Source organism: Salarchaeum japonicum, assembly GCF_049705945.1.
GTDB lineage: Archaea > Halobacteriota > Halobacteria > Halobacteriales > Halobacteriaceae > Salarchaeum > Salarchaeum japonicum_A.
This window is the reverse complement of the sequence record NZ_JBNAMV010000004.1, coordinates 539,960-592,732: the sequence shown is the minus strand read 5'-3', so window position 1 is coordinate 592,732 and position 52,773 is coordinate 539,960. Positions and strand designations below refer to the sequence as shown.

Annotated in this window: 61 protein-coding genes (2 of these 61 only partly in view); 34 read left to right on the top strand and 27 right to left on the bottom strand. The window is 68.4% G+C overall.

The annotated features are described in order from the left end of the window. The 3 genes in view from ACOZ4O_RS04825 to ACOZ4O_RS04815 are tightly spaced (at most 48 nt apart) and all read left to right on the top strand, a layout consistent with a single transcriptional unit that may run on beyond the window. Positions 1 to 271 carry the 3' end of an ABC transporter ATP-binding protein gene (locus ACOZ4O_RS04825; protein ID WP_424524183.1) on the top strand. It extends 716 nt beyond the left edge of the window, so only the last 271 of its 987 coding nucleotides appear in the window; the start codon falls outside the window, past its left edge; its stop codon occupies positions 269 to 271. Further along, positions 268 to 1,059 (top strand): ABC transporter permease, encoded by a 792-nt coding sequence (locus tag ACOZ4O_RS04820; protein ID WP_424524182.1) that lies wholly within the window; start codon positions 268 to 270, stop codon positions 1,057 to 1,059. The genes ACOZ4O_RS04825 and ACOZ4O_RS04820 overlap by 4 nt, the downstream gene beginning before the upstream one ends. Positions 1,060 to 1,107: 48 nt before the next feature. After that, entirely contained in the window at positions 1,108 to 2,811 is a 1,704-nt protein-coding gene (locus tag ACOZ4O_RS04815) for an acyl-CoA mutase large subunit family protein (RefSeq protein ID WP_424524181.1), read from the top strand. Here ACOZ4O_RS04815 and ACOZ4O_RS04810 read toward each other — a convergent pair. Beyond that, on the bottom strand, positions 2,808 to 3,560 hold the full coding sequence (locus ACOZ4O_RS04810; RefSeq protein WP_424524180.1) for a GNAT family N-acetyltransferase: 753 nt from the start codon (positions 3,558 to 3,560) through the stop codon (positions 2,808 to 2,810). The genes ACOZ4O_RS04815 and ACOZ4O_RS04810 overlap by 4 nt on opposite strands. Positions 3,561 to 3,636: 76 nt before the next feature. On the opposite strand from ACOZ4O_RS04810, the gene ACOZ4O_RS04805 reads away from it, so the two are divergent. Then, a complete protein-coding gene (locus tag ACOZ4O_RS04805; RefSeq protein ID WP_424524179.1) occupies positions 3,637 to 4,302 on the top strand; it encodes a haloacid dehalogenase type II in 666 nt (221 codons plus the stop codon). Here the strand turns inward: ACOZ4O_RS04805 and ACOZ4O_RS04800 are convergent. The 6 genes from ACOZ4O_RS04800 to ACOZ4O_RS04775 all read right to left on the bottom strand — a co-directional run bounded on the left by ACOZ4O_RS04800 (position 4,299) and on the right by ACOZ4O_RS04775 (position 8,903). Continuing rightward, entirely contained in the window at positions 4,299 to 4,559 is a 261-nt protein-coding gene (locus ACOZ4O_RS04800) for a DUF7520 family protein (protein WP_424524178.1), read from the bottom strand. The genes ACOZ4O_RS04805 and ACOZ4O_RS04800 overlap by 4 nt on opposite strands. A 176-nt stretch (positions 4,560 to 4,735) precedes the next feature. Then, on the bottom strand, positions 4,736 to 6,571 hold the full coding sequence (locus tag ACOZ4O_RS04795; RefSeq protein WP_424524177.1) for a cbb3-type cytochrome c oxidase subunit I: 1,836 nt from the start codon (positions 6,569 to 6,571) through the stop codon (positions 4,736 to 4,738). Positions 6,572 to 6,627: 56 nt separating this feature from the next. Next, on the bottom strand, positions 6,628 to 6,846 hold the full coding sequence (locus tag ACOZ4O_RS04790; protein WP_424524176.1) for a DUF6684 family protein: 219 nt from the start codon (positions 6,844 to 6,846) through the stop codon (positions 6,628 to 6,630). Positions 6,847 to 6,882: 36 nt separating this feature from the next. Next, positions 6,883 to 7,239 carry a DUF7541 family protein gene (locus tag ACOZ4O_RS04785; protein WP_424524175.1) on the bottom strand — a complete coding sequence of 119 codons (357 nt, stop codon included), beginning with the start codon at positions 7,237 to 7,239 and terminating at the stop codon, positions 6,883 to 6,885. Between the two features lie 39 nt (positions 7,240 to 7,278). Beyond that, a complete protein-coding gene (locus tag ACOZ4O_RS04780) occupies positions 7,279 to 7,536 on the bottom strand; it encodes a DUF7410 domain-containing protein (protein ID WP_424524174.1) in 258 nt (85 codons plus the stop codon). Then, positions 7,533 to 8,903 carry a hypothetical protein gene (locus ACOZ4O_RS04775; RefSeq protein WP_424524173.1) on the bottom strand — a complete coding sequence of 457 codons (1,371 nt, stop codon included), beginning with the start codon at positions 8,901 to 8,903 and terminating at the stop codon, positions 7,533 to 7,535. Before ACOZ4O_RS04775 ends, ACOZ4O_RS04780 begins: the two co-directional genes overlap by 4 nt. 86 nt (positions 8,904 to 8,989) lie before the next feature. On the opposite strand from ACOZ4O_RS04775, the gene ACOZ4O_RS04770 reads away from it, so the two are divergent. Next, the gene (locus ACOZ4O_RS04770) at positions 8,990 to 9,862 is read left to right on the top strand and encodes a cytochrome c oxidase subunit 3 (protein WP_424524172.1); all 873 of its coding nucleotides are present in this window, start codon (positions 8,990 to 8,992) and stop codon (positions 9,860 to 9,862) included. 87 nt (positions 9,863 to 9,949) lie between these two features. Here ACOZ4O_RS04770 and ACOZ4O_RS04765 read toward each other — a convergent pair whose 3' ends face one another. Next, the gene (locus ACOZ4O_RS04765; RefSeq protein ID WP_424524171.1) at positions 9,950 to 10,591 is read right to left on the bottom strand and encodes an SDR family oxidoreductase; all 642 of its coding nucleotides are present in this window, start codon (positions 10,589 to 10,591) and stop codon (positions 9,950 to 9,952) included. 94 nt (positions 10,592 to 10,685) lie between these two features. Further along, positions 10,686 to 11,474: a cytochrome c oxidase subunit II gene (gene coxB, locus ACOZ4O_RS04760; protein WP_424524170.1), complete on the bottom strand. Its 789-nt coding sequence runs from the start codon at positions 11,472 to 11,474 to the stop codon at positions 10,686 to 10,688. A 98-nt stretch (positions 11,475 to 11,572) separates the two neighbouring features. Between coxB and cyoE the strand changes: the two genes are divergently transcribed. The 4 genes from cyoE to ACOZ4O_RS04740 are packed head-to-tail and all read left to right on the top strand — an operon-like array spanning position 11,573 to position 14,977. Next, a complete protein-coding gene (cyoE, locus tag ACOZ4O_RS04755; RefSeq protein ID WP_424524169.1) occupies positions 11,573 to 12,970 on the top strand; it encodes a heme o synthase in 1,398 nt (465 codons plus the stop codon). A gap of 32 nt (positions 12,971 to 13,002) precedes the next feature. Further along, positions 13,003 to 13,266, top strand: coding sequence for a hypothetical protein (locus ACOZ4O_RS04750; RefSeq protein WP_424524168.1), 264 nt, complete (start codon positions 13,003 to 13,005; stop codon positions 13,264 to 13,266). Between the two features lie 38 nt (positions 13,267 to 13,304). Continuing rightward, positions 13,305 to 14,234 (top strand): ABC transporter ATP-binding protein, encoded by a 930-nt coding sequence (locus ACOZ4O_RS04745; RefSeq protein ID WP_424524167.1) that lies wholly within the window; start codon positions 13,305 to 13,307, stop codon positions 14,232 to 14,234. Beyond that, complete coding sequence (locus ACOZ4O_RS04740) at positions 14,231 to 14,977, top strand: ABC transporter permease (protein ID WP_424524166.1); 747 nt, start codon at positions 14,231 to 14,233, stop codon at positions 14,975 to 14,977. Before ACOZ4O_RS04745 ends, ACOZ4O_RS04740 begins: the two co-directional genes overlap by 4 nt. 139 nt (positions 14,978 to 15,116) lie before the next feature. Here the strand turns inward: ACOZ4O_RS04740 and ACOZ4O_RS04735 are convergent, their stop codons facing one another. After that, a complete protein-coding gene (locus ACOZ4O_RS04735; RefSeq protein ID WP_424524165.1) occupies positions 15,117 to 15,716 on the bottom strand; it encodes a DUF420 domain-containing protein in 600 nt (199 codons plus the stop codon). A gap of 127 nt (positions 15,717 to 15,843) precedes the next feature. On the opposite strand from ACOZ4O_RS04735, the gene ACOZ4O_RS04730 reads away from it, so the two are divergent. Genes ACOZ4O_RS04730 through ACOZ4O_RS04720 form a run of 3 tightly spaced genes read left to right on the top strand, consistent with a single transcriptional unit; the run spans position 15,844 to position 18,187 of the window. Continuing rightward, a complete protein-coding gene (locus tag ACOZ4O_RS04730) occupies positions 15,844 to 16,257 on the top strand; it encodes a cobalamin B12-binding domain-containing protein (RefSeq protein WP_424524164.1) in 414 nt (137 codons plus the stop codon). Beyond that, positions 16,258 to 17,226, top strand: a complete 969-nt coding sequence (gene meaB, locus ACOZ4O_RS04725) for a methylmalonyl Co-A mutase-associated GTPase MeaB (protein ID WP_424524163.1) — start codon at positions 16,258 to 16,260, stop codon at positions 17,224 to 17,226. A 25-nt stretch (positions 17,227 to 17,251) separates the two neighbouring features. Beyond that, the gene (locus tag ACOZ4O_RS04720) at positions 17,252 to 18,187 is read left to right on the top strand and encodes an alpha/beta fold hydrolase (RefSeq protein ID WP_424524162.1); all 936 of its coding nucleotides are present in this window, start codon (positions 17,252 to 17,254) and stop codon (positions 18,185 to 18,187) included. Here ACOZ4O_RS04720 and ACOZ4O_RS04715 read toward each other — a convergent pair. The 4 genes from ACOZ4O_RS04715 to ACOZ4O_RS04700 all read right to left on the bottom strand — a co-directional run bounded on the left by ACOZ4O_RS04715 (position 18,164) and on the right by ACOZ4O_RS04700 (position 21,420). Further along, complete coding sequence (locus tag ACOZ4O_RS04715) at positions 18,164 to 18,526, bottom strand: Zn-ribbon domain-containing OB-fold protein (RefSeq protein ID WP_424524161.1); 363 nt, start codon at positions 18,524 to 18,526, stop codon at positions 18,164 to 18,166. The genes ACOZ4O_RS04720 and ACOZ4O_RS04715 overlap by 24 nt on opposite strands. Beyond that, positions 18,523 to 19,689 carry a thiolase C-terminal domain-containing protein gene (locus tag ACOZ4O_RS04710; protein WP_424524160.1) on the bottom strand — a complete coding sequence of 389 codons (1,167 nt, stop codon included), beginning with the start codon at positions 19,687 to 19,689 and terminating at the stop codon, positions 18,523 to 18,525. The genes ACOZ4O_RS04715 and ACOZ4O_RS04710 overlap by 4 nt, the downstream gene beginning before the upstream one ends. Positions 19,690 to 19,925: 236 nt before the next feature. Beyond that, positions 19,926 to 20,198: a DUF7111 family protein gene (locus ACOZ4O_RS04705; protein ID WP_424524159.1), complete on the bottom strand. Its 273-nt coding sequence runs from the start codon at positions 20,196 to 20,198 to the stop codon at positions 19,926 to 19,928. A 91-nt stretch (positions 20,199 to 20,289) separates the two neighbouring features. Continuing rightward, the gene (locus ACOZ4O_RS04700) at positions 20,290 to 21,420 is read right to left on the bottom strand and encodes an acyl-CoA dehydrogenase family protein (protein WP_424524158.1); all 1,131 of its coding nucleotides are present in this window, start codon (positions 21,418 to 21,420) and stop codon (positions 20,290 to 20,292) included. Positions 21,421 to 21,509: 89 nt separating this feature from the next. On the opposite strand from ACOZ4O_RS04700, the gene ACOZ4O_RS04695 reads away from it, so the two are divergent. Continuing rightward, the gene (locus ACOZ4O_RS04695) at positions 21,510 to 22,550 is read left to right on the top strand and encodes a phytoene/squalene synthase family protein (protein WP_424524157.1); all 1,041 of its coding nucleotides are present in this window, start codon (positions 21,510 to 21,512) and stop codon (positions 22,548 to 22,550) included. Here the strand turns inward: ACOZ4O_RS04695 and ACOZ4O_RS04690 are convergent, their stop codons facing one another. Genes ACOZ4O_RS04690 through ACOZ4O_RS04680 form a run of 3 tightly spaced genes read right to left on the bottom strand, consistent with a single transcriptional unit; the run spans position 22,551 to position 23,961 of the window. Then, positions 22,551 to 22,727 (bottom strand): hypothetical protein, encoded by a 177-nt coding sequence (locus ACOZ4O_RS04690; protein ID WP_424524156.1) that lies wholly within the window; start codon positions 22,725 to 22,727, stop codon positions 22,551 to 22,553. It lies immediately after the preceding gene. A 31-nt stretch (positions 22,728 to 22,758) separates the two neighbouring features. Continuing rightward, positions 22,759 to 23,619, bottom strand: a complete 861-nt coding sequence (locus ACOZ4O_RS04685; protein WP_424524155.1) for a 3-hydroxyacyl-CoA dehydrogenase family protein — start codon at positions 23,617 to 23,619, stop codon at positions 22,759 to 22,761. Between the two features lie 48 nt (positions 23,620 to 23,667). After that, complete coding sequence (locus ACOZ4O_RS04680; protein ID WP_424524154.1) at positions 23,668 to 23,961, bottom strand: hypothetical protein; 294 nt, start codon at positions 23,959 to 23,961, stop codon at positions 23,668 to 23,670. Between the two features lie 91 nt (positions 23,962 to 24,052). Here ACOZ4O_RS04680 and ACOZ4O_RS04675 point away from each other — a divergent pair, with 91 nt between their 5' ends. The 4 genes from ACOZ4O_RS04675 to ACOZ4O_RS04660 all read left to right on the top strand — a co-directional run bounded on the left by ACOZ4O_RS04675 (position 24,053) and on the right by ACOZ4O_RS04660 (position 28,206). Next, on the top strand, positions 24,053 to 24,841 hold the full coding sequence (locus ACOZ4O_RS04675) for a class I fructose-bisphosphate aldolase (RefSeq protein ID WP_424524153.1): 789 nt from the start codon (positions 24,053 to 24,055) through the stop codon (positions 24,839 to 24,841). Beyond that, the gene (locus tag ACOZ4O_RS04670; protein WP_424524152.1) at positions 24,841 to 25,662 is read left to right on the top strand and encodes a class 1 fructose-bisphosphatase; all 822 of its coding nucleotides are present in this window, start codon (positions 24,841 to 24,843) and stop codon (positions 25,660 to 25,662) included. The genes ACOZ4O_RS04675 and ACOZ4O_RS04670 overlap by 1 nt, the downstream gene beginning before the upstream one ends. A gap of 105 nt (positions 25,663 to 25,767) precedes the next feature. Continuing rightward, positions 25,768 to 26,460 (top strand): GAF domain-containing protein, encoded by a 693-nt coding sequence (locus tag ACOZ4O_RS04665; RefSeq protein WP_424524151.1) that lies wholly within the window; start codon positions 25,768 to 25,770, stop codon positions 26,458 to 26,460. 39 nt (positions 26,461 to 26,499) lie between these two features. Beyond that, positions 26,500 to 28,206 carry an acyl-CoA carboxylase subunit beta gene (locus ACOZ4O_RS04660; RefSeq protein ID WP_424524150.1) on the top strand — a complete coding sequence of 569 codons (1,707 nt, stop codon included), beginning with the start codon at positions 26,500 to 26,502 and terminating at the stop codon, positions 28,204 to 28,206. A 176-nt stretch (positions 28,207 to 28,382) separates the two neighbouring features. On the opposite strand, the gene ACOZ4O_RS04655 is transcribed toward ACOZ4O_RS04660, so the two are convergent. The 3 genes from ACOZ4O_RS04655 to ACOZ4O_RS04645 all read right to left on the bottom strand — a co-directional run bounded on the left by ACOZ4O_RS04655 (position 28,383) and on the right by ACOZ4O_RS04645 (position 30,065). Next, positions 28,383 to 29,102: a methyltransferase domain-containing protein gene (locus tag ACOZ4O_RS04655; protein WP_424524149.1), complete on the bottom strand. Its 720-nt coding sequence runs from the start codon at positions 29,100 to 29,102 to the stop codon at positions 28,383 to 28,385. Then, entirely contained in the window at positions 29,099 to 29,485 is a 387-nt protein-coding gene (locus ACOZ4O_RS04650; protein ID WP_424524148.1) for a nascent polypeptide-associated complex protein, read from the bottom strand. Before ACOZ4O_RS04650 ends, ACOZ4O_RS04655 begins: the two co-directional genes overlap by 4 nt. A 124-nt stretch (positions 29,486 to 29,609) precedes the next feature. Next, complete coding sequence (locus tag ACOZ4O_RS04645; RefSeq protein ID WP_424524147.1) at positions 29,610 to 30,065, bottom strand: PUA domain-containing protein; 456 nt, start codon at positions 30,063 to 30,065, stop codon at positions 29,610 to 29,612. Positions 30,066 to 30,150: 85 nt separating this feature from the next. Here ACOZ4O_RS04645 and ACOZ4O_RS04640 point away from each other — a divergent pair, with 85 nt between their 5' ends. Next, positions 30,151 to 30,333, top strand: a complete 183-nt coding sequence (locus tag ACOZ4O_RS04640) for a hypothetical protein (RefSeq protein WP_424524146.1) — start codon at positions 30,151 to 30,153, stop codon at positions 30,331 to 30,333. 28 nt (positions 30,334 to 30,361) lie between these two features. Here ACOZ4O_RS04640 and ACOZ4O_RS04635 read toward each other — a convergent pair whose 3' ends face one another. After that, positions 30,362 to 30,859 carry an NYN domain-containing protein gene (locus ACOZ4O_RS04635; RefSeq protein ID WP_424524145.1) on the bottom strand — a complete coding sequence of 166 codons (498 nt, stop codon included), beginning with the start codon at positions 30,857 to 30,859 and terminating at the stop codon, positions 30,362 to 30,364. A gap of 29 nt (positions 30,860 to 30,888) precedes the next feature. Beyond that, positions 30,889 to 31,530: a metallophosphoesterase family protein gene (locus tag ACOZ4O_RS04630; protein WP_424524144.1), complete on the bottom strand. Its 642-nt coding sequence runs from the start codon at positions 31,528 to 31,530 to the stop codon at positions 30,889 to 30,891. Between the two features lie 278 nt (positions 31,531 to 31,808). Here ACOZ4O_RS04630 and dapA point away from each other — a divergent pair, with 278 nt between their 5' ends. Genes dapA through ACOZ4O_RS04595 form a run of 7 tightly spaced genes read left to right on the top strand, consistent with a single transcriptional unit; the run spans position 31,809 to position 37,890 of the window. Continuing rightward, on the top strand, positions 31,809 to 32,684 hold the full coding sequence (dapA, locus tag ACOZ4O_RS04625) for a 4-hydroxy-tetrahydrodipicolinate synthase (RefSeq protein WP_424524143.1): 876 nt from the start codon (positions 31,809 to 31,811) through the stop codon (positions 32,682 to 32,684). Then, positions 32,681 to 33,442, top strand: coding sequence for a 4-hydroxy-tetrahydrodipicolinate reductase (gene dapB / locus ACOZ4O_RS04620; protein ID WP_424524142.1), 762 nt, complete (start codon positions 32,681 to 32,683; stop codon positions 33,440 to 33,442). Before dapA ends, dapB begins: the two co-directional genes overlap by 4 nt. Then, positions 33,439 to 34,257, top strand: coding sequence for a 2,3,4,5-tetrahydropyridine-2,6-dicarboxylate N-succinyltransferase (locus ACOZ4O_RS04615; RefSeq protein ID WP_424524141.1), 819 nt, complete (start codon positions 33,439 to 33,441; stop codon positions 34,255 to 34,257). The genes dapB and ACOZ4O_RS04615 overlap by 4 nt, the downstream gene beginning before the upstream one ends. Beyond that, the gene (lysA, locus tag ACOZ4O_RS04610; protein ID WP_424524140.1) at positions 34,254 to 35,474 is read left to right on the top strand and encodes a diaminopimelate decarboxylase; all 1,221 of its coding nucleotides are present in this window, start codon (positions 34,254 to 34,256) and stop codon (positions 35,472 to 35,474) included. The genes ACOZ4O_RS04615 and lysA overlap by 4 nt, the downstream gene beginning before the upstream one ends. After that, positions 35,471 to 36,295, top strand: a complete 825-nt coding sequence (gene dapF, locus ACOZ4O_RS04605; RefSeq protein WP_424524139.1) for a diaminopimelate epimerase — start codon at positions 35,471 to 35,473, stop codon at positions 36,293 to 36,295. Before lysA ends, dapF begins: the two co-directional genes overlap by 4 nt. After that, a complete protein-coding gene (locus tag ACOZ4O_RS04600; RefSeq protein ID WP_424524138.1) occupies positions 36,292 to 37,335 on the top strand; it encodes a M20 family metallopeptidase in 1,044 nt (347 codons plus the stop codon). The genes dapF and ACOZ4O_RS04600 overlap by 4 nt, the downstream gene beginning before the upstream one ends. A 30-nt stretch (positions 37,336 to 37,365) precedes the next feature. Beyond that, positions 37,366 to 37,890, top strand: a complete 525-nt coding sequence (locus tag ACOZ4O_RS04595; RefSeq protein WP_424524137.1) for a VIT1/CCC1 transporter family protein — start codon at positions 37,366 to 37,368, stop codon at positions 37,888 to 37,890. Here ACOZ4O_RS04595 and ACOZ4O_RS04590 read toward each other — a convergent pair. Next, positions 37,887 to 39,362, bottom strand: coding sequence for an SLC13 family permease (locus ACOZ4O_RS04590; RefSeq protein WP_424524136.1), 1,476 nt, complete (start codon positions 39,360 to 39,362; stop codon positions 37,887 to 37,889). The two genes, ACOZ4O_RS04595 and ACOZ4O_RS04590, sit on opposite strands and share 4 nt — an antisense overlap. A 99-nt stretch (positions 39,363 to 39,461) precedes the next feature. Here ACOZ4O_RS04590 and ACOZ4O_RS04585 point away from each other — a divergent pair, with 99 nt between their 5' ends. Then, entirely contained in the window at positions 39,462 to 39,881 is a 420-nt protein-coding gene (locus ACOZ4O_RS04585) for a DUF2178 domain-containing protein (RefSeq protein WP_424524135.1), read from the top strand. Further along, positions 39,878 to 40,075 (top strand): helix-turn-helix transcriptional regulator, encoded by a 198-nt coding sequence (locus ACOZ4O_RS04580; protein WP_424524134.1) that lies wholly within the window; start codon positions 39,878 to 39,880, stop codon positions 40,073 to 40,075. The genes ACOZ4O_RS04585 and ACOZ4O_RS04580 overlap by 4 nt, the downstream gene beginning before the upstream one ends. On the opposite strand, the gene ACOZ4O_RS04575 is transcribed toward ACOZ4O_RS04580, so the two are convergent. Then, positions 40,072 to 41,226, bottom strand: coding sequence for an acyl-CoA dehydrogenase family protein (locus ACOZ4O_RS04575; RefSeq protein WP_424524133.1), 1,155 nt, complete (start codon positions 41,224 to 41,226; stop codon positions 40,072 to 40,074). The genes ACOZ4O_RS04580 and ACOZ4O_RS04575 overlap by 4 nt on opposite strands. 107 nt (positions 41,227 to 41,333) lie before the next feature. Here ACOZ4O_RS04575 and ACOZ4O_RS04570 point away from each other — a divergent pair, with 107 nt between their 5' ends. Beyond that, positions 41,334 to 41,852: a hypothetical protein gene (locus tag ACOZ4O_RS04570; RefSeq protein WP_424524132.1), complete on the top strand. Its 519-nt coding sequence runs from the start codon at positions 41,334 to 41,336 to the stop codon at positions 41,850 to 41,852. Here the strand turns inward: ACOZ4O_RS04570 and purB are convergent. Then, complete coding sequence (gene purB, locus ACOZ4O_RS04565) at positions 41,819 to 43,189, bottom strand: adenylosuccinate lyase (protein WP_424524131.1); 1,371 nt, start codon at positions 43,187 to 43,189, stop codon at positions 41,819 to 41,821. The two genes, ACOZ4O_RS04570 and purB, sit on opposite strands and share 34 nt — an antisense overlap. Positions 43,190 to 43,351: 162 nt before the next feature. On the opposite strand from purB, the gene purH reads away from it, so the two are divergent. From purH to ACOZ4O_RS04545, 4 genes are all read left to right on the top strand, one after another. Then, on the top strand, positions 43,352 to 44,926 hold the full coding sequence (gene purH, locus ACOZ4O_RS04560) for a bifunctional phosphoribosylaminoimidazolecarboxamide formyltransferase/IMP cyclohydrolase (RefSeq protein ID WP_424524130.1): 1,575 nt from the start codon (positions 43,352 to 43,354) through the stop codon (positions 44,924 to 44,926). A 74-nt stretch (positions 44,927 to 45,000) separates the two neighbouring features. Continuing rightward, positions 45,001 to 45,624, top strand: coding sequence for a hypothetical protein (locus ACOZ4O_RS04555; protein WP_424524129.1), 624 nt, complete (start codon positions 45,001 to 45,003; stop codon positions 45,622 to 45,624). A gap of 67 nt (positions 45,625 to 45,691) precedes the next feature. Then, a complete protein-coding gene (gene folP / locus ACOZ4O_RS04550; RefSeq protein WP_424524128.1) occupies positions 45,692 to 48,091 on the top strand; it encodes a dihydropteroate synthase in 2,400 nt (799 codons plus the stop codon). After that, a complete protein-coding gene (locus tag ACOZ4O_RS04545) occupies positions 48,084 to 48,707 on the top strand; it encodes a class I SAM-dependent methyltransferase (RefSeq protein ID WP_424524127.1) in 624 nt (207 codons plus the stop codon). The genes folP and ACOZ4O_RS04545 overlap by 8 nt, the downstream gene beginning before the upstream one ends. Here ACOZ4O_RS04545 and ACOZ4O_RS04540 read toward each other — a convergent pair. Further along, entirely contained in the window at positions 48,698 to 49,750 is a 1,053-nt protein-coding gene (locus ACOZ4O_RS04540; RefSeq protein WP_424524126.1) for a glycosyltransferase, read from the bottom strand. The two genes, ACOZ4O_RS04545 and ACOZ4O_RS04540, sit on opposite strands and share 10 nt — an antisense overlap. A 91-nt stretch (positions 49,751 to 49,841) precedes the next feature. On the opposite strand from ACOZ4O_RS04540, the gene ACOZ4O_RS04535 reads away from it, so the two are divergent. Together ACOZ4O_RS04535 and ACOZ4O_RS04530 are read left to right on the top strand one after the other, a co-directional pair. Beyond that, a complete protein-coding gene (locus ACOZ4O_RS04535; RefSeq protein WP_424524125.1) occupies positions 49,842 to 51,674 on the top strand; it encodes a S9 family peptidase in 1,833 nt (610 codons plus the stop codon). Positions 51,675 to 51,713: 39 nt separating this feature from the next. Next, entirely contained in the window at positions 51,714 to 52,724 is a 1,011-nt protein-coding gene (locus tag ACOZ4O_RS04530) for a flippase-like domain-containing protein (protein ID WP_424524124.1), read from the top strand. Here ACOZ4O_RS04530 and ACOZ4O_RS04525 read toward each other — a convergent pair. Then, a protein-coding gene (locus ACOZ4O_RS04525; RefSeq protein ID WP_424524123.1) for an NAD(P)-dependent glycerol-1-phosphate dehydrogenase crosses the window boundary here: on the bottom strand, positions 52,717 to 52,773 show its end. Its footprint extends 1,002 nt past the window's final position; only the last 57 of its 1,059 coding nucleotides appear in the window; its start codon lies off the right edge, out of view — the gene reads right to left on this strand; its stop codon occupies positions 52,717 to 52,719. The two genes, ACOZ4O_RS04530 and ACOZ4O_RS04525, sit on opposite strands and share 8 nt — an antisense overlap.

The following is a 52,773-nucleotide window of genomic DNA, read 5'->3' as shown; positions in this document are numbered from 1 at the left end:
CGTCGGCGTGTTCGAGATGCAGGCGTACCGCGTCGAGGTCGCGGGCGCGCTCTCCGACGCTACGCGAGAGACGCTCGAAACGCGGTTCGACGCGGCCGACTGGACGACGCGCGGCGACCGCACCGCGTTCGACGTGACGCTCTCCGGCGACGCGTCGCTCTACGACGTGCTCGACGTGCTGCGGAACGCCGGACTCACGCTCTCGGACGTGGACAGCCACGACCCCGACCTCGAAGACGTCTTCCTCTCCGTCACGGAGGACGCTCGATGACCACTGACGTATCGCTCGCGGACTACGCCCGGTTCTTCCGGGCGTCCGCGCGCAAGACCGTCCTCCTACTCGTGCGGTATCCCGTGAACACGCTCTCGCAGGTCGGGACGCTGATTCTCGTGTTTTTCGTCATCTTCTACGGCGGCCGCGCGGTCGCACCCGCCGCCATCGACGACTCGCTCTCCGGCATCATCGTCGGCTACCTCCTCTGGAGCATGGCCATCGCCGCGTACAGCGGGCTGTCGTGGGCGGTCACCCGCGAAGCCCAGTGGGGGACGCTCGAACAGCTGTTCATGTCCCCGCTCGGGTTCGGGCGCGTGATGGCGACCAAGACGATAGTGAACGTCCTCGAAGCCTTCCTCTGGGGCGCTATCACGCTCGCCGTGATGCTCGTCGTGACCGGGCGGTCGCTCGCGCTCGACCCGCTCACCGTGGTGCCGCTCGGCGTGCTCGCCGTCGCGCCCGCCGTCGGCATCGGGTTCGTGTTCGGCGGGCTCGCCATCCGCTTCAAGCGCGTGGAGAACGCCTTCCAACTCCTCCAGTTCGTCTTCATCGCGCTCATCGCCGCGCCCGTCGCCGACTACCCGCTCCTGAAGTGGCTGCCGCTCGCGCAGGGAAGCAACCTCCTCCAGCGCGCGATGGCGGACGGCGTCCCGCTCTGGCGGATGGCGCCCGCCGAACTCGGCGTGCTCGTCGCCACCGCGGTCGGCTACCTCGCCGCCGGCTACGCCGCCTTCCACTACTGTCAACGCTGGGCGCGTCGCGCCGGCGTGATGGGACACTACTAGGCCGGCGACACGCGGAACCTTAATGGATTGTGCGGCAAAATTTGTGGTATGTTCGACGACGAGGAGCTGTCCGAGATTCGGGCGGCGCGCACGGAGTGGGAATCCGACACGCTCGACCCCGTCCTGGAGAAGTACGGCGAGCGCAAGGACCGGTTCGCGACCGTCTCGAACCTCGAAGTCGACCGACTCTACGACCCCAGCGACGTCGACGACCTCGACTATCAGGAGGACCTTGGATATCCCGGCGAGTATCCGTACACGCGCGGCGTCTATCCGACGGGCTACCGGGGGCGGACGTGGACGATGCGGCAGTTCGCGGGCTTCGGAACCGCGGAGGAGACGAACGAGCGCTTCCACTACCTCATCGAGAACGGCCAGACCGGCCTCTCGACGGCGTTCGACATGCCCTCGTTGATGGGGTTGGACTCGGACGACCCGATGAGTCTCGGCGAGGTCGGGAAGGAGGGCGTCGCGGTGGACACCCTCCGCGACATGGAAATCCTGTTCGACGGCATCGACCTCAGCGAGGTCTCGACGAGTTTCACTATCAATCCGAGCGCGCCCGTCATCTACGCGATGTACGTCGCGCTCGCCGACCAGCAGGGAATCGACCGGAGCGAACTCCGCGGCACGCTCCAGAACGATATGCTCAAGGAGTTCATCGCGCAGAAGGAGTGGGTAATACCTCCGGAGCCGAGCCTCGACCTCGTCACGGACACGGTCGAGTTCTGCACGCGTGAGACGCCGAAGTTCCACCCCATCTCGATTTCGGGCTACCACATCCGCGAAGCCGGCAGTACGGCCGCCCAGGAACTCGCGTTCACGCTCGCGGACGGGTTCGCGTACGTCGAGGACGCCATCGAACGCGGCCTCGACGTGGACGAGTTCGCGCCGACGCTGAGCTTCTTCTTCAACAGCCACAACTCGCTGTTCGAGGAAGTGGCGAAGTTCCGCGCGGGCCGCCGCATCTACGCCCGCACGATGCGCGAGGAGTACGGCGCGGAGGCCGACGCGTCCCAGAAACTCAAGTTCCACACGCAGACCGCCGGTCAATCACTGACCGCCCAGCAGCCGCTGAACAACGTGATTCGCGTGACGATTCAGGCCATGGCCGCGGTCCTGGGTGGGACGCAGAGCCTGCACACGAACTCCTACGACGAAGCGCTCGCGCTCCCCTCGGAGGACGCGGTGCGGGTCGCGCTCCGAACCCAGCAAATCCTCGCCGAGGAGTCGGGCGTGGCTGACATCATCGACCCGCTCGGCGGGAGTTTCGCCGTCGAATCCCTCACGGACGAGATGGAGGAAACCGTCCTGGAGTACCTCGCGGAGATCGAGGAGATGGGCGACGGCTCCATCCGGGACGGCGTCCTCCAAGGCATCGAGGAGGGGTACTTCCACCGCGAGATTCAGGAGTCCGCGTACGAGTACCAAGAGCGCGTGGACGCGGGCGAGGAGGTCGTCGTCGGCGTGAACAAGTATTCGAGCGAGGACGACGACGAACTCGACCTCCTGCACATTGACGAGGAAGCGGCGCGCGAACGCCAGCTCTCCCGCCTCGAATCCGTGAAGGACGAGCGGGACGACGCGGCCGTCGCGGACGCGCTCTCGGCACTCGAAGACGCCGTCGACTCCGGCGAGAACACGATGCCGTACGTCGTGGACGCGGTGAAGGCGTACGCGACCATGGGCGAAATAATGGACGTGTTCGAGGCCGAACACGGTTCCTACCAGGAGACCGTCGGCGTCGCCTAGAGGTAGGCCGCGTCCCACCGGCTCGGCTTCCGGCTGTTCTCGCAGTCCGCGCACTCCACGCGCTCCATCGAGTTCATCACGGTGTCGAAGCTCCCGAAGTTCGAACAGTAGTAGCCGTAGCGGTGCTCTCGCTCCGCGTCAGTGTACGCCGTGTAGAACGCCGCTTCGCTCCCGCGCTCGCGCTCGTCGAGCGCGACGTACACGGTCTCGCCATCCACATCGTGCTCTTCGAGGGATTCCGTCGGGCCGTCGGCGTCGCGGCGCTTCACGTACGTGTGCTCGTCGAACGACTCGCCGCCGACCTCGACAGTGTGCGTGCCGACGCGCTCGTAGCCGTGCGCGTGGTAGAACGCGTTTCCGTCGTCGTTCGCGGCGAGCACGACGCCCTCGACGCGGTTCGCGCCGCGTTCGAGCGCGCGCTCCTCCGCGTCCTCGAGGAGTGCCGCGCCGACGCCCTCGCCGCGGCTGTCGGGATGGACGTGCAGCCACTGGATTTCGGCGGCGGACTCGTTCGGCTCGTCGAGTTCCACTTCGACGAACCCGACTACGCCACCGTCGGATTGGGCGACGACGTAGAACGTTCCCTCGTCGTTGATGCGGTCCGCGACGCGGTCCAGCGCATACCAGTCCGCCACCAGAGCCTCGACCGCGTCCTCGCCGAGCGCGTCCGCGTAGGACGCGTCGAGCGACGCGCGAGCGACTGTCCGAATCTCCTCCGCGTCGCCGTCGGCCGCAGCACGAACCTCCATGCTCTCGAGTAGCACGCCCAGACACATAATCCGGATGGCGGACACGACTTTGTCACTCGCGCCAGAAACGGCTCGCATGGACGCGCTCTGCTTCGACATGTACGGCACGCTCTGCGACACGTCCAGCGTCACCGCCGCGCTCCGTCGCGAACTCGACGCGAGCGCCGCGCACGCGGCGAACATCGACGCGACGTGGCGACGACGCCAACTCTCCTACGCGCAGCAGCGCTCCCAGATGAACGACTACGCGACGTTCCGCGCGGTCACGGCGGACGCGCTCGACTACGCGCTCGCCCGCCACAACGAATCGCCGAGCGAGGAGACGCGAAACCGCATCCTCGACGCCTACGACACTCTCGACCCGTTTCCCGACGCACTCGACGCGCTCGACGACCTCCAAGGCGAGTTCGACCTCGCCGTTCTCTCCAACGGCAACCCCGAGATGCTCGAAACGCTCGCTAGCACCACCGGAATCGACGAACGCGTCTCCCGAATTCTCAGCGCGGACACCGTCTCCACGTTCAAACCGTCGCCCGCAGTGTACGAACACGCCGCGAGCGAACTCGACCGAGCCCTCGACGAATGCTGGCTCGTCTCCTCCAACGCGTGGGACGTCGCCGGCGCCTCGAACGCCGGCATGAACGCCGCCTGGGTGAACCGGAACAACGACCCCGAAGAACGCGTCGGCGGCGCTGCGACCATTGAAGTCGAGTCGCTCGCCGCGCTCCCGGACGCGTTCTAGGCCTTATACCGGGAGACGAGCGCCACCAGTCCGAACGCGACCGTGAGCCCCGAACCGACCAGCACCATCCCGAGAACCGCGAGATTCAGCGGGGACATCGAGAGCATCAGCGGCCCCACGCCGATCGACGACACGCCCAGTTCCTCGAGCCGGGGTTGGATTGCGAGACCGATGAGGTAGCCGAACACACCAATGACCAGAATGGTCACTACGTACATCGTCTTGATGACGCGCCGACCGGACGTTTCTTCGCGCACACGAACTGCTTGCGGCCGGAGTGAGTAGGCTTTTGCGCTCTCGTCCCGCAGAATCGACTATGGACGAGTCGGACATCCTCTTGGTCACACTCATCGGTGTCGCACTCCTCATGTTCGTCACGGGATTCGTCCTCGTACTGAACTAAAACGGAGAACCGAAACCGAGATTTTCGAAGTCAGTCGGCGGACTGCGCCGCGTCCGCCTCCGCGTCTTCCTCGCCGCCGTCAGGGAGTTTCGTCTGAAGTTTCTGCTCGAACCACGCCCACTCGCGCGTGAACTGGTCCGTCTCTTTCAGGTTCCACGGGTCACCGTCCTCGACGCGCTTGCCGCCGCGGAAGGACTGAACCATGTTCCAGAGCCAGATGACCTGTCCGACGGCCATGATGACCGCGCCGAGCGTCGCGATGCCGTGCCCGCTGACGAACAGGCTCTGCAGCGCCTCGTGGTTCCCGGCGACCATCGAGATGTCGAACGTCGCGTACCGACGCGGCATCCCGCCGTAGCCGAGGATGAGCATGGCGATGAACGTGACGTTCCCGCCGATGATGGAGAGCCAGAAGTGCCACTGTGCGAGCTTCTTATTGTAGAGGCGGCCCGTGATGAGCGGGAAGTAGTAGTACGTCGCGGCGAACAGCGCGAACCCGATCATCCCGAACACGATGAGGTGGAAGTGACCGACCACGTAGTAGGTGTCGTGCATCAGGAGGTCGAACGGGATGGACGCGAGGAACACGCCCGTCACGCCGCCGAGGATGAAGTTCTGGAGCGCGCCGACGCAGAACAGCATCGGTGCGGTCAGCCGTATCTTCCCGTTCCACATCGTCGTAATCCAGTTGAACGTCTTCACCGCGCTCGGTATCGCGATAGCGAGCGAGACGGCCATGAAGCTCGCGCGGAGCCGGGGGTCCATCCCCGTCGTGAACATGTGGTGCGCCCACACGCCGAAGGAGAGGACGCCGATTGCGAGCGTCGAGTACACGACGAACTTGAACCCGAACAGCTTCCGACCCGAGAACTTCGGGATGAGCAGGCTCAGGACGCCCATCGGCGGCAGCACGAGGATGTACACCTCTGGGTGGCCGAAGAACCAGAAGAGGTGCTGCCAGAGCATCGTTCCACCGCCCTCGACGGTGAAGAACGTCGTGCCGAAGTTCCGGTCAAGCAGCAGCATGATGATCGCCGCGCCGAGCAGCGGGAACGCGAACAGGATGATGCCGCTCGTCGTGAGCACCGTCCAGCTGAAGATGTCGAGCTTCTTCCAGGCGACGTTGCGCTCAGCGACGATGGTCGCGATGAAGTTGATACCCGCCATCGTCGTCGCGATACCGGAGAGGTGCAGGCCGAGAAGCATCAGGTCGACGCCCGGGTTCGGAAGGTAAAGCGCGCCTTCAGCCGCCGATTTCCCCGTTATCGGGGGATACATCGTCCAGCTCGTCGCTGCCGGGATAACGTCGATTCCGAGCGGTTTCAGGAAGTAGCCCGCCCAGATGAGGAAGGTCGCGAACGGAAGAATCCAGAACGCGATGGCGTTGATGCGCGGGAACGCCATGTCGTCCGCGTCCACCAGAATCGGGATGACGTAGTTCCCGAACGCGAACGCCAGCGGCGCGGCGAACAGGAACAGCATCGTGATCCCGTGCGTGGTGAGAAGGCCGTTGTAGAGCGTCGCCCCGCCGATACCGCCGAGCAGGCCGCCGACGGTATTGAGGAAGTCCATCTCGGGGGTGATGAGCTCGAACCGCATCAGCATCGCCGACATACCGCCCCAGAGGAGCGTAACGATGCTGTACACGAGGTACATGATACCGATGTCCTTGTGGTCAACTGTCGTTAGCCACCGAGTAAGACCGCTCGGTTTCTCCGCGTGCCCGTATGCAGTTCCCTCGCCGTGACCGCCGCCACCGACAGGGGAGTAGGAGCGCCAGTCCTCGAGACGCGTGAGCCAGCCGGCCACGGCCACGAGGAGCACCCCCATCAACACGGTGAGCACCAGTTGCGGGGTGAGTTCCATGTACGAGACTGCGGACCGGAGCGTAAAGAAAGGTTAGGTTCCGCCTGCGTCTGGGACTATTCTTCGATGCGTTTCGCGGCGGCGTACGTCAGGATTGCGAGCGCGATGAACGGCAGTACCAGGAGCGCGTACTGGAGGACGAGCCCGAACAGGCCTTCGTCAGCCCAGGGGTTGAACACCACGAACATCGCGGTGAAGAACGCGAGTATCGCGAGGGGGACGAAGTTGACCGTCAGGTCGAGGAGCACGTCCTTGTCGAGCAGGTTGGCGGTCATTAGTCGGCTGTGCGCGCCGGCGACGGAAATATCTTTTCAGAGCCGGCCAGTCTCGTCGAGCCAGAACCCGATGCCGGCGAGGAACGCGATGACGCCGGCGCTGACGACGGTCACGGCGCGGATGCGAAGGCCCCAGTAGAAGAGTGCGCCGCCGGCGAGCGCGAACAGCGCGCCGATACCGAGTGCGGGCGCCCAGAGCGTCGACGCGTAGTCGGACTCGCGGAGGATGCCGATGACGCTCGCTTCGAGGAGAACGACGCCCCCGACGGCGATCGGGACGAGCGCGCCGCCGAACAGAATGCCGAGCTCGGAGAGCACGAACCCGAGCGCGATGAACATCGGCCACGGACTCGACCGCCGGTACTGGTCGCTCAGTCCGGGTTGTTCTTCCATGCCCTGAAGTTGGGCCGGGAGGCTTAGAAAACCCATCGTTTACGCGGCGACTGCGTACGTGATGAGGAAGAAGAAGTAGACGAGGACCAACGCCCCGAGCGCCTTGTACTGGAACAGCCGGAGGTCGTCGGCGTCCTCGTGGTAGGCCTCCTCGTAGGCGTCGCGTTCCCCGTCGCGCATCGCGTCGCGGTGGCTGCGGCCGATGTGGAGGTCGCGAATCGTCTCCGTGGGGAACGCCATCCCGCAGTGCGGACAGGTCGATGCATCCGCGTTTTCGGGCGCGTGTGTGTCGGTCATACGTAGGGAGTGGGGAGTTCGGGCTGGGTGACGATCCAGAGGCTCGTCATCGTGTACAGCACCATCACGAGCGTGACCGCGTACTGGCTGCGGAGCGCCTGAATCCGGCTCGGGAACGTCTCGAACGCGATGCTGTGCGCGACCCAGATGGCGAGCAGGTGGCCGACGAGCACGGACACGACCGGGACGGCCTGCAGCCAGCCCGGAATCGTGAGGCCGGGCACGGTCCCTGCGGTGAGCGGCGTGACGAGCGCGTGCACGAGCAGCGGGGAGAGCGCGAGGAAGTACGTGAGGTAGTGCGCGAGGTGGTAGGCGGCGGCTATCGCGAGCAGTGACGGCGCGAACAGTCGCGCGATGTCCGCGGCTGTCCGGTACGTCGGCGCGGTTCGGCGCGCGAGCCGCGCGGACGCCCGATAGACTCCGAGGAAGACGAGGTAGCCGCCGACGAGCGCGCCCGTGTACAGGACGGGCGCGGGGACGCCTGCGGGAACGACTCTCTCCGCGAGGTCGGTCCAGACCGGCGTGGACGTGAGGCCGTCGAACGTGGTCGCCCAGACGAGCGCGACGACGAACCCGACTTCGGAGCGGTCCGCGAGCAAGTCGTCGACCAATCCCGCGCCCGGCAACCGCAGACGGAGTCCGTCGTCGGTCCGCGTAATCGGCGCGACCGCGCCGTACAGCCGGAAGATGCGGGAGATCGGGTCGACGCGTTCGAACCAGTCCGCGACGCCGAAGGCGGCGCTCCCGGCGAGCGCGACCGCGAGGTAGGCCAGCGCGACCGCGGCGAGGACGCGCGGGTCGTCCGCGAGCGGACTCGTCACTTCGACGTACACGAGCACGAGGAGGAACGCGACGCTCGGCCACGCGCCGAGTCGCTCGGGGTACTCGCGGACGCCGTCGCCGAGCGGGCGGGCGAGCGTGCGGAACGGGTCGACGGCGGGCCACGTGTTCCCGACGAGGTACGTCGTCATCGCGTAGCCCGCCCACCAGCCCGCCCACACGACCACGATAGCCGCGGACTCCATCGGCGCTGTCGGCCCGAAAAAGCCCGAGACGACGACGAGCAACAGTCCGCCGAGGCCGACGAGCCGGCCGAGCCACGCGAGCGCGGACCCGGGAACCCGGACGCGGCGGCCGAGTTCGTGCACGTGTTCGATGAACGCACGGTCGGTCGCGAAGCTCGCGAGCAGGAAGGACGCGCCGACGACGCCGCCGCCCGTGAACAGGAACAGCCACGTCGGCACCGCCAGCCGGTCCGGCGCCGCGCCCGACAGCCCGCCCGAGTGCGCGAGCGCCGTGCCAGTGAACGCGACGAGCGCACTCACCACGGCGGCGGTTCCCGTGACGGCGCGAAGCCGGCCACTCATACTCGCGGTTTCGCGTGCCGGGGTACTGTCGGTTTCGAAACGCGGTTGGGAGGCTTTTTGGTGGTCGCCGAACAACAGCCGGCTATATGACCGCAGACGAGTCAGGCGGACACGGCTTCCTGCCAGCCGTCCGTGACTTCCCGCGCGGCTACGGTGAAGCGAGTTGGTGGCCGTTCATCGGCGCTATCGGCGCGAGCGGCCTCTACCTCGGCGCGATGCTCTACGTCTTCGCGCACGGGGACAACAACCTCCTCGGCAGTACCACACCCGGCATCGCGGTGTTCGGGTTCTCCGCCGTCGTATTCGTGTTCGGGCTGTTCGGCTGGATATACCACGCCTTCACGTACAAGTTCTGGGACAACGAATCCCACAACGAGGGCAAGAGCCTGCGCTGGGGGATGGTGTTGTTCCTCGCCACGGACATCGCGACGTTCGGCGGCGGGTTCGCGTACTACTTCTTCATCCGCTCCGGCGCGTGGGGCGAAGGGACGCTTCCACACGGCGGTATCTTCGGGTCGCTCGTCGTCCTGAACACCATCCTGCTCATCCTCTCCAGCTTCACCTTCCACTGGGCGGAGAAACGCCTCGCGAAGGACGACCACCGCGGGTTCGTCGCGGGGCTCGCCGTCACGCTCCTCCTCGGCATCGTCTTCCTCGGCGGCCAGGTGTACGAGTACTACGAGTTCATCGTCCACGAGGGCTTCACGCTCAGCGAGGGTATCTTCGGGAGCGCGTTCTTCGGCCTCACCGGCCTCCACGGGCTCCACGTGACGCTCGGTGTGCTCCTCATCGGTATCGTCCTCGTCCGCGCCATCCGCGGCCAGTTCTCCAGCGAGCGCCACGCCGCCATCACCACGGTTTCCTGGTACTGGCACTTCGTCGACGCCGTCTGGATCTTCCTCGTGCTCGCGCTCTACGTCGGCGGCCAGCTCGGCACCGGCCTCGGCGCCAGCCTCTAACCACCGGTCTTCTTTCGTTTCGACGCCACCCTATAGCGCGAGCTCCCTCGAATGCGTCGCCCGCAATCGAGACACGGCGCCTCCGAGTCAGCTGTCGAGACCGCGGAGCGCCGTCTCGATGGCCGTATCGCCTCTCAGGAGTTCGAACGTCGTGCCGTTCGTCTCCTCGACAGTGAGCGTTTCAACGAGCGTCGCGGCGGTGTCCTCGCGGGGAATCGTGGCGTCGTCGCGGTCGAGGTCCGCGCCCACTCGGATGCGGCCCGTGCCGGGGTCGTCGCTGAGCGCGCCCGGCCGCACGACCGTGTACGTGAGTTCGCTCTCGCGGAGGTAGTCGTCCGCCGCTGCTTTCGCCCGCAAGTACTCGCGGAGCGCCTCCGGGCTCTCCTGTGGCTGGTCGGCGTTCATCGCGGACAGCATCACGAAGCGCTCGGTGTCGGTCGCTTCGGCGGCGTCGACGCACGCCATCGCGCCGTCCCGGTCCACGCCCCACACGTCCTCGCCGCTCGACCCCGCGGCGAACACGACGGCGTCGCAGTCCGCGAACGCACTGTCGAGGCTCTCACGGTCCGTCACGTCACCCCGAACCGGTTCGCCACCCCAAGACGCCACGTCGTCGACGTATTCCTGCTTGCGGACGAGTCCGACTGGCTCGTGGTCCTCGTGTTCCGCGAGCAACCGAACGACGTGCCGTCCGACCTGTCCGTGTGCACCGGCGACGAGTACGCGCATACCCCGAGGTAGTCAGCGCAGCGAGAAGTGTCTGGTGTCGACAGCGAACCACACGGGACAGCGAAATCGCGTGAAAAACAGCGAGTATGTCGCGTTACGCGCTCGCGTTGGCGGTGGTGTTCGTCGCGCCGTTCTCCGCGAGGAACTGCTTGTACTCGGAGTCGCTCACGACCTTCACCGACCCGAGCATCTGGGAGTGCGCCGCGCCACAGAACTCGGCGCAGTAGAGCACGTACGGCTGGTCGCGCTCAGCGTCGTCGAGCGTGGTCTGCATGACGTTCACGCGCGACGGCATCACGTCCTGCTTCAGGCCGAGCGCGGGCACGTGCACCGCGTGCAGCACGTCCTCGCTGTGCAGGCGGAGGACGACGGTGCTGTCGTCCGGCAACACCAGTTGGCTGTTCACCGTGAAGTTCTGGAGCGTCTGCTCCGTGCTGTTCACGGTGACGGTCTCGTTACCGACCGGGTACTCGAACCGCCAGCCCCACTGGTAGGCGATGACGTCCACGACGACGGGATCCTCTTGGGCCATCGTGTCGTTCACGGTGTCGCCCGTCGTGGTGACGCCGGGCGCGGCCAGGCCGCCGTACGCGGCGAGGCCGACGAACAGCAGGACCACGGCGGTCGCGACGGTCCACGTGATTTCGAGTCGGCGGTTCTCCTTCGTTGGTTTCGGTTCGTCCGATTTCCGGAACTTCCAGACGGTGTAGAAGAGCGCGGCCTCGACGAGAATCGTGATCGGGAGCGCGGCCGCGAGCAGAACGTTACTCACGTTGTTAATCGCGTCCAGCGAGTTCGAGGGGGCTGCCGCCGCGGGCGTCACCGCGAGCGCGAGCAACCCGAGCCCCGCCACCGTCAGGGACACCAACCGCTTTCCTCTCATATACGTCTATGGTTCGGGAACTGGGTTAATAATACTGCTGTCTTCCGGGTATCGGGAAGCAAGCGGACAGTACAAGTACGGGGACGCGCAAGCCCTAATTGAGAACCGTGTCCAACTCTCCGTCGGACGCGCGCGTTCGGTTCACGCGGCTGCTCGTCGCGGCGACGATGGGCGTGTATGCGCTCGTCGTCGTGGGTGCGACGACAGCCATCACGGACGCCGCGCGGTCGTGCACGACGTGGCCGGCCTGTGGCGGCCAGTGGCTTCAGGTGTCCTCGTTCGACCTCGCTATCGTCTGGGGACATCGACTAACCGCCGTCTTGGTCGCCGCGCTCGTACTCGCGACGCTCGCACTCGCGTGGCGCAACGACGAACCGCGGCGCGTCCAGGCAGCCATCGCGGGGGCCGTCCTCCTCTACCCCGTCCAGGTCGGCATCGGCGCGTTCGCCGCCGTCTCCGGAACGCCCGCGACGGTGTCCGCCATCCACCTCGTCGTCGGGGTCGGCATCTTCGCGGGACTCGTCCTCGCGCTCGCGTGGACGCTCGAATCCCAGACCGCCGACCTCCCCTCCAGCGAGTCCGAGCCCCGCGAGGGCGACGCCGACCCCGACCCCGCGATTACGGTGTCCGGTCCCGTCGCGACCGCCTACGCCTACTTCCGGTTGATGAAACCGCGACTGATGTGGCTGCTCTGCCTCGTCGCCGGCGCGGGGATGGCGCTCGCCGCCGGCCCCGGCCTCAGCGTCGAAACCGTGTTCTGGACGTTCCTCGGCGGCGTGCTCTCCATCGGCGCGAGCGGGACGTTCAACCACGTACTCGAACGCGACATCGACGAGAAGATGAACCGCACCAACGACCGCCCGACCGTCACCGACGAGGTGCCCATCCGGAACGCGGTCGCGTGGGGCGTCTTCCTCGCCGCAGCCTCGGTGTGGGCGTTCCTCCACCTCAACCTCCTCGCCGCCGGCCTCGGCGTCGCCGCCATCCTGTTCTACTCGGTGGTGTACACGCTCGTCCTCAAGCCGAACACCGTCCAGAACACCGTCATCGGCGGCCTTGCGGGCGCGCTCCCCGCGCTCATCGGCTGGGCCGCCGTGACGAACGAACTCGGCGTCCCCGCGTTCGCGCTGGCGGGCGTCATCTTCCTCTGGACGCCCGCGCACTTCTACAACCTCGCGCTCGCCTACAAGGACGACTACGCCCGCGGCGGCTTCCCGATGATGCCCGTCGTTCGCGGCGACGCACCCACGCGCAAACACATCGTCTACTACCTCGGCGCGACCCTGATGGCCGCCGCCGCGCTCGCGTGGGTGTCCCGCCTCGGCTTCCTGTTCGCCGCCACCAGCATGGCGCTCGGCGCGCTCTTCCTCTGGATGGTCGTCCGCCTCCACCGCGAACGCGACCGCTCCGCCGCGATGCGCGCGTTCCACGCGTCGAACGCCTACCTCGGCGCGGTCTTGGTCGCCATCGCCGCAGACGCACTCCTCGTCCTGTAAGACTTTTCACGCCCGACTCGGAAGGCGCGCGTATGACCGAGCCCTCCCCCGACTGGCTGGTCTCGAAAGCCCTCGACATGGTCGCTATCGTGTTCGTCGGCCTCGTCGCCCAGACACTCATCTGGGCCGCCGTCCACGAGTTCTCTTCCTTCACTGCGGGTAATATGTCCCACCTGCTGGCCGACTTCGGGCGCGGACTCGCCGAGGCCGTGTTCTACGGCGCGCTCCTCACCGCCGGTCTGTACGCCATCGTCGTCGGTGTCTCGCGCGCTCTCGACGACCGCGACGTGCGCTAATCGGAACCCTTACCGCCGTATTCGCGCTAGCCTCGCGCATGGAACCGGTCGTCGCCGCGGACGACGTGTCGAAGTCGTACGACGGGACGCGCGCGCTCGACGGCGTCTCCTTGGCCGTCCCCGCGGGCGAGGTGTTCGCGCTCATCGGCCCGAACGGCGCGGGGAAGACCACGCTCGTCCGGTGTCTCACCGGCACCGCCACGCCCGACACCGGGTCGGTCTCCCTGCTCGGCGAGTCGCCGCGCGAGTCCGGCCGCGAACGCCTCGGCCTGCTCCCGCAGTCGTTCGACCCGCCCGACCGCCTCACGCCCCGCGAGCTCGTCGCGTACTACGCCGGCCTCTACGAGGACGCGCGGCGTCCCGCGGACGCCCTGCGCGAGGTCGGAGTCGACCCCGATACCGAAACGTGGTACGGCGACCTCTCCGGGGGCGAACAGCGCCGCACCGCCGTCGCGTGCGCGCTCGTGAACGACCCGGACGTGCTGTTCGTGGACGAACCGACCACGGGGGTCGACCCCGCCGGCCGCCGCGACCTCTGGGAGGTGTTCGAAGACCTCGCGGATTCCGGGACGACCATCTTCCTCACGACCCACTACATGGCCGAGGCGGAGCGCCTCGCGGACACCGTCGGCCTGCTCGCGGACGGACAGTTGGTGGCGGAGGGCGACCCGTCGAGTCTCGTCGCGGAGTACGGCGGCGACAGCCGCGTCGTCGTCGAGACGGACGCCACTCCCGAGGCGTTCGCGGACGCCGAGTTCGCACCGCGCGCGACGGACGACGGTCTCGTGTTCGAGGACGTGCCCGCGACCGACATCGGCCGCGTCGTCGACGCGTTCGACGCCCGCGGCCTCGCGTTCGGCGCGGTCGAGTGGCGCGAACCCGACCTCGAAGACGTCTACCTCGCGCTCGCCGACGACGCGACTGACGGCCGTGCGGCCGACGGACGCTCTCCGGAGGTGGTTCGGTGAGTTCGCTCGCCCGCGTCCGCTCGGAGGCCCGCGCGTCCCTGAAGTCGTTCCTGCGACGGCGTACAGCCGTGTTCTTCACGTTCTTCTTCCCCGTCCTCCTCATCGTCATCTTCGCCGGATTGGTGCGAACCGGTGGCGGCGGTACCGGGTTGTTCAGCCAGCCGCCGGGCTACTACGTCCCCGCATACCTCGCCACCGTCGTCCTGTTCACGCCGCTCAGTCGCGTCGGAAGCACGGTCGCCCGCCACCGGGAAGGCGCGCGTTTCGAGAAACTCTCCACGACCCCGCTCGCGGCGTGGGAGTGGCTCGCGGCGCACACGCTCGTGAACGTCGCGCTCATCGCCGCCGCCTGTACCGTGCTCGTCGGCGCGCTCGCCGTCACCGGCGCGGACTTCACGCTCAGCCCGTGGCTCGTCGCGTTCGTCCCCGTCGCCTCGGTGCTCTTCTGCGGAATCGGCGCGGTGCTCGGGAGTCTCGCGGACTCCCAAGACGGCGCGATTTCGATGTCGAACGGCATCGCGCTCCCCCTCCTCTTCCTCTCGGACACGTTCGTCTCGCCCGCCGCGCTCCCCGAGTGGTTCGTCCCGCTGCTGAACCTCAGTCCGCTTACGTACTTCGCGCGCGGCGTCCGCGCCGCCACCTACACCGCCGGAAACCCTGCTCCCGAGTTCGCTGTTACGCTCGTGCTCGCGGCGCTCGCGTTCCTCGTCGGCGTGTACGCGCTCCCGTGGCGCGAGAACTAGCATCGCAGGGGTTATCCGTCGCGTCGAACTAAATCGGGTAGACGGCACGGTCGGTTGGTCACCTTTCAGCCCGCCTCGCGGGTCACGCACCGGCCGACCTACCCCGTCTACTCTAACAACTCGCGAGCGACAGCGCTCCTTATCGCGGGACCGCGGAGTAGACGTGGTTCAACATCCAGTACGTGACGACGCCGAGGAAGAGACTCAGCGACCACGCCGCCGCGGCGATGCGGCCCACGCGCGGGTGGAGGGTGTCGCCGAGTCGGTCGATGGGCTGCGTGAGGCCGAGCACGACCGCGTGTAGGACGAAGGGAACGGAGACCGCGGAGAGGAGGATGTGGATGGCGAGCATCGCGAGGTACGACCCGTACACGATGGACTCGTACTGCGCGAGGAACTGGCCCTGTCGGATGACGATTTCCTTCTCGTAGCCGCCGCCGACCTTCCACAGGTAGAGCACGAGGAAGACCATGATGAGCGTGAACGCGGTGAGCATCGCGGCGCGGTGCTGGCGGAGGCGGCGCTGCTTCACGAGGTAGACACCGAGGAGGAGAGCGCTCAACGCGAGCGTGTTGACGGCCGCGATGAGGTGGCTGAACAGGTCCACCGTCTCCTTCCCGATTTTCGGGACGGGGAGCACGCCGCCGAACGCGCCGAACACGAGCGCGTACCCCAGAACCGAGAGGGCGATAGTGAGCGTGCGCGGGTTCTCCCGGGCCCAGTCGCGGAAGCCTGCCATACCCTACTCCTGAACGGGCGGCGTCTACGGTGTTTCGCTTCTCGGATACAACTCCGGTTGCCCAAGTACAATTAAGGTGTAATAGGGTTCCGTTAGAGTGAAACCCACTTCCGTCGAGAATCCGAACATGAGCGACAGTTCGGAACGCAAGATCCGCTGCCTCGTCGCGAAGGTCGGCCTCGACGGCCACGACCGCGGCGCGCACGTCATCGCGCGCGCCTTCCGCGACGCCGGGTTCGAGGTCATCTACTCCGGCCTCCATCAGGCCCCCGAAGACATCGTGCAGGCCGCGGTCCAGGAGGACGTGGACGTCGTCGGCATCAGCATCCTCTCCGGCGCGCACAACACGCTCGTCCCGAAAGTCATCGAGGGCCTCGAGGAGTACGGCGCGTTCGAGGACACGCTCCTCATCGTCGGCGGCATCATCCCGGACGAGGACCGCCCCGAACTCGAAGACGCCGGCGTCGACGCCATCTTCGGCCCCGGGACGCCGATGGAAGAGACTATCCAGTTCATCCGCAAAAACGTGCCCGAACGCTAGATGGAACCCCCAGAACTCGTCTCGGCCCTCCTCGACGGGAAGCATCGAGCGCTCGCCCGCGCCATCACCAAGATAGAGAACCGCAGCGAGGGCTACCGCGACATCGTCGCCGCGCTCCACGAACACACCGGCCACGCCGACGTCATCGGCATTACCGGCAGCCCCGGTGCCGGCAAGTCCACGCTCGTCGACAAACTCGCGGCCGAGTACCGCGACCGCGGCCTCACCGTCGGCGTCATCGCCGTCGACCCCTCCAGTCCCTTCTCGGGGGGTGCGGTGCTCGGCGACCGCATCCGCATGGGGTCGAACGTCGGCGACATGGACGTGTTCTTCCGGTCGATGAGCGCGCGCGGCACCCTCGGCGGCCTCTCTACTGCTACTTCTGACGCCGTGAAAGCGCTCGACGCGTTCGGGAAGGACAAAATCCTCATCGAGACCGTCGGCGCGGGCCAGAACGAAGTCGACGTGGTGAAGACCGCGGACACGGTCGCCGTGCTCGTCCCGCCGAGCAGCGGGGACGACGTCCAGATGCTCAAGGCCGGCATCCTCGAAATCGGGGACGTGTTCGTCGTGAACAAGGCCGACCTCGCCGGGAGCGACAAAACGGTCCAGGAGCTCCGCGGGATGCTGGAGATGCGCGACCGCGCGGACGGCGACTGGGAACCCGATATCGTCGAGACGGTCGCGAACACGGGCGAGGGCGTCGACGACCTCCTCTCGGTGTTCGACGCGCACGCCGACTGGCTGGACGACACCGGGAAGCGCGACGACATCGAGCGAAAGCGCTACGCGGAGGAGATACGGACGCTCCTCCGGAACGACGCGGGCGCGCTCGTCGAGGCCGAAATCGAACGCCGGGACGGTATGGACGAGTTCGTGGACGCGGTCGTCGCGCGAGAGACCGACCCCTACACCATCGCGGACGACGTGCTCGAACCGTTCCGCGACGCCGTCCGACACAACGACTAAGCGACTCGCGACCCCCAGTTCTCCTATGCGTCTCCGCAGACTCCTCGCCGGCGCAGCCGGCGGTCTCGCCGGCACGGCGGCCGTGAACAGACTGCTCACCGCGCGCGCCGGCGACCTCCACCCCGGCCTCGACGGCACCCAGCACACGTATCGCTGGCGCGGGTTCGACGTGGCGTACACCGAACGCGGCGACCCGAACGACCCCGACCTCCTCCTCCTGCACGGGATGCACGCGGCCGCATCCAGCCACGAGTTCCGCGGCATCGTCGACCGACTTTCCGAGGAGTACCACGTACTCGCACCCGACCTGCCCGGGTTCGGGCGGAGCGACCGCCCCGCCGTCGCGTACACGACCGACCTCTACGAGTCGTTCGTCCGCGATTTCGCACGCGACCGCATCGAGAACGCCGTCTGTCTCGCGTCCTCGCTCTCGGGTGCGCACGCCGCCATCGCCGCCGACGCCGTCGACTTCTCCCGGCTCGTGCTCGTCTGCCCGGCCGCCGACACGACCGTCGAGCGACCGTGGCTGCGCGCGCTCTTCCGCGCGCCCGTCGTCGGCACCGGCCTGTTCAACCTCCTCGTCTCCAAGCCGAGCCTGGAGTACTTCGACCAGCGCGACGCCTACTACCACCCGCAGAACGTCGACGCCGAGACCGTGAACTACCAGTGGCGGACCAGCCATCAGGCGAACGCGCGGTTCGCGCCCGCGTCGTTCGTCGGCGGCTACCTCGACCCCGTCGTCGACTTGGGGAGTCAGCTCGCCGACCTCGACGCGCCCGTGACGCTCGTCTGGGGGCGCGAAGCCGAACTCACCACGCTCACCGAGGGCCGACGGCTCGCAGAAGAAGGCGACACGCGCCTCGTCGTCGTGAACGAAGCCCGCCTCACGCCGCACGCGGAACACCCCGAGGCGTTCCTCTCGGCGCTCTCGCGCGAACTACCGCGGCTCGAAGACGACTGACCGCGACTCCTCTTCGCCACCGACCGACGCGGACACCTCGTCGCCGATGTCTACCGACTCTTCGTCCGCGAGCACGCGGCCCGTCAGCCGAACGGCACCGAAGTCCGCGACCGCGGTCACGTACGGCGCCTCGTCCGCGAAGGCCGGCGTCGGCACGTGCACCACCGTATAGGAGTCGATGGTTCCCGACTCGGGGAGCGCGGTCTCGCTGAGGTCGCGGTCGCCGCAGTGCGGGCAGACCGTGCGCGGCGGCAGGCTCCCGTGGCCGTTCGCGCATTCGAGGTAGTAGCCGTCGCCCGATTCCAACGCATCGAGGAAGTCGTCGTGTCCGTCGTTCATTCTTGGATTTCTAGGACGTGAACAGTCGCAGACGCGACCGTGCCGCCGGCGTTGTGCGCGACGCCCACGCGGGCGTCGGAGACGTGCTCGCTGTTGTGGTGGTCGCCCCGCAGGAGCGATGTCAGCTCCGCGAGCTGGCTGACGCCCGTCGCGCCCACCGGATGCCCCTTCGCCTTCAGGCCGCCGGAGAGGTTCACCGGGAGGTCGCCGTCCCGCGTCGTGACGCCGTCCGCGGCCGCTCGGATTCCCTCGCCCTCGTCGAAGAAGCCCATGCCTTCGAGCGCGAGGACTTCCGCGATGGTGAAGCAGTCGTGGACCTCCGCCACGTCCACGTCGTCAGTGCTGATGCCGGCGTCCGCGAACGCCTCGTCCGCGGCGTCGGCCGCGGCGGGCGTGTGCGCGAGCGCGTCGCGGTCGTGGAGAGCCATCTTGTCCCCGCCCTGGCCGGTGCCGGTAACCGCGACGCCCGCGTCCAGGTCGTGTTCGTCGGCGTAGGACTCGCTCACGAGCACCGCGGCGCTCGCGCCGTCCGTGATGGGGCAGGCGTCGTAGAGGCCGAGCGGCTCCGCGACCATCGGCGCGTCCAGCGCGTCCCCCACAGTTATCTCGCGCTGGAACTGCGCGTGCTCGTTCCCGACGGCGTTCGCGTGGTTCTTCACCGCGATTTCCGCGAGGTCCTCCCGGCTCCCGCCGTGCTCGTCGAAGTACGCGGCCGCCATCAGCGCGTACGCTCCCGGGAACGTCAGTCCGGCGCGAACCTCGTAGAGGTCGTCCGCCGCGATGGCGAGCGCCTCCGTTGTCTCCTCCGTGTCGAGGTTCGTCATGCGCTCCGCGCCGCCGACGACGAGCACGTCCGCCTCGCCGTTCCGCACGTCCCGCACGGCCTGCCGGAGCGCCACGCCGCTCGACGCGCACGCGGACTCGTACCGCGTCGCCGGCGCGTCCACGCCGATGGCTTCCGCCATCAGCGGGCCCTGATGGCCCTGGTGTTCCGAAATCTCGCCCATGAAGTTCCCGTAGAACACGCCCTCCACGTCCGCGGGGTCGACACCGGCGTCGTCGAGCGCCGCCAGCCCGGCCTCCGCGAAGAGGTCACGACTCGTCCGCGCGGGATGGGAGCCGAAGTGAGTGAGGCCCACACCCGCGACTCGGGGGTCAGTCATACCCTGACGTACGGCAACTCCCCCTAAAAGAGACGCGAAACCGGCGACGAAATTCGACAAACGACGAAACGCTGATTCGCCGGGCCGGCAGTACAGTAGCATCCGGCGGCCTACGGTATCCGGCATCGGCGCGCGCCGCGCGCCGTTCTCCGGTCGCCGTTGGCGACCGGCTTTTTCCCTCCAGGGTTTTGGCGGAGGGGGTCGCTGCGCGATCCCCTCACGCGAAAAAGGTGGGGCTACATCCCCATGTCGTCCGCCGGTTCGGGGACGGGGAGGTCGGTGGGGTCGACGTGGAGGAGTTCGGCGGCGTGGTCGAGCGCCATGTCGAAGCCGTAGTAGCGTTCGAGTTCGTCGCCGTCCGCGGTGGGGCGGACTTTGAGCATCGCGTAGCCCTCTCGGTTCTGGGCGATGGCGGCCGTGTGGCCGCCTTTCTCGAATTCGAGGACGCGCTCCTCGTCGGTCTCGTAGTACCGGGCGGTGATGCCGTTCCCCTCGGCGGTGTCGGTCATACGTCGACCACTCCCCGAACGATTACGGGTGTTTTGGTCGAACGCCTCCCGTCCGATTCGCTCGACCGCGTTTCGTGTCTTCCAGGGCCGCTTACTGCATCATGCGGCGCGCGATGGTGTTCCGGAGGATTTCGCTCGTCCCCTCGTAGATCTCGTTGAGCTTGGCGTCGCGGTAGTAGCGCTCCACGTCGAAGTCCTTCGTGTAGCCGTAGCCGCCGTGAATCTGGATGGCTTCGTTCGCGACTTCGCGCGAGATCTCGCTCGCGTAGAGTTTCGCCTGCGCGGCGTCCTTGATGTAGTCCTCGCCCCGGATTTTCTTGTCCGCGGCCTTGTGCATCAGCATGCGTGCGGACTCGACTTTCGTGTCCATGTCCGCGAGTTTGTGCTGGATGGCTTGGAACTCGCTGATGGGCTGGTCGAACTGCTCGCGGTCCTGCGCGTACGCGAGGGAGTCTTCGAGCGCGGCGCGGGCGATGCCGATGGAGCGCGCGGCGATGGTGATGCGGCCGCCGTTCAGGGTTTCGAGGGCGTGACGGAACCCGTCGCCCTCGTCGCCGAGGCGTCGGTCCACGGGGATGTGCATGTCGTCGAAGCGGAGTTCGGCGGTCGGACAGCCCTTGTCGCCGAGTTTGTCCTCCGTTCCCTCGACGATGAAGCCGTCGTCCTCCTCCGGGCGGACGACGAACGTCGAAATCTCCTCGTCGCCCGTCTTCGCGAACAGCGTCACGGTGTTGGCGACGGAGCCGTTCGAAATCCAGAGCTTTCCGCCGTTCACGACGTACTCGTCGCCGTCCTTCTCCGCCGTCGTCTGCATCGCGGGCACGTCGGAGCCCGCTTGCGGTTCGGAGAGCGCGAACGCGCCGAGGTCCTCCCCGCGGTTCATCGCCGGCAGGTACTCCGCGACCTGGTCGTCGTCACCGTAGTGGTAGACGACGTTGCTCGCAAGGCTGGTGTGCGCCGCGACGACGGTACCGAGACCGCCGCTGCCGCGCGCGATCTCCTCCAACGCGAGCGCGTACGAGTGGTAGTCGAGGCCCGCGCCGTCGTACTCCTCGGGGAACGGCATCCCCATCAGGCCGAGGTCGCCCATCTCGTCGATGAGGTCCCACGGCACCTCGTCGGTCTCGTCGATCTCCGCCGCGCGCGGCTTCACTTCCTCGTCCACGAACTCCGCCACCATCTCCCGAATCTGCCGTTGTTCCGCGCTCGGGCTGAAATCCATACGCTAGCCTTCGAGTGTCAATCCTTAGGGGTTCCGTTCGCGCCTCTCGCCCGGTGGCTTTTCGTTTCTGCGGCCCCTTAGTGGGGCTAATGCGCGAGCGTGCGAGCAGCCGAACCGCCGACGTGGCGTGGTGTTTCGACGCGGTCGACGGTGTCTCCCGGACTTTCGCCATCACCGTCGACGTCCTCGACGAGCCGATGGCATCCCGGATCTGTGTCGGCTATCTCCTGTGTCGGGTCGCGGACACCGTCGAGGACGCCGGCCACATCCCTGCGGACGAGAAGGCCGCCGTCCTCCGGACGTACGCCGACACGCTCGACCCCGAACAGGAGACGACCATCGATGACTTCGCGGACGCGGTCGAACCCTGGGTGCCCGCGGACCGGGACGCGGACTGGGACGTGGTCGCGAACGCCGACCGTCCGGTCGCCGCGTTCGAGAGCCTCCCGGCCGCCGACCGCGAAGCCATGTTGCCGCCCGTTCACGAACTCGTCGAGGGGATGGCGGAGTTCGTCGCGCGGCACGCCGACACCGGCGGCCTCCGAATCCACTCCGTCGAGGAACTCGAAGAGTACTGCTGGTACGCCGCCGGCACCGTCGGCGACCTCGTGACGAACCTCCTCGTCCGCCACACGTCCCCCGAGCGCGAGCGCGTGCTCCGGGAGAACGCCGAGGACTTCGCGCTTCTCCTCCAGCTCGTGAACGTCGCGAAGGACGTACGTGACGACTACGAGAGCGAGGACAACGTCTACCTCCCGCAGGAGTGGCTGGACGAGGCCGGTATCGACCAGGACGCCGTGAACGACCCGAACAACGAGGCCGCGGTCGCGGACGTCATCGAGCGCCTCGTCGGGCACGCGGACGGGTACGCGGACGGCGCGCAGACCTATCTCGAACACCTCCCGCTCAAGTACGGGAACACGCTCGCCGCGTGGGCCATCCCCTACCTGCTCGCCGTCGGTACCATGCGCGAACTCCGCCAGCGCCCGCAGGACGTGCTCCGCACCGGCGACGCGAAGGTCTCGAAGACCGAGGTGTTCTCACTCATCCAGCGGTTCAGCGACGGCGTGCGCCGCGACGACCTGGAGACGCTCCGCGACGAGATAGCGGACAGCCCTTACACGTACTAGTTACCGACGCAGCAGCGTCACCGCGACCGCGCCGACCGCGACCGCCGCGCCGATGGCTGTTCCTACGGTGTTCCCGTCGCCGCCGAACCGCCAGCCGAGCACGGTGTAGGCGTACACGCCGAACACGAAACAGGCCGCGGCGACGGCCGTCGCGACGATGGACGAAGTGTCGCTCATACGCCTCGTTTTCTCGGCCGCCGGCAAAAATCTAGTCGTACTCGTAGAAGCCCTGGCCGGTCTTCTTTCCGAGGTCGCCGGCGTCGACCTTGCGCTTGAGGAGGTAGGCGGGCTTGTAGCGGTCGCCGAGTTCGTCGTGCAGGGTCTGAGTGGCGTCGAGGCAGACGTCGAGGCCGATGTGGTCCGCGAGTTCGAGGGGACCCATCGGGACGTTCGTACCGAGTTTCATGCCCGTGTCGATGTCCTCCTTCGTGGCGACGCCCTCGTCGAACGCCCGGATGCCCTCGTTTATCCAGGGCATCAGGATGCGGTTGGAGACGAACCCGGGTTTGTCGTCGGACTCCCAGGTCTCCTTCTCCAGGGACTCGGCGAACTCGTGGGCGAGCGCGGTCGCGTCGTCGTCGGTCTTCTCTCCGGCGACGACTTCGACGCCCTTCATCACGGGAACGGGGTTCATGAAGTGCAGGCCGACGACGTGGTCGGGGCGCTCGGTCGCGGACGCGATGGTGGTGATGGAGAGCGTGCTCGTGTTCGTCGCGAGCACCACGTCGTCGTCCACGGTCGCGTCGAGGTCGGCGAAGATGTCCTGCTTGATGTCCATGTTCTCCACCGCGGCCTCGACGACGAGGTCGGCGTCCGCGAGGTCGTCGAGCGCCGTCGTCCCCGCGATTCGGTCGAGGACGCCGTCACGCTCCGCCTCACTGAGTTTCTCCTTCTTCACGAACCGGTCGAGGCTGTCCCGGATGGTGTCGAACCCGGACTCCACGAAGTCCTCCTCGACGTCCCGCATCACCACGTCGTAGCCGTGGGTCGCGGCGACCTGCGCGATACCGCTTCCCATCGTTCCCGCGCCCACGACGCCCACGGTCTCTATCTCGTCGAATCCACGCATACCAGAGAATCGACGCGAGCCGTGCCTAAAGGTAGCGGAGTCGTCCGGTCACTCGTGCCAGTAGTGGTCGATAAGTAGCGTCCCAGCGCGAACAACCGTGTAGAGTACGGCCGTGACGAACGCGAGCGGGACGACGGTCGGCCACAGCACGGCAAGGTCGTCGAGCAAGTAAATCGCGTGAACGTCGAGTCGCGCGAATACGTACGTGAGAATGCCCAAGGCTGTGTTGAGGGCGGCGGCGAGCAGTATCCAGAACGCGAATATTCCGGCGATGACGAGACTTTCCCCGACCGCCCATCGGAAGCGTCCGACGAGCGGGTCCGGGATGCTGGTGGAGGACATCGTTCGAACCTTTCACGAGCAGGATAAAAAGACTGGGTTGGGCGCGTGCGTCTTGACTGGTTTTATAGTCGGGCGTACCGCAGATTCGCGTATGCGACCGTTCGACGACACTCCCCTCTCGCGTGACGGCAAAGTACTCATCCTCGCGTACGACCACGGCCTCGAACACGGCCCGGTCGACTTCGAGGACGTGCCGGAGACGATGGACCCCGAGACCGTCTGGGACGTCGCGACCCACGACGCTGTCACCGGGTTCGCGGTGCAGAAGGGCGTCGCGGAGGCGTACGCCGACGACTACGACGACGTGAACCTCCTCCTGAAGCTGAACGGCACCTCGAACCTCTGGATGGGCGAACCCGACTCGGCCGTGAACTGCTCCGTGGACTACGCCGCGGAACTCGGCGCGAGCTCAGTCGGCTTCACCCTCTATGGCGGGTCGAACAACGAGATCGAGATGGCCGAGGAGTTCCGCGACGCCCAGGAGAAGGCGCGCGAACACGACCTGCCCGTCGTGATGTGGTCGTACCCGCGCGGCCAGGGCCTGAAGAACGACACGTCGCCGGGCACCATCGCGTACGCGGCGCGCCAGGCGCTCGAACTCGGCGCGGACGTGGCGAAGGTCAAGTACCCCGGGAGCAAGGAAGCGATGGAGCACGCCGTCGCGGCCGCCGGCCCGACGAAGGTCGTGATGTCCGGCGGGTCGAAGACGAGCGACGAGGACTTCCTCACCACGGTTTCGGACGCCATCGACGCCGGCGCGGTCGGCCTGGCGGTCGGCCGGAACGTCTTCCAGCGCGAGAACCCCCGCGAGATGCTGGACGCGCTCGAAGCCGTCATCTTCGAGGAAGCGAGCGTCGACGAGGCGCTCGAACACCTCTGATGCACGAGGTCTTCGAGACCGTCGCGGCCGCCGCGCCCGACATCCGCGCGGGCCTCCCGGGACGCCGCCGGAAGACCGACGACGAGAACGCGAGCGGCGAAACCCAGCTCGCCGCGGACGTGTGGGCGGACGAACTCCTCGAAGAACGCCTCACTGCGCTCGATTCGGTCGGCGCGTACGCGAGCGAGGAGCGCGACGCCGTGGTGGACGCCGGCGACGGCGTCTCCGTCGCGGTGGACCCCCTCGACGGCTCCTCGAACCTGAAGTCGAACAACCCGATGGGGACCGTCGTCGGCGTGTACGACGCGGCGCTCCCCGCGCCCGGCACCGAACTCGTCGCCGCCGGGTTCGTGCTCTACGGCCCAATCACGACGATGGTCGTCGCGGACGACGGTGACGTGACGGAGTACGTCGTGGAGGACGGTACGCCCCGCGACGTCGGTGCCGTGGAACTCCCCGCGGACCCGACGGTGTACGGGTTCGGCGGGCGCGTCCCCGACTGGACGGACGACTTCGAGGCGTTCGTCCGCGAGGTCGAGGACGAACTGAAACTCCGGTACGGCGGCGCGATGATAGCTGACGTGAGCCAGGTGCTCACCTACGGCGGCATCTTCGGGTATCCGGGCCTCCGCGACCGCCCCGAGGGCAAACTCCGCCTCCTCTTCGAGGGCGCGCCAATCGCGTACGTCGTCGAGGCCGCGGGCGGCGCGTCCACGGACGGCGACCAGAGCCTCCTCGACGTGGACTGCACGGAAATCCACCAGCGAACGCCCGTGTTCGTCGGGAACGACGAGTACGTCGGGCGCGTCGAATCACTGTAGTCGGCGGCCGACATTTTCTTTAGCGCTCCGACCCACCCTTGTGGTATCTCCCCCGCACGTCCGACGACGCGAGTCCGGGCGGTCGCCCTCCCCGACGCCGCGAGCGTGTGGCTCTCCCGGAACGCCGCGTTCGACATCGTCGACGAATCGCCCGACGCGATTGTCACCGGTAACTCCTCCGTCGGAGACGCATCCGCGCCCGTCGTCGGCTACGGCGCCGACGCGGACGGCGCCACCGCGACCGTGGACGCCGACCGTCCGGACAGCCACGCACGTCTCGCGAACGCCCTCCACGACGCCGCCGGCACTATGCCCTCGCCGTATCCGGTTCCGGTCGGCGAGTCCGACCGCCTCGACGCCCTCGAACGCTACGACTTCTCCACGCCCTCGCTGACCACGCACCTCGACGCGCTCGCGGTCGCCGTCCGTGAGAGTCTCGACGCGGACGTGGGATTCGTCGGCGTGCTCGACGCCGACACGGAACGCTTCCTCGGCGTCGACGGCGCTGACTTCACCGACATCTCGCGCGCCGACGCCATCTGCGCGCACGGCCTGCTCGCGGACGACCCCGTCTGCATCCCCGACCTGTCCAGTGACGTTCGGTTCCCAACCAATCCTCTCGACGGCTTCGACCCCGCGGCGTACGCCGGCGCCCCCCTCACGACCACCGACGGCCACCGACTCGGCATGGTCTGCGTGCTCGATGGAGAACCCCGCGAGTTCGACGCGGACGACGAACGAGCGCTCACGTGGTTCGCCGACCAGGTCGCGTCGCACGTCGAACACCGAGGCACGTAAGGGGAAACTGTTTCAAGCCGGTTCGCCGAACGGGCGTGTATGAAGGTTCGTATCGGTGCAAACGCTACCGCCGAGGAGGCGGAGGCGGTGGCCGCCGCGCTCGCCGAACACTACCGGGACGACGTCGAGGTCTTCGTCGGGGAGAGCGACACCCCCGCTGCGACCCGCGACGGCCCGAGTGAGACGGAACCCGAACAGGAGTACGAACCCACCGACCGCGAGGACGCGCTCTGGGACGAAATCGAGGAAATCCTCGAAGGCGGCCCCGAGAAGTACAAGGAACGCCTCTCCGAGCAGGGGAAACTGTTCGTCCGCGACCGCCTCGACCTCTGGTTTGGTGAAGACGGATTGAAGTTCGAGGACGGCCGGTTCGCGGAGTGGGACGCCGACGACCAGTTGCCCGCGGACGGCCTCATCACGGGCGCGGCGGAGTTCGAGGGCCGCGACCTCCACTTCATGGCGAACGACTTCACCGTGAAGGCGGGGTCGATGGCGGAGAAGGGCGTGGAGAAGTTCCTCCGGATGCAACAGCGCGCGCTCAAGACCGGGAAGCCCGTGCTCTACCTGATGGACTCCTCCGGGGGACGAATCGACCAGCAGTCCGGGTTCTTCGCCAACCGCGAAGGCATCGGGAAGTACTACTACAACCACTCACAGCTCTCCGGGCGCGTCCCCCAGATTTGCGTGCTGTACGGTCCCTGCATCGCCGGCGCGGCGTACACGCCCGTGTTCGCCGACTTCACCGTGATGGTCGAGGGGATGAGCGCGATGGCCATCGCCAGCCCGCGGATGGTGCAGATGGTGACGGGCGAGGACATCGACATGCAGGAACTCGGCGGCGCGCGCATGCACGCCGAGGAGTCCGGGAGCGCCGACCTCGTCGCCACCGACGAGGAGCACGCCCGCGAACTCGTCGCGCAACTCACGAGCTACCTCCCGAACAACAGCGACGAGAAACCGCCGCAGACGGACGGCAAACCGCCCGCGAAGTCTCCGAAAGGCATCGACGCCGTCATTCCCGACGCCCCGAACCGCGCGTACGACATGCACGAGGTCATCGAACGCGTCGTCGACTCGGGGAGCTTCTTCGAACTCAAGCAGTCCTACGGCAAGGAAATCCTCACCGGGTTCGGCCGCGTCGACGGCCGGCCCGTCGGCATCGTCGCGAACCAGCCCGACGAACGCGCCGGCGCCATCTTCCCCGACGCCGCCGAGAAAGCCGCCGAGTTCGTCTGGACATGCGACGCCTACAACATCCCGCTCCTCTACCTCGCCGACACTCCCGGATTCATGGCCGGCTCCGGCGTCGAGAAGGACGCGATTCTGGAGAAGGGCAAGAAGATGATCTACGCCACATCCGCCGCCACCGTCCCCAAACAGTGCGTCGTCGTCCGGAAAGCCTACGGCGCCGGCATCTACGCGATGAGCGGCCCCGCCTACGACCCCGAATCCACCCTCGCACTCCCCTCCGGCGAAATCGCAATCATGGGTCCCGAAGCCGCCATCAACGCCGTCTACGCGAACAAACTCAACGACATCGAGGACGAAGACGAACGCAAGAAACGAGAGCAGGAACTCCGCGAGGAATACCGCGAAGACATCGACGTCCACCGCATGGCCAGCGACGTCGTCATCGACGACATCGTCCCGCCGAGCACGCTCCGCGACGAACTCACCAACCGCTTCGACTTCTACGAAACCGTCGAGAAAGACATCCCCGACAAGAAACACGGCACCATCATCTGAACTTTTTTACCGCGAGTGGTCGCCGAAGGCGACCCGAACGGTAAAAACCTGTTCCCGCGAGCGAACGGCGTCGCCGTGAGCGAGGGGGAGCCAGTCAGAGCGAAGCTCTGACGCTGCACGAAAAAGGCTCGCGGCTTCGCCGCGAGCGAACGAGTGTCGGTGGTTCGCTCGGTCTCCTACTCTTTCCGGGCGAACACGAGGTAGCCGGTGTGGCCGACGCCGGCGGTGCTGGGGCGGCTGCCGCGGTCGTCGAAGTCCATGCGGCGCTGCACCGTCTCCAGAGTCTCGACTTCCACCAGGCCGGCGTCGCGGGCGGCGAGTTCGCACTCGCGGGCGTTCTCGACGAACGGCGAGTAGACGGCGAGGAAGCCGCCGCCGGCGAGGTGGTCCGGGACGCGCTCGACGAGTTCGGGCGCGTTCGGGGTGTCGAGCGTCACGATGTCGAACTCGCCGAGGTCGTCGAGTTCGTCCACGAGGTCGCCGGTCCGCACGTCCACGGTGTCCGAGACCTCGGCGAGTTCCATGTTCTCGCGCGCGACCTCGGCGAACTCCTCCTTTCGCTCGAACGTCGTGACGTTCGCGCCGAGTCGACCGAGATATGCGGCGAGTACGCCCGTACCGGTGCCGGCGTCGAGCACGCGGTCGCCGCGCGCCGCGCCCGTGTGGCCGATGACGAGACCGATGTCCTTCGGCATCATCGGCGCGCCCGTTCGTTCGAGGTGGTCGAAGAGGTCGGGGCCGCGCAGGCCGCGCACCCGGAACTCCTCGCCGAGATGCGTCTCCACGGTGTCGCCGGATTCCACGTCCTCGGGGAGCGTGATGACGCCGAGGTCCGTGTGCACTTCTTCACCGGGTTCGCAGAGGAACTCGCGGTCGCCCCGAACGACCAGTATCACTCTACGCGGTCGATAGCGGCCGCGAGGTCGCCGCCGGTCGCTTCGAGCGCTTCACGCGCCTCGTCCTCGCTCACGCCCGCCCGAGCCGCGACGAGCTCCACGTCGTCGTCCGGAATCCCCGCGGACTCCGACTCCGAGTCGTCGTCGCTGGCTTCGATTTCGCCCGCAGTGCTCTCGCGCTCCTCGGGGTCGCCGATAATCTGGTAGGTCTCCTGGCCGCGCGCGTCCATCAGCGTCACGTCCGCGTCCGCGAACACGAGTTCGGACCCGTCCTTGAGCCGAATCACGACCTCCTCGGCATCGAGTTCGTCCACGTCGATACCCATCTGTTCCATCATCTGCTTCATCTTGCGCGGATTCATCCCGCCGCCTCCTCCAAACATACCCGGACGGTCACGCCGCGCGGCAAAAAACATGGCGGGTCAGGTCTCCAGACCGCCGCCGCGACGCGCTCGTCCAGTCGATATCCGGACGCACAACGGCGGCGAAACCGCGGGCGTGCGGCCGTCAGTCGCTCGCGCCCTCTCGGACTTTCACGGCCATCCCGGAGTCGAAGTCCCGCATGCCCTGCGCGTCGAGTTCGGCGCGACCGACCGCGATGACTTCGCCGCGTTCGTGCTCGACGACGACCTCGTCCTCGGGCCGAATGGCGTCGTCCGCGTCCGCGACGAACTTCGCGAAGACGTTCCGGCCGTCGCGGACGAACGGCTCGCTCTCGTCGCCGACGGTCACCCGGTAGCCGTCGACGGCGTCGTAGAGCCGTCGGCCGCCCGCGAGGCCGAGCGTGAACCGGCCGTCCATCCCGACGGAGACGAGGCGGCCGTCGTCGCTCGCGACCTGCCGCGGCCGCCCGGACGCCGAGCGCTCCACGCGGAACTCCTCGCCGTCGGGGAACAGCGCGCCGTCCGCCCCGCGACCGAACTGGTAGACCGCCATCCGCCGCAGCACCGCGAACTCGTCCATACCGTCTCCGGGACCGCGACCCGCAAAACTCCGTCGAACAGATGGAGAATGGCTTATATGGCCCGCGGGACTACCCCCGGGTAAGATGGCAAACCAGAAAGTCCTCTCCGGCGGCGCGCTCCTCGCGGTCGGAACGCTCCTCATCCTCTGGACCGGCCTCAACTGGAACGGCGGCGCTGTCTCGCTCGGTGTCGCCGCGATTTCCTCGATGCTCCTCGCCGGCGGCAGCCTCCTTCTCGGAACGAGCGAGGGCGGCCGCTCCGTCTAACTGGCACGCTACCCAGCGCTGTCGCGGCTTAGAGCAGGAAGGTGTCGTCGCGTTCTCCGAGGTCGACGAAGGCGTCCGCGCTCTCCTTGAGTTCTTCCGCGGTACTCGACCCGAACCCCATCACTTCGATGCGCACGCCCTCGTGGCGGAGGTGACTGCAGAGTCGGCTGAAGTCGCCGTCGCCCGTGCAGAGCACGACGGTGTCGACGTGGTCGGCGAGCGTGACGGCGTCGAGGCTCATCCCGACGTCCCAGTCCGCTTTCTTCGACCCGTCTCCGAACGTCTTGATGTCCTTGATTTTCGTCTCGAACCCGATGTCGACGAGCGCGTCGAAGAAGTCCTCCTCGTTGGGGCTGTCGGCGCGGATGACGTACGCGATGGCGCGCGTGAGCCGGCGGTTCTGCACGGCTTCCGAGAGGAGACTGGAGTAGTCGACGTTCCGCGAGTACCGACTGTGCGCGGAGTGATAGAGGTTCTGCGCGTCCGCCAGCACGGCGACGCGCTGGTCCGCATGGATATCCGTCATACCGGGTCTGTGCCGTCCAGTCCTAAAAACTACGCGTCCGGTGTTTCGAACCGCGTGAGCGCGAGCGTGTCGGGGTCGAGGTCGTAGTAGGACTCCCACGCGGGCGCGAGCGTGACGACCCGCGTCGGGCCGTACGTCGACTCCGTGTGTTCGTGGTGGTGGCCGACGAGGCAGAGGTCGGGTTCGAGCGCGTCGAGGAGTTCGTCGATGTACTGACAGCCGACCTCGTACTCCTCCTCGACGGGCGTGCCGTGCGGGGCTTCGTGAGTGAGGAGAACGTCCACGTCCTCCAGTTCTTTCGCGGCGGCCACGTCCTCGCGGACGAAGTGGCGGCGGCGTTCGTCGCGGAGGTCACGGCGGGCGTAGTTGTACCGGGACGGCGCGTAGTTCCCCGAGAGGCCGGCGACGCGGAGTCCCCGCACGTCGACCGCGTCGCTCGCGAGCAGGCGGGCGTTCTTCACGCGGTCGCTCTCGATACGGCCGTGACGGAGCGCGTCGATGACGTCGAAGTCCTCGTTGTTTCCAGCGATGAAGTACGTGGGTATCGGCAGTTGGTAGTAGAAGATATCGCCGGCCTGGAGCGCGACATCGGCGTCGCTCGCGCGGTACGCGGCGAGGAGGGCCTGTCGCCGGCCGGGGTCGTTCGCGTGTGCGTCTCCGAGGACGAGCATTCACGTCACCGTGCGACCGCGGGCCCCATAAACCCGGGCGGCAGCGGTCCGCGACGGCAGCGATTGCGCACGGCGACAACGCTTTACGACACGACCTCCCAACGTGGTATATGTGCCAGGCGCGCTCCACTCGGTCGTTCGCGGCAGGGAGCGCCGGCGTCGTCTTCTCCTCGGGTGCGAAACGCAAACGCGCGCAGTAGTGGCTCCGCGCGGACTGACATTTCGTGCCGGGCCGTCCCCCGATTCGAACCACGCTCTACCAACGACTCCCGAGACCCATGACACGAAACCTCACATCCGGCGTCTTCCCGGCGATGGTGACGCCATTCGACGCGGACGGCAGTATCGACCACGACCAACTCGCAGCGGACGCCCGCCGACTCGCGGACGCGGGCGTCGACGGCCTCGTTCCCGTCGGTTCGACGGGCGAGTCCGCGACGCTCACGCACGACGAACACATCGACGTCATCGAAACCGTCGTCGCAGCCGTCGAAATCCCCGTCATCGCGGGCGCGGGAAGTAACGCGACGCACGAGGCGGTGTCGCTCTCCCGGCGCGCGGCCGACGCGGGCGCGGACGGTATCCTCCTCATCTCGCCGTACTACAACCGCCCCGAACCCGCGGGCATGGAGGCGCACTACCGACGCATCGCGGACGAAGTCGACGTTCCCCAGATAATCTACAACGTCCCCGGGCGCACCGGCCGAAACATCGCCGTCGACACCGCGGTATCCCTCGCGGAACACGAGAACATCGTCGGGTACAAGGCCGCGAGCGGCGACCTCGGCCGCATCGGCGAAGTCGCCGAACGCACCCGCGACCTCGACTTCTCGGTGCTCTCCGGCGACGACGCCATGACGCTCCCGACGCTCTCCGTCGGCGGCACCGGCGTCATCAGCGTCGCCGCGAACGTCGAACCCGAACGCGTGGTCTCGCTCGTCGAGCGCGCCCACGACGACGAGTACGCGGCCGCACGCGAGGTTCACTACGAACTCGGCCCGCTCTTCCGCGCGCTGTTCGCGGAGACCAACCCCGTGCCCGTGAAGCACGCGCTCGAACTCCGCGGGCACGGCACCGCGACCTTCCGCGACCCGCTGTCGCCCGCGAGCGAGGAAACCATCGACCGACTCGACGCCGTCCTCAGCGACCTATGAGAGTCGCGGTCACCGGCGCGACCGGCCGCATGGGCCGCGAAGTCCTCCAAGCCGCCCGCTCCCGGGACTGCTCGGTCGCGTTCGAGGTCTCCCGAACGCCCGCCGACGCCGACATCGACGAGCCGGTCGTCGCGCCCGCCGACTTCGCGGACGCGCTCGCCGAGCACGACCCGGACGCTGTCGTGGACTTCACCGTCCCCGAGGCCGCCGTGGCGTACGTCGAAGCCGCCGCGGACGCCGGCGTCCCGGTCGTCACCGGCACCACGGGATTCAGCGACGCGGAGGAAACCGCGCTCCGCGACGCCGGCGAATCCATCCCGCTCGTTCGAGGCGCGAACTTCTCCCGGGGCGTGCAGGCGTTGCTCTCCGTCGCGCGCACCGCGGTCGCCGCGCTCCCGGAGTACGACGTGGAACTCACGGAAACCCACCACAACGGGAAGCGCGACGCTCCCAGCGGCACCGCGAAGCGCATCCTCGACGCCGTCGAATCGGAGCGCGAGGACGCCGGTGAGCGCGTACACGGACGCGAGGGCGACGCGCCCCGCCAGCCCGGCGAAATCGGCGTGCACGCCCGGCGCGCCGGCGATATCACGGGCGAGCACGAACTCCTCCTCGCCGGCAACGACGAAGCACTCGAACTCACGCACCGCGCGGGCGACCGCGGCGTGTTCGCCGCCGGCGCGCTCGACGCCGCCCGATTCGTACAGGACGCCGAACCGGACTACTACCGATTCTCCGACATCGCAGCCGACCTATGACACTCGAAACCGAAATCACCGACCTGTGGCAGCGCCACCAGAACGACGACGCCTCCTTCAGCGACGCCGAGGACACGCTCGACGCCTTCCTCGACGCGCTCGAAGCCGGCGAGATACGCGCCGCCGAGAAGACCGATGGCACCTGGGAGGCGAACGAGTGGGTGAAGCAGGGCATCCTCCTGAACTTCGGCCTCCGCGCGACCGAACCCCGCGAGCACGGCGGCGTCACCTACCACGACGTGCTCCCACTGCGGGACACCGACGACCTCGGCGAGCGCGGCACCCGGAACACGCCCGACGCCACCGTCATCCGCCGCGGCGCGTACGTCGGGTCGAACGCCATCATGATGTCGCCCTCGTTCGTGAACGTCGGCGCGTACGTCGGCGACGGCACGCTCGTCGACTCCGCGGACACGGTCGGGTCGTGCGCGCAGATCGGGAGTGACGTGAAGCTCGGCGCGAACACGCTCATCGGCGGCGTCCTCGAACCCGTCGAGAGCGCGCCGGTTGTCGTCGAGGACGGCGTGAGCCTCGGCGCTGGCTGCCGGGTGACTTCCGGGTTCGTCGTCGGCGAGAACTCCGTCGTCGGCGAGAACACCCTGCTCTCGCCCCGCATCCCCGTCTACGACCTCGTCGAGGACGAGGTGCTGTACGGCGAACTCCCGCCGGAGCGCCGCGCGTTCGCGCGGTTCGTCGAGTCCTCGGTGAGCGACAACGACCTCATCCCGGGCGCGGCGTACAAGCCCGCGGTCGTCGCGACCGAGCTGGAGAACGAGACGCTGGAGGCCAGCCAGCGGGAGGACGAACTCCGGTGACGGTCCGCCGGCTCGCGGACTGGTCCGACACCCGGCTCCGACGGCTCGCCGACGAGTACGGCACGCCGCTGTACGTTCTGGACCACGACCGCGTCCGCGAGAACTACCGGCGGCTCAGCGGGGCGTTTCCGGACGCGGACGTGCTGTACGCGGTGAAGGCGAACGCCGGCCGACACGCCCTCACGACGCTCCGCGAGGCGGGCGCTGGCGCGGAGTGCGCGAGCGCCGGCGAACTGAAGCGCGCGCTCGACGCCGGCTACTCTCCCGAGAACGTCCACTACACGCCGGTCAATCCGCCCGCTCGCGATCTCGACTACGCGGTGGACCGGCTCGCCGGGACGGACGCGACGGTCACCGTTGGCTCCGCGGACACGCTCGACCGGCTCGAAGAGCGCGGGTTCACCGGCCGCGTGCTCGTGCGCGTCCATCCCGGCGTCGGCGCGGGCCACTCCGCGGAGGTCGCGACCGGGGCGGACGCGAAGTTCGGGATTCCCCGCGACCGCGTGCACGGCGTGCTCGCCGACGCCGCCGACCGCGGGTTCGACGTGCGCGGGCTCCACGCCCACACGGGCAGCGGCCTGCTCGACGCGAGCGACCTCGACGACCACCGCACCGTCGTCGAGACGCTCGCCGAACTCGCGAGCGAGAGCCCGGTCCCGCTCGACCGAATCGACGTGGGCGGCGGGTTCGGCGTTCCCTACCGGGAAACCGAATCTCCGCTCGACCTCGACGCGGTCGCGGACGCCACCCGTGACGCGCTCGCCGGCCTCGACGTCGACCTCGCCATCGAACCCGGGCGCTACCTCGTCGCGGACGCCGGCGTCCTCCTCACCACCGTCAACACGACGAAGGAGACCGACGGTGACCTGCTCGCCGGCGTGGACGCCGGTATGACGACGCTCGTTCGGCCCGCGCTCTACGACGCCTACCACGCCGTCCGCAGTCTCGCGCCCGACGCCGCCGACCGCGTCACCGCCTCGACCTCCGTCGTCGGCCCGGTCTGCGAGAGCGCGGACGTCCTGGGCACCGGCCGCGATCTCCCGCGCGTCGAACGCGACGACCTCCTGGCCGTCGGGAACGCCGGCGCGTACGGCGTCGAGATGGCGAGCACGTACAACTCCCGTCCCCGGCCCGCCGTCGTCACGCTCGACGGCGACGACGACCGCCTCGTCCGCCGGCGCGAGACGCTCGCGGACCTCACCACCCACGAAGCATGATTCCCTACGACATCTACCACGGCACCAGCAACGACTTCGCCATCGTCGACGCGAACGCACACCACGTCCCCGACCGAAGCGCGTTCGCGGTGTCTCTCTGCGACGACCTCGGCATCGACGGCGTGCTCTTCCTCGCGATAAACGACGCCACCCGGCCGCCGCGTGCGGTGATGACGCTCGTCCAGCCGGACGGCGGCACCGCGGCGATGTGCGGGAACGGCGCGCGCTGTGCGGCGCGCTGGGTCGCCGCGCGAACCGACGCCGACGAAGTGATGCTGGACACCCAAGCGGGCACCCGGCGAACGGTCGTGGACGGCGACGACGTGGCCGTCGAGATGGGCGCGCCCGCGTTCGACCCCGCGGCCGTCCCCGTCACCGGCGACGAGCCCCTGATTCGGGAGGACGTCGCGGGCTACACCGTCACCGCCGTGAACACCGGCGTCCCGCACGCGGTCGCGTTCGTGGACGACGTGGACGCCATCGACATCGACGCGGACGCGCCCCCGATTCGCCACCACGACCGGTTCCCCGAGGGCGCGAACGCGACGTTCGCCGAGGAAACTGAGGCGGGATTCCGCCAGCGGACGTTCGAGCGCGGCGTCGAGGGCGAAACCGAGTCCTGCGGGACGGGCGCGGTCGCTGTCGCGGTCGTCGCCGCCCGCGAGGGCCGCGTCCCCGAGAACACCACCGTTCGGGTGTCGCCGCCCGGCGGCACGCTCACCATCGAACTGGACGGCGACACCGCAGTCCTCCGCGGCCCCACGACCGTTGTCGGGGACGGTGAGGCCGAACCGACGCCCGTCCGCCGAATGGACTCGTGAACCCGACTGATTTCCTCGAACGCGCGGTCCGCACGCCCTCCCACGAGAACGCGGACGCGATGCGCGCGCTCCTCCTCGACGAACTCGCCGCGCACGACCCCAGCGTTGACGACGCCGGGAACGTCCTCGTGTCGCGCGGGTCGGGCCGACCGCACGTCGTGCTGAACACGCACATCGACACCGTTCCGCCGCACGTCCCCGCCCGATTGGAGGGCGATACGCTCCACGGCCGCGGGTCGTGCGACGCGAAGGGACCGCTCGCCGCGCTGCTCGCCGCGTTCGACTGCGTCACTCCCGCGTCGGGCCGGGTGACGCTCGCGGTCACACCTGACGAGGAGACCGACTCGACCGGCGCGCACGCGCTCGACCTGGACGACGTCGACGGCTACATCGTCGGCGAACCCACGGGCCTCGCCGCCTGCACGAGCGCACGCGGGCGCTTCCAGGGCACCGTGACCATCGAGGGCGAAGGCGCGCACGCCGCCCAGCCCCAGGAGGGCGCGAACGCCATCAGCGCCGCTGCGCCCGTGCTCGACGCCATCGATTCCTACGACGCCGAGCACGGCCCGAGCAGGCACGACGAACTGGGGCCGCCGACGCTCGTCGCCACCAAAATCCGGGGTGGCGAGGCGACGAATCGCGTGCCGAGCGAGGCCGTCGTGACGTTCGACCGGCGGAGCGTCCCGCCCGAGACGGAGGCGGAGTTCTTCGCGGGGTTCGCGGACCACGTCGGCGTCTCGGTGCCCGACGACGTGACCGTCACCGTCGAGCGCGCCGAGCGCACTACGCCCTTCCTCGAAGCCTTCCACACGCCGAGCGACGCGAGCGTCGTGAACGCGCTCGTCGCCGCGGGCGCGGGACGACCCCGGCCGTTCGGTGCCGCCACCGAAGCCTCCTACTTCGCGACCGACGCGCCCACCGTGGTCTTCGGCCCCGGCGACCTCGCCGTCGCCCACTCCGGCGAGGAGTACGTCGAACTCCCCGACGTGGAACGCGCCGCGGACATCGTCACCGACGCGCTCGCCGAACTCGTCGGGTAGCGTTAAGGCCCAGTCGTCTGATTCTCGCGTATGCTCGACGCCTTCGACGACGTGAACGACGTGGGGTCGTACCTGCCCGAGTTCGTGTACGGCGCGAACGACGGCATCGTCACGACGTTCGCCGTGGTCGCGGGCGTCACCGGCGCCGCGCTCGACCCCGGTATCGTGGTCGTGCTCGGCGTCGCGAACCTCCTCGTGGACGGCTTCTCGATGGGGATGAGTAACTTCCTGAGCGAGCGCGCCGAACGCGACTACGAGCGCACACTCGGCAGCCACACGACCGGGACGAAGTCGCCGACGCGGACGGCGCTCGCGACGTTCGCCGCGTTCGTCGTCGCCGGAACCGCCCCGCTCCTCCCCTACCTGTTCGGGTTCGCGGGGTCGTTCCCGGTGTCGGTCGCGCTCACCGCAGTCGCGTTCTTCGCGGTGGGAGCGTCGCGCGCGCTCGTCACCGACCGGCGCTGGTACCTGACCGGACTGGAGGTGTTCGCGGTCGGGATGCTCGCGGCGAGCGTCGCGTTCGCTGTCGGGGAACTCCTGCGCGGCGTCGCCTAGAACGCGACGACCGCGAAGACCGCGGTGAGCACGGCGGTGAGAATCGGGACGAGCGCGAGGTCGAGGAGGACGCCGGCGCGCAACATCTCTCCGCGGGTGACCGCGCCGGTGCCGTAGACGATGGCGTTCGGTGGGGTGGCGACGGGGAGCGCGAACCCGAAGCTCGCGGCGGCGGCGCTCCCGACCGCGAGGTACGTCGCGGCCTCCGCGCCGGTCATCCCGAACGCGGGGCCGACGGCGAGGCCGACGCCGACGAGCATGGGCGCCATCACGGCCACGGTCGCGGTGTTCGAGGCGAGTTCGGAGAGCGCGACGGTGACGAGCGCGACGACCGCGAGCAGGAGGACGATGGAGGGCAGGGCGAGGTCGCCGAACAGCGCGCCGGCGAGCCACTCGGTCGCGCCGGTCTCCCCGAGCGCGTCCGCGAGGCTGATGCCGCCGCCGAACAGGAGGAGCGTCGGCCAGTCGATGTCGCTGACGGTGTCCTCGTCGGCGACGCCGGCGAGCACGAGGAGAGGGACGGCGAGCAGCCCGACGAGCGCGTAGTAGAGCACGCCCTGGTGGCCGAGCGTGCCGAGCGCGGAGTCGTCCGCGCCGCCGAACAGCGTGACGTGCCAGCCCGCGGGGAGGAAGTCCGCGACGAGGAAGCCGAGGCCGCCGACGACCCAGAGGCCGGCGACCAGCGCGAACACGGCGGCGACGCGGCGGCCGTCGGCGTCGAGCGGAGGAACGTCGGGGTGGTCGGTCGCCGCGAGTGCGTCCGCGTCGAGGTCGGGCGGGAAGAGCGCGACGAGGGCGGCCCAGACGACCGGGAGGCTCACCGCGGCGAGCGGCACGCCGACGAGCAGCCAGTCCGCGAAGGAGACGGTCACGTCGAGGAGGTCGTCGAGTTGGCCGACGACGATGGCGTTCGGGGGCGTGCCGATGAGCGTCGCCACGCCACCGACCGACGCCGCGTACGCGACGCCGAGCAGCATCGCCACCCGGAAGTTCCGGCCGCCGTCCGTGGACTCGACGATGCCGAGCGCGACGGGCGCCATCAGCGCCGCCGTCGCCGTGTTCGAGATGACCATCGACAGCACCGCGGTCGCCAGCATCACGCCGAACACCGTTCGCCGGGGAGTGGAGCCGATTCGGCGGAGGAGCGCGAACGCGACGACGCGGTCGATGCCGTGGTCGCGGAGCGCGCTCGCGAGTACGAACGTCCCGAGGAAGAGGAAGACGATTGGGTCCGCGAAGCCGGAGAGCGCTCCCTCCATCGACGACACGCCGAGCGCGGTGAGGAGTATCGGCACGCAGAGCGCGGTCACGGACAGCGGGAGCGCGCCCGTCACCCAGAGCACCGCCGCGAACACGGCGGTCGCGAGCGCGTACCGGCCGGTCGTGGACAGGCCCTCCGCGGACAGTCCGAACGCCACCAGCGCCGTGAGCGCCAGCGCGCCCGCGACGGTGAGCGCGTTCCGCCGTTCCATCACGTCTCCCGTCTCCCGATATCGAGAAAAACCCCGCGGCCGGGGAAAGAACTAAACCCGAGTGTAAAGTACGCTTTACTGTAAAGGAGGCTTTACACTATGTCGGTGTCCCAGAACACGACGGGACTCACCCGTCGCACGTACGAACGAATCGTCTACGCAATCGTCGGAACCGGTATCGTCGGGCTGTTCGCGGGCATGCTGGTCGGCCAGCAGCTAGCCGGAACCGTCGTCTACCTGCTCGGCTGCTGGGTCGGCGGTAGTATCGCCGTCCTCGCGCCGAAACTGAGCGACGCGCCCCTGCAGGACGAACGCGACAACGCCCTCCACAACCGCGCGAGCGGCCTGACGATGGGGCTCACCATGATGGTCGGGCTCACCGTCATCCCCGCGCTCTACGTCCTCGACGAGAGCGGGCACGTCGAACTCACCGGAACCGTCTGGGGCGCCATCTGGGCCGCGTCCGCGCTCTTCCTGCTCTACGGGGTCTCCCTCGGAATCGTCAAACACCGCCGATGAAGAACGACCTCCCCGAACGACGACAGGAAGCAGGCCTCAGTCAGTCTGACCTCGCCGACGCCGTCGGCGTCACCCGACAGACCATCAACGCCATCGAACGCGACCGCTACGACCCCTCGCTCGAACTCGCGTTCGCGCTCGCCGACCACTTCGACTGCAGAATAGAGGACGTCTTCGCGCCCGACGCGGACTAGAAGCCCTTCCCCATCAGTTCGCGCGCGATGATGTTCTTCTGAATCTCAGTCGTCCCCTCGTAAATCTGGGTGATTTTCGCGTCACGGTAGAGCCGTTCCACGTCGAAGTCGTTGACGTAGCCCGCGCCGCCGTGAATCTGGACGGCTTCGTCCGCGCACTCGACGGCGGTCTTCGACGCGAACTCCTTCGCCATCGACGCGAGCGCGGTGAGCTGGTCGTCCGCGTTGTCCACGCTCCACGCGGACTTGTACGTGAGATTGCGCGCGGCCTCGGTCTTCGTGTGCATCTCGGAGAGCTTGTGCTGGATGGCCTGGAACTCGCCGATGGACTTCCCGAACTGCTCGCGCTCTTGGGCGTAGTCGAGCGCTCGCTCGCACGCGCCCTTCGCGATGCCGACTGCCTGCGCGGCGACCATTGTCCGCGTCTCGTCGAAGAACTGCATCAACTGCAGGAACCCCATGCCTTCCGTGCCCACGAGGTTCTCCTCGGGGACGCGCACGTCGTCGAAGATGAGTTCCGCGGTGTCGCTCGCGCGAATGCCGAGTTTGCCCGTGATTTTCTCCGAACTGAAGCCGTCGCGGTCGGACTCCACGATAATCTGGCTGAAGCCCGAGTACCGGTCGTCCGCGTCGGGGTCCGTCTTGCACATCACGACGAAGTAATCGCCCACGGAACCGTTCGTGATCCACATCTTGTTCCCGTTCAGGACGTACTCGTCGCCGTCCTTCTCGGCGCGCGTGGAGACGGCGGACACGTCGCTGCCCGTGTCCGGTTCGCTGATGGCGGTGCCCATGACCGCGTCGCCCTCCGCGATCGGAGTGAGGTACTTCTCCTTCTGTTCGTCAGTCCCGAACTCGCGGATGGTGTCCGCGCCGAACGCCGCGCTCGTGATGGAGAGCGCGATACCCGGGTCGTAACTGAACAGTTCCTCGATGATGATGGCGTTTTCGAGCGGCGTGTAGCCCGCGCCGCCGTACTCGATGGGGATGCTGGAGCCCGTCAATCCCATCTCCGCGGCCTTCTCCATGACGTCGTGGGGGTACTTCTCCTCCACGTCGTACTCGGTGGCGACCGGCGCGATTTCGTTCTCGGCGAACCGCCGGACTTCCTCCCGAATCGCCTCCTGCTCGTCGGATAGCTCGAAATCCATACGTCAGTTCTTCCCACACGCGGGCTTAGTCGCTCCGGAACTACCGGAAACGGGCACGGAGTTCATTCCTCGGAGGATTCACGGCCCCCTCGCGCGTACCGGACGCCATGTTCGGTACGTTCCTCCTGCTCGCTGGCGCGGCGCTCGTCGCGCTCTCCGGCCCCGTCGTCCTTGCGGCCTTCCGGCTCCGCGAGTACCTCGGGGGCGTGCGCGGCGCGCTCTACCACCTGCTCACGGGCGTTCTCGGCCTCGCCGCGGTCGTCGCCGTCGCGGCAGGCGTCATGGCCGGCATATCCGCCGGACTCGTCGTACTCCTCGTCTGCCTCCTCGTATTCGCCGCCGGCGCGGCCGTCCCACTTGTCCTCGCCAGCACGCTCGCGGAACGCGTCGGCGGCGTCCGGAACGGCGCGCCGTACGCCGCACTCGGCTGGCCGCCCTCCCTGTACGCGGCAGCGCTCGTCTTCATCGCACCCGGCGGGTTCGCCCGGTACAACCTCACCTTCGCCACCGGAACCACCGCTCTCGTCGGCTGGACCGCGTTCTCCCTTTTCGTACTATTTGGCCCCGCTGTCGTGGCCGTCGCCGCGGCGCGCTACTCCACGTCTCGCGCCAGCTCAGCACCGTAGCCCGTGTACGACGCGGGCGTGAGCGCGAGCAGTTCCTCCTGCACGGACTCGGACACGTCGAGGTCGCGGAACAGCTCGTGGAAGTCCTCAATGGTCACTCGCCGGCCGCGCGTCAGCGCCTTCACGCGCTCGTAGGCGTCGCTGTGTCCCTCCCGGCGGAGGATGGTCTGCACGGCTTCCCCGATGACTTCCGGGGTGTCGTCCAATTCCCCGCGCATTACTTCGGGGTTCGGTGCCACCGTTTTGAGGCCGTCTCCGAGTTTCAGGTAGCCGATGAGGCAGTGTGCGAACGCGCTTCCGATGTTGCGCTTCACCGTGGAGTCGGAGAGGTCGCGCTGGAGGCGGCTCTTCGTCAGGTAGTCCCCGAGGAAGTCGAGGTCCGAGTTCGCCTTCGAGAGGTTGCCCTCGCTGTTCTCGAAGTCGATGGGGTTGACCTTGTGCGGCATCGTCGAACTCCCCGTCTCGCCCGTCGCGGCGTCCTGCCCGAGGTATTTATCGGAGACGTAGCGCCAGGCGTCGCGGTCGAGGTCGAGGAACACGTCGTTCACGCCGCCGAGCGCGTCGAACAGTTCGGCGAGGTCGTCGCTCGGGTTCACCTGGGTGACGTGGCTCGCGTGCCGGAGGCCGAGTTCGTGCACGAACTCGCGGCTGAACGCGCGCCAGTCCACGTCGGGGTAGGCGGCGCGGTGCGCGGCGTACGTTCCGGACGCGCCCGCTAGCTTCCCTTCTAGTCCTTCGACGGCGTCGTGGACGCGGCCGAGCGCGCGACCCAGTCGGCTGGCGTACACCGCCATCTCCTTCCCGAACGTCGTCGGCGTCGCGGGCTGGCCGTGCGTCCGCGCGAGCATCGGCACGTCCGCGTGCTCGTGCGCCATCGCCACGAGTTCGTCCCGGACGGCGCGGAGTTCGGGCACCAGCACGTCCTCGACGGCGGGCTGGACGAGCAGGCGGTACGCGAGGTTGTTCACGTCCTCGCTCGTCAGGCCGAAGTGAATCCAGGAGTGCGAGCGCTCCGGCGCGCCCTCGCGGACGAAGTACTCCACGGCCTTCACGTCGTGGTTCGTCGCGGAATACTCGCCGTAGCCCTCCGTCTCGATCTGTTTGATGAGTTCGGCGTCCGACTCGTCGAACGCGTCGTAGCGGTCGCGGAGCGCCGCCACCTCGTCGTCCGTGAACGACAGCGGCACCGCGTCCAGGTCGGCGAGCGCGAGCAGGTACTCGACTTCGACTTCGACGCGGGCGCGCATCAACGCGGCTTCGCTCGCGTGCTCGGCGAGCGGGCGGGTTCGACCGGCGTAGCGGCCGTCGAGCGGACTCACGGCGTACAGCGGGTTCATGGCGGAGGGTGACGCCCGCCCGTCAAAGGCGTGTCGAAACCGCACGAGAGTGCATACAACACTCCCAGAACGGTCGAAGAGCCGGCGTTTCTATCCGCATCCCTGCATACCTCGCGACGTGGAACCGCAATTACTTTGCGGCGCGCGCGCCCGGACTCACGCATGACCACCATTGCCGGTCTCGCCGGGAACCGCGGCCGCAACCTCCGGAATATCGCCGACACGCTCGACGACGTGTCGCTCGGCGTCGTCCTCACGAACCACGCCGACGCGCCCGTTCTGGACGCCGCCGCGGAACGCGGCAGCCCGACAGAAGTCGTCGAACGCGAGGAGGGCGAGTCCCGCGAATCCCACGAGGAACGCGTGCTCGACGCGCTCGCCGACTACGACGTCGACCTCGTCTGCCTCGACGGCTACATGCGGGTGCTCACTGACACGTTCCTCGACGACGCGCCGCTGACGCTGAACGTCCACCCGAGTCTCCTCCCCGCGTTCGACGGGATGAACGCCCACCAGCAGGTGGTGGACGCGGGCGTTCGCGTCACCGGCTGCACCGTGCACGTCGTCACCGAGGACGTGGACGGTGGCCCCATCGTCACCCAGGAACCCGTGCCCGTGTTCGACGACGACGACGCGCAAGCCCTCAAGGAGCGCGTGCTCCACGACGCCGAGTTCGAGGCGTACCCGCGCGCAGTCCAGTGGTTCCACGACGGCGACCTCACCGTCGAGGACGGCGACGTGAGCGTGCCCGCGGACGCGTCCGGCGACTTCCCCGTCCGCCGCCTCGTCTCCGACGACCGCTACAGCGAACTCCGGTACGGCGAGAACCCCCACCAGGACGCCGCCGTCTACCGCGACCGCACGACATCCGAAGCCAGTGTCGTCGGCGCACCCCAGTTGAACGAGGGCGCGAAGGCTCTCTCCTACAACAACTACAACGACGCGGACGGCGCGCTCGACCTCATCAAGGAGTTCGACGACCCGGCCGCCGCCGTCATCAAGCACACGAATCCTGCTGGCTGCGCGACCGCCGACACACTCAGCGACGCGTACGCGGACGCGCTCTCCACCGACTCGATGAGCGCCTTCGGCGGTATCGTCGCGCTCAACCGCGAGTGCGACGCCGACACCGCCGAACAATTAATCGACTCCTTCAAGGAAGTCGTCGTCGCGCCCGGCTACACCGACGCCGCGCTCGACGTGCTCACGGACAAGAAGAACCTCCGCGTGCTCGACGTCGGGAGTCTCGACGGGTACAGCGAGCGCTTCACCGAGAAACCCCTGACGGGCGGCCGCCTCGTCCAGGAACGCGACCGCCAGTCCCTCACCGCCGACGACCTGGAGGTCGTCACCGACCGAGAACCAACTGATGCGCAGGTCGAGTCGATGCTGTTCGCGTGGCAGACTATCAAGCACGTGAAGTCGAACGCCATCCTGTTCGCGCAGGGTACCGAAACCGTCGGCATCGGCATGGGACAGGTTTCCCGCGTCGACGCCGTCCGACTCGCCGCGATGAAGGCCGACGAACACGCCGAAGGCAAGTCCGCCGACGGCGCGGTGATGGCGTCCGACGCCTTCTTTCCGTTCCCCGACGGCATCGAGGAAGCCGCCGACGCCGGCATCGAAGCGGTGATTCAGCCCGGCGGCAGCGTGAACGATGACGACGTCATCGAAGCCGCGAACGACCACGATATCGCGATGGTGTTCACCGGAAACCGCGCGTTCCGCCACGACTGACGCTACGGCGAAGCGGGCAGCGACGAGCGGCCGGGAATACTTATTTGCCCCTTGACCTGTCAGTGTGTCGTGTTATGTATTGTCGTGAATGTGGGGCTGAGATACCGTCTCCGGAGAACAGTGAGTACTGCCCGCAGTGTGGCGAACCGCTCGCGGAACCGTCCGAGGACGACGGTCGCACCGCCGAGACCGACACGGAGCACGACGGGGCGGGCGGGCGCGAGTCCACGCCACCCCCCGACACGGCTTCCGCGACGCAGTCGTCCTCCTCGCGGTGGCGGAGAACGCAACTCCTCGCCGTCGGTGGCGGCGTCCTCGCTGGTATCAGCGCCTTCCTCCCCTGGGTGACCGCGAGAACGGGCGGGCAGAGTGTCGACGCACTCGCCACGCCGTTCGGCACGCCCCTCCTCGCTGCCGCGGCAATCGTGACGTTCCTGTCGGTAGCCACCTGGGGTCGAGGGTTCGGATGGCTGACTATGCTCCTCGCCGGTCTCGGCGGTGCTGGCATCACCTACGTCAGTGTCGTGGTGCAATCCACCCTTTCGAGCACGTACACCATGGGGACTATCCAGGTTCACGGCAACGACGTGTCGGTCGCCGCCGTCTCGCCCGGAGTCGGTGTCACGGTCACCATCGTCGCCGGCCTCGTCGTCGTCGCCGGCGCGCTTCTCGGCATCCTCACCTCCCTCACATCTTGACATTCTCGTTCGACCGCGGGTCGCGGATTCGACACGCATTTGCGGCCGCCCGCTGAGTTCTCGGTGTATGCGATACGACGAGGCTGCGGACTTCCTGCTCGACCTCCAGCGGTACCGGCCGCGCGCGGGCACGGACTCGACGGCCGACCTGCTGGACGCGCTCGACCGTCCCCACGAGGGACCGGCGTACGTCCAGGTCGCGGGGTCGAACGGGAAGGGGAGCACGGCGCGGATGCTCGAATCCGTCCTCCGCGAAGCGGGCCTGGACGTGGGACTGTTCACGTCACCGCACTTCGACGACGTTCGCGAGCGCGTCCGCGTGAACGGCCGGAAGCTGTCGAAATCGGCGCTCACCGAGTTCGTCGCGGACGCGAAGCCACATCTCGTGGAGCGCGCGGCCGCGGACGACCCGGCGACGTTCTTCGAGGCGGTGACCGCGATGGGGCTCTGGCACTTCGGCCGCGAGGACGTGGACGTGGCGGTGCTCGAAGTCGGCATCGGCGGGAAGTACGACGCGACGAGCGTCGTCGACCCCGCGGCGGCGGCGGTGACGAGCGTGACGCTCGAACACCAGAGCGTGCTCGGGGACACCGTGGCGGAAATCGCGCGGGACAAGGCGCACGTCGCGCCCGCCGACCGGCCGCTCGTCACCGCGGCCACCGGCGACGCGCTCGCCGCCGTCCGCGAGCAGGCCGGCGAGGTCGTGGTCGTCGGCGAGGACGTGACCGTCTCCTACGGCGGCCGGGTCGGCCTCGCGGAGGCCGCGGTCGATATCACTGGCTCCGACTGGTCGGTGTCGGCGCGCCTCCCGCATCCAGGGGCGCATCAGGCCGAGAACGCGGGCATCGCGGCGGTGCTCGCGCGCCAGCTCGCGGACGCCGACCCCGAAACCATCGCGCGCGGCATCCGGGGCGCGCACTGGCCCGGCCGCTTCGAGATGATGGACGACGGGCCGCTCACCGTGCTCGACGGCGCGCACAACCCCGGCGCGTGCGACGCGCTCGCGGACACGCTCGCCGAGTACGACTACGACGACCTCGTGCTCGTCCTCGGCGCGATGAACGACAAGGACCACGCGGGGATGGCGGACGCGCTCCCCGACCCCGCCACCGTCGTCACCTGCGAACCCGCGACGCCGCGCGCGGAGGACGCCGACGTGCTCGCACGCGTCTTCGAGAACCGCACGGACGACGTGCGGGTCGTCGAGAACGTCGAATCCGCCATCGAAACCGGACTCGACGCCGCAGGCTCCGAGGACCTCGTGCTTCTCACGGGCTCGCTGTACGCCGTCGCGGAGGCGCGGCGGCGCTGGACGCGCACCGCCACGCCCCGCGTCGTCCGCGACCGCGACGACGCGACCCGCGCGCTCGACGCCGCCGACGCCCCCACCGGGAATCCGGACGAGCACACCGCCGTCACCCGCACCATCCGGCTCCGCGAGGGGCAAGCGGAGCGCGTGGAGACGCTGATGACCGCCGTCGGCGGGACGTGCTCGGTGTCCGCGCTCCGCAGCCAACCCGGAAACTACCTCGACGTCGTCCTCTCCGGCACTCGCGCGACCCTCGACGCGCTCACGGAGCGCCTCGACGACGCCGGCGACGGACTCCCCGCGGTCGCCGACGACCTCCGCGAGTCCCTCGGAACGCCCGACACCGACTACCCGTGGGACGACGGAACCGCCGTGATGGGCATCCTGAACGTCACGCCCGATTCGTTCCACGACGGCGGCGAGTACGAAGCCGTCGCGGACGCCGTCGAACGCGCGGAAGACCTCGTCGCGGCCGGCGTGGACGTCATCGACGTGGGCGGCGAGTCCACGCGCCCCGGTGCGGACCCCGTGCCTGCGTCCGAGGAAATCGACCGCATCGTCCCCGTTATCGAGCGCATCAGCGACCTCGACGCGCTCGTGAGCGTGGACACGATGAAGGCCGAAGTCGCGCGCGCGGCGCTGGAGGCGGGCGCCGACATCCTCAACGACGTGACGGGACTCGGCGACCCCGAGATGCGGTTCGTCGCCGCGGAGTACGGTGCGCCCCTCGTCGTGATGCACTCGCTGCACGCGCCCGTCGACCCCGACGCGTCCGCCACCTACGACGACGTGGTGGACGACGTGCTCGACGACCTCCGCGAACGCGTGCTGCTCGCGGAGAAAGCCGGGCTTCCACGGGAGAAAATCATCGTCGACCCCGGCATCGGGTTCGGGAAGTCCGTCGGCGAGAACTTCGAACTCCTCGACCGAACCGCGGAGTTCCGCGCGCTCGGCTGTCCCGTTCTCGTCGGCCACAGCCACAAGTCGATGTTCGGTCGCGTCGACCGCTATCCGGACGAGGGTGGATATGCGACCGTCGCCGCCACCGCACTCGCGGCCGACCGCGGCGCGGACCTCGTGCGCGTCCACGACGCTGCCGAGAACGTCGCCGCCGTCCGCGTCGCCGACGCCGTCCGCCGAGGTGAGAGCGATGAGTGACGACGCCCCGGGCGACCTCCGGCGGCGCGTGATGGAGGGGTACGACGGCCTCGCCGACGTGTACGCCGACCAACGGGCCGCCGGCACGGACGACCCAGACCTGCTCGCCCGACTGCTAGCCGCCCTCCCCGAGAACGGGCGCGTGCTCGACGCCGGCTGCGGCGCGGGCGACCTCGTCCTCGAATCGCTCCCCGCCGATGCGACCGGCGTCGGCATCGACATCTCCCGCGAACAGGTCGAGCGGGCGCGAACGCGAGCCGACGGCGTCGCGCGCGCCGACATGACGCGTCTCCCGTTCGCTGCTGACTCGTTCGACGCCGTCACCGCGATGTACTCCGTGATTCACGTGCCCGCCGCGGAGCACGGCGCGTTCTACGCGGAACTCGCGCGCGTCCTCCGCCCCGGCGGCGACGCCGTCGTCGTCACGGGTCACGACGCGTGGGCGGGCGCGAACGACGACTGGCTGGACGCGGACGTGGAGATGGCGTGGAGTTGGCCCGACCTCGAAACGACGCGAGAACTACTGGGGGATGCCGGACTCGAAATCGTCTCTGAGGAGGACGTGGCGGACTCGCTCGGCGGGAGTTTCCGCCACCTCCGCCTGCGTCAGTCGTAGCCCGCGCCGCCCGCGCGGTAGAAGTCGAGGTAGGTCTCGGCGAACGCGGACTCGTCGTGGTCGGCGAACCGCTCGGACACGTCCTCGCGCGGGATGTCGGCCGCTTCGACGAGACGTTCGGTTATCTCCTCGTCGTTCGTCGCGAGGAACCCCCGAGGTTCCTGCTCGACGAGTTCGTGCGCGCTCGACTGCGCGTGGTACTCGACGATGCCGACGCAGTCGCAGGCGAGCGCGCGCAGGAGGTCGGTCGCGAACGTCGTCCGGCGGGCCGTGTGCACGTAGACGTGCGCGTCCTTGAACAGGGCGATGCGTTCGGTGACGCTCTTCTCGCCGACGAACTCGACGCGGTCGTCGATGCGGAGGTCGCGGACCTGGCGCTCGTAGTTCTCGCGCTCGGGGCCGTCCCCGATTACCGTCGCGCCCCAGTCGTACTCGCGGAACTCCGCGAGCGCGAGCAGGAGACTCTCGAGGTTCGCGTCCTCGTCGAGGCGCCGCGAGTACACGATGTCCCCGCAGTCGCCGGGCGACGTGTCCCGAATTCGCTCCATCTCGATGGGGTTCCCGAGCGTCGTGAGCGCGTCGGCGGGGACGCCGGCCTCCCGGAGCGCGGTGGCGACGGTGCGCGCGGGGACGACGACCGGGCCGCCGCCCGCCGCGAACCGCACGCACCGGTCGGCGAGCACGCCGCGCTCGGGCGCGTCGAAAACGTCGCTCACGAAGGCGGTGTCGCCGAGCGCGCCGACCCGCGCGGCCGCGAGGTGGGACGGCGCGCCGAACGCGTGCACGACTTCGGGGTCGACCTCGTGGAGCGCGCCCGGAACGCGGACGGGGAACTTCCAGTCGTCGGGGTCGTCGGTGACGGCGACGTACTCGATATCGTCGTGTTCGAACTCGTCCACGTCGCCCTCCCACCACTGACTGCAGAGAACGGACACGTCGTGGCCGCGCGCGGTGAGCAGACCGGCGAGGCGGTCGAGGCGTTCGGCGGACTCCGGGACGGTCTCGTGATGGACGGTGTGGTCCGCGACGAACGCCACGCGCATACACGAGAGAGATTCGAGGTGCGCATAAAAGGTTTCACGGTTCGGGTTCCGGCACCCGAACGGCTTTGCCGTTTCCTTCGCACCCACGGGTATGGCGTACGACATCGAACGCTACCTCAACATCCGGAGCGCCGGCGGCCCCTCCTTCGGCCCGAACGGCCGACTCGCGTTCCTGATGGACACCACGGGAACGAACCAGGTGTGGCAGCTCGACGAACCCGAGGCGTGGCCGGACCAGCTCTCCTTCCACGAGGAGTCCGTCTCCTTCGCTTCCTACTCGCCCACCCGCGAGGAACTCGTGTACGGGATGGACGAGGGCGGGAACGAGAAGACCCAGCTCTTCCGGCTGAGCGCGGACGGCAGCGAGGACGTCGCGCTGACGGACGACCCGGAGAGCATCCACCAGTGGGGCGGCTGGAGTCACGACGGCGAGCAGTTCGCGTTCACCGCGAACCGGCGCGTCGAAGCCGACTTCGACGCGTACGTCCAGCGCCGCGACGAGACCGGCGAGGACGCCGAACTCGTGTTCGACGGCCGCGGGATGGACTGGCTGGGCGTCGCCGGATGGAGTCCCGACGACGACCGGCTCGTCCTCCACGAGATGCACTCGAACCGCGACCACGACCTCTACGTCCTCAACCTCGACACCGGCGACTACGAGCACGTCACGCCCCACGAAGGCGACGTGCGGTACGGGAGCGTCGCCTGGCATCCGAGCGGCGAGTCGCTCCTCGTCTCCACCGACCACGGCGCGGACACCCAGTACCTCGCCGAACTCGACCTCGACACGCTCGCCCTCGAAACCAGAGTCGACGGCGACGGCTGGAACGTCGAATCTCTCGCCGTCGACCACGACTCGGGGACGCTCGCGGCGGTTCGGAACGTCGACGGATACAGCGAACTCACGCTCCACGACCTCGCGGACTGGACCGAACACGCGAGCCCCGCCCTCCCGAACGGCGTCCTGATGGGACTGAGCTTCGGGCCCGACGCCGAGGAGGTCGCGGCCGCCGTCTCCGCGCCGACGGAGAACACGAACGTCCACGTCTTCGACACTGAGACCGGCGAGAGCACGCGCTGGACGGACGCCGCCACCGCCGGCATCCCCAAATCCTCCTTCACGACGCCCGACCTCGTGCACTTCGAGAGCTTCGGCGTTGACGGGCGTAGCCCGTCCGCCCGGGAGACGGAGTCCCCCGTTGCCCTCGAAATCCCGGCGTTCCTCACGCTCCCCGACGACCCCGGCCCCCACCCCGTCATCGTCGACATCCACGGCGGCCCCGAGGCCCAGCGCCGCCCCTACTTCCTCTCGCTGCGCCAGTACTTCGTGGACAACGGCTACGCCGTCTTCGAACCGAACGTCCGCGGAAGCTCCGGGTACGGCGCTGAGTACATGAACCTCGACAACGTCGAAAAGCGGATGGATTCCGTCGCGGACATCGCCGCCGGCGTCGACTGGCTCACCGACCGCGGCGACGTGGACGATGACCGCATCGTCGCGTACGGCGGCTCCTACGGCGGGTTCATGGTGCTCGCCGCGCTCACCGAGTACCCCGACCTCTGGGCGGCCGGCGTCGACGTGGTCGGCATCGCGAACTTCGTCACGTTCCTCGAAAACACGGGGGAGTGGCGGCGCGAACATCGCGAAGCCGAGTACGGCAGCCTCGACGAGGACCGCGAGTTCCTCGAGTCCATCAGCCCCATCAACAACATCTCGTCGATCCGCGCGCCCCTGCTCGTCATGCACGGCGCGAACGACCCCCGCGTCCCCGTCGGCGAAGCCGAACAGGTCGCGGAGGAAGCCGCGGAACACGTCCCCGTGGAGAAACTCGTGTTCGAGGACGAGGGCCACGGCTTCAGCAAACTCGAGAACCGCATCACCGCCTACCGGACGACGGTCGAGTTCCTTGACGAACACGTCTAGGGCGATACTTTTTGTAGCGTGCCCGCGCTCGAAGGGCGTATGGACACGCGACGGGTCGGCGTCCGGTTCGCGCTGGCGCTCGCGGCGCTCGCTCTCGTCGGGTACGTCGCGGGCGCGGACCGCGTGTTCGACGCGCTCGCCGGCACCGACGCCGGCTACGTCGCGCTCGCCGTCGCCACCTCCATAGTCTCGCTCGTCTGCTTCGTCGAGACGTTCGTCCACGCCGTCAGCGTCGTCGAGGACCGCGGGATGCGCGCCCGCGCCACCTACCTCGCCGGGTCGTTCGCGCGGAACGTCCTCCCCTGGGGGAACGTCGCGAGCGCCACACTCGTCACGTACGCCGTCTCGCGGGACGCGAACACGGGCTACGAGCGCGCGCTCGCCGCCGTCGCCGCCGACGAGTACGTCACCACCGCCACCTCCTTCGTCGCCGTCGCGGTCGGCGCCGCGTTCGCCGTGTCCGGCGGCACCGGCGACCTCGCCACGCTCGCCGCCACCGTCGGCGTCGCCGGCCTCGCGGTCGTCGCGGGCGTATTCGCGGTCGCGCACGCCCGTCCCCGCGGCCTCGTGGCCGCCGTCACGGCCGTCACCGACCGCCTCCAGCGCGTCGCCGTCCGGGTCAGTCCGCGCGCCGCCACCGTGCTCGACCGCGAGAACATCTCCGCGCGCCTCACCGGGTTCGACCACACCGTCCGCGCCATCGCCGCCGACCGCGTCCGCCTCGCCGCTATGCTCGGGTTCTGCCTCGCCGGCTGGGTCACGCTCGCCGCCACCCTCCACTACGCCGCCGCCGCGGTCGCCCTCTCCGTGCCGGTGTCGCTCGCGCTCGCCGTCGTCCCGCTCGCCGGCCTCGCCGCAATCGTCCCGCTACCAGGCGGTATCGGAAGCGTGGACGCCGCGCTCCTCGGTCTGCTCGTCCTTACGACGGGCGAACCGACGGCGCTCGCCGCGGCCGCGGCGCTCCTCTATCGACTCGTCGGATTCTGGCTTCACTTCGCTATCTCCGCGGTCGCGGTCGCGTTCGCCCCGATTCCCCTCGATTTCAGATGACGCCGGTCTTCGCCGCGACTTCGAGCGCCGCATCCTCGCTGATGCCCGC

Excerpts from the sequence above, each read along its gene's own strand:
- ACOZ4O_RS04820 (WP_424524182.1), top strand. The coding sequence starts at position 268 with ATGACCACTGACGTATCGCTCGCGGACTACGCCCGGTTCTTCCGGGCG.
- ACOZ4O_RS04815 (WP_424524181.1), top strand. The coding sequence starts at position 1,108 with ATGTTCGACGACGAGGAGCTGTCCGAGATTCGGGCGGCGCGCACGGAG.
- ACOZ4O_RS04810 (WP_424524180.1), bottom strand. The coding sequence starts at position 3,560 with ATGGAGGTTCGTGCTGCGGCCGACGGCGACGCGGAGGAGATTCGGACA.
- ACOZ4O_RS04805 (WP_424524179.1), top strand. The coding sequence starts at position 3,637 with ATGGACGCGCTCTGCTTCGACATGTACGGCACGCTCTGCGACACGTCC.
- ACOZ4O_RS04795 (WP_424524177.1), bottom strand. The coding sequence starts at position 6,571 with ATGGAACTCACCCCGCAACTGGTGCTCACCGTGTTGATGGGGGTGCTC.
- ACOZ4O_RS04790 (WP_424524176.1), bottom strand. The coding sequence starts at position 6,846 with ATGACCGCCAACCTGCTCGACAAGGACGTGCTCCTCGACCTGACGGTC.
- ACOZ4O_RS04785 (WP_424524175.1), bottom strand. The coding sequence starts at position 7,239 with ATGGAAGAACAACCCGGACTGAGCGACCAGTACCGGCGGTCGAGTCCG.
- ACOZ4O_RS04780 (WP_424524174.1), bottom strand. The coding sequence starts at position 7,536 with ATGACCGACACACACGCGCCCGAAAACGCGGATGCATCGACCTGTCCG.
- ACOZ4O_RS04775 (WP_424524173.1), bottom strand. The coding sequence starts at position 8,903 with ATGAGTGGCCGGCTTCGCGCCGTCACGGGAACCGCCGCCGTGGTGAGT.
- ACOZ4O_RS04770 (WP_424524172.1), top strand. The coding sequence starts at position 8,990 with ATGACCGCAGACGAGTCAGGCGGACACGGCTTCCTGCCAGCCGTCCGT.
- ACOZ4O_RS04765 (WP_424524171.1), bottom strand. The coding sequence starts at position 10,591 with ATGCGCGTACTCGTCGCCGGTGCACACGGACAGGTCGGACGGCACGTC.
- coxB (WP_424524170.1), bottom strand. The coding sequence starts at position 11,474 with ATGAGAGGAAAGCGGTTGGTGTCCCTGACGGTGGCGGGGCTCGGGTTG.
- ACOZ4O_RS04750 (WP_424524168.1), top strand. The coding sequence starts at position 13,003 with ATGACCGAGCCCTCCCCCGACTGGCTGGTCTCGAAAGCCCTCGACATG.
- ACOZ4O_RS04745 (WP_424524167.1), top strand. The coding sequence starts at position 13,305 with ATGGAACCGGTCGTCGCCGCGGACGACGTGTCGAAGTCGTACGACGGG.
- ACOZ4O_RS04735 (WP_424524165.1), bottom strand. The coding sequence starts at position 15,716 with ATGGCAGGCTTCCGCGACTGGGCCCGGGAGAACCCGCGCACGCTCACT.
- ACOZ4O_RS04730 (WP_424524164.1), top strand. The coding sequence starts at position 15,844 with ATGAGCGACAGTTCGGAACGCAAGATCCGCTGCCTCGTCGCGAAGGTC.
- meaB (WP_424524163.1), top strand. The coding sequence starts at position 16,258 with ATGGAACCCCCAGAACTCGTCTCGGCCCTCCTCGACGGGAAGCATCGA.
- ACOZ4O_RS04720 (WP_424524162.1), top strand. The coding sequence starts at position 17,252 with ATGCGTCTCCGCAGACTCCTCGCCGGCGCAGCCGGCGGTCTCGCCGGC.
- ACOZ4O_RS04715 (WP_424524161.1), bottom strand. The coding sequence starts at position 18,526 with ATGAACGACGGACACGACGACTTCCTCGATGCGTTGGAATCGGGCGAC.
- ACOZ4O_RS04710 (WP_424524160.1), bottom strand. The coding sequence starts at position 19,689 with ATGACTGACCCCCGAGTCGCGGGTGTGGGCCTCACTCACTTCGGCTCC.
- ACOZ4O_RS04705 (WP_424524159.1), bottom strand. The coding sequence starts at position 20,198 with ATGACCGACACCGCCGAGGGGAACGGCATCACCGCCCGGTACTACGAG.
- ACOZ4O_RS04700 (WP_424524158.1), bottom strand. The coding sequence starts at position 21,420 with ATGGATTTCAGCCCGAGCGCGGAACAACGGCAGATTCGGGAGATGGTG.
- ACOZ4O_RS04695 (WP_424524157.1), top strand. The coding sequence starts at position 21,510 with ATGCGCGAGCGTGCGAGCAGCCGAACCGCCGACGTGGCGTGGTGTTTC.
- ACOZ4O_RS04690 (WP_424524156.1), bottom strand. The coding sequence starts at position 22,727 with ATGAGCGACACTTCGTCCATCGTCGCGACGGCCGTCGCCGCGGCCTGT.
- ACOZ4O_RS04685 (WP_424524155.1), bottom strand. The coding sequence starts at position 23,619 with ATGCGTGGATTCGACGAGATAGAGACCGTGGGCGTCGTGGGCGCGGGA.
- ACOZ4O_RS04680 (WP_424524154.1), bottom strand. The coding sequence starts at position 23,961 with ATGTCCTCCACCAGCATCCCGGACCCGCTCGTCGGACGCTTCCGATGG.
- ACOZ4O_RS04675 (WP_424524153.1), top strand. The coding sequence starts at position 24,053 with ATGCGACCGTTCGACGACACTCCCCTCTCGCGTGACGGCAAAGTACTC.
- ACOZ4O_RS04670 (WP_424524152.1), top strand. The coding sequence starts at position 24,841 with ATGCACGAGGTCTTCGAGACCGTCGCGGCCGCCGCGCCCGACATCCGC.
- ACOZ4O_RS04660 (WP_424524150.1), top strand. The coding sequence starts at position 26,500 with ATGAAGGTTCGTATCGGTGCAAACGCTACCGCCGAGGAGGCGGAGGCG.
- ACOZ4O_RS04650 (WP_424524148.1), bottom strand. The coding sequence starts at position 29,485 with ATGTTTGGAGGAGGCGGCGGGATGAATCCGCGCAAGATGAAGCAGATG.
- ACOZ4O_RS04645 (WP_424524147.1), bottom strand. The coding sequence starts at position 30,065 with ATGGACGAGTTCGCGGTGCTGCGGCGGATGGCGGTCTACCAGTTCGGT.
- ACOZ4O_RS04640 (WP_424524146.1), top strand. The coding sequence starts at position 30,151 with ATGGCAAACCAGAAAGTCCTCTCCGGCGGCGCGCTCCTCGCGGTCGGA.
- ACOZ4O_RS04635 (WP_424524145.1), bottom strand. The coding sequence starts at position 30,859 with ATGACGGATATCCATGCGGACCAGCGCGTCGCCGTGCTGGCGGACGCG.
- ACOZ4O_RS04630 (WP_424524144.1), bottom strand. The coding sequence starts at position 31,530 with ATGCTCGTCCTCGGAGACGCACACGCGAACGACCCCGGCCGGCGACAG.
- dapA (WP_424524143.1), top strand. The coding sequence starts at position 31,809 with ATGACACGAAACCTCACATCCGGCGTCTTCCCGGCGATGGTGACGCCA.
- dapB (WP_424524142.1), top strand. The coding sequence starts at position 32,681 with ATGAGAGTCGCGGTCACCGGCGCGACCGGCCGCATGGGCCGCGAAGTC.
- ACOZ4O_RS04615 (WP_424524141.1), top strand. The coding sequence starts at position 33,439 with ATGACACTCGAAACCGAAATCACCGACCTGTGGCAGCGCCACCAGAAC.
- dapF (WP_424524139.1), top strand. The coding sequence starts at position 35,471 with ATGATTCCCTACGACATCTACCACGGCACCAGCAACGACTTCGCCATC.
- ACOZ4O_RS04595 (WP_424524137.1), top strand. The coding sequence starts at position 37,366 with ATGCTCGACGCCTTCGACGACGTGAACGACGTGGGGTCGTACCTGCCC.
- ACOZ4O_RS04590 (WP_424524136.1), bottom strand. The coding sequence starts at position 39,362 with ATGGAACGGCGGAACGCGCTCACCGTCGCGGGCGCGCTGGCGCTCACG.
- ACOZ4O_RS04585 (WP_424524135.1), top strand. The coding sequence starts at position 39,462 with ATGTCGGTGTCCCAGAACACGACGGGACTCACCCGTCGCACGTACGAA.
- ACOZ4O_RS04580 (WP_424524134.1), top strand. The coding sequence starts at position 39,878 with ATGAAGAACGACCTCCCCGAACGACGACAGGAAGCAGGCCTCAGTCAG.
- ACOZ4O_RS04575 (WP_424524133.1), bottom strand. The coding sequence starts at position 41,226 with ATGGATTTCGAGCTATCCGACGAGCAGGAGGCGATTCGGGAGGAAGTC.
- ACOZ4O_RS04570 (WP_424524132.1), top strand. The coding sequence starts at position 41,334 with ATGTTCGGTACGTTCCTCCTGCTCGCTGGCGCGGCGCTCGTCGCGCTC.
- purB (WP_424524131.1), bottom strand. The coding sequence starts at position 43,189 with ATGAACCCGCTGTACGCCGTGAGTCCGCTCGACGGCCGCTACGCCGGT.
- purH (WP_424524130.1), top strand. The coding sequence starts at position 43,352 with ATGACCACCATTGCCGGTCTCGCCGGGAACCGCGGCCGCAACCTCCGG.
- ACOZ4O_RS04555 (WP_424524129.1), top strand. The coding sequence starts at position 45,001 with ATGTATTGTCGTGAATGTGGGGCTGAGATACCGTCTCCGGAGAACAGT.
- folP (WP_424524128.1), top strand. The coding sequence starts at position 45,692 with ATGCGATACGACGAGGCTGCGGACTTCCTGCTCGACCTCCAGCGGTAC.
- ACOZ4O_RS04545 (WP_424524127.1), top strand. The coding sequence starts at position 48,084 with ATGAGTGACGACGCCCCGGGCGACCTCCGGCGGCGCGTGATGGAGGGG.
- ACOZ4O_RS04540 (WP_424524126.1), bottom strand. The coding sequence starts at position 49,750 with ATGCGCGTGGCGTTCGTCGCGGACCACACCGTCCATCACGAGACCGTC.
- ACOZ4O_RS04535 (WP_424524125.1), top strand. The coding sequence starts at position 49,842 with ATGGCGTACGACATCGAACGCTACCTCAACATCCGGAGCGCCGGCGGC.
- ACOZ4O_RS04530 (WP_424524124.1), top strand. The coding sequence starts at position 51,714 with ATGGACACGCGACGGGTCGGCGTCCGGTTCGCGCTGGCGCTCGCGGCG.